Source organism: Actinomadura rugatobispora (genome assembly GCF_042656285.1).
GTDB lineage: Bacteria > Actinomycetota > Actinomycetes > Streptosporangiales > Streptosporangiaceae > Spirillospora > Spirillospora rugatobispora.
The window spans coordinates 112,028-156,031 of record NZ_JBHSON010000013.1 but is presented as its reverse complement, the minus strand read 5'-3'; the positions used below and the strand labels follow the sequence as shown (position 1 = coordinate 156,031).

The window sequence follows — 44,004 nt, the reverse complement described above, 5'->3', positions numbered from 1 at the left end:
AACCTCGGACTCACCCGGACCAACAGCACCTGGCATCTGTCCTCGGCCAACGCATGACCACAGAGGGGCTGTCCGGCCCACGGCCGGACAGCCCCTCTAACAAGATCTTCAGCAGTCTTCTAGAGGTAGTCGGCGACGCGGGTGGCGAACTCCTCGGGGGTGGTGACCTCGATGCCGAGCTTGTCGGCCTTGGCCTTCTTGGAGCCGGCCTTCTCGCCCGCGACCAGCAGGCTCGTGCGGGCCGAGACCGAGGAGGAGGCGCGGCCGCCGGCGCGTTCGATCAGCTCGTTCACCTCGTTGCGGGACAGGTCGGCCAGCGGGCCGCTCATCGAGCCGGTGACCACGATCGACAGCCCGGCCAGCGGGCCCTCGTCGGCGGCCTCCCCGGACTCGCCCGCGTCGCCGTCCTCGCCCTGCCCGTCCTGGGAGCGGGGGGCGGGGGGCGTGGCGCCGGGCTCGGTCATGGTGACGCCGGCGGCGACCAGCTTGTCGATGAGGGGGGCCAGCTCGGCGATCTCCTCGACCAGGACGGGCGCCTTCTCCGGGCCGATGCCGTCGACCTCCTGGAAGGCCTCGGCGTCGGCGGCGCGGATGTTGTCCATGGTGGCGAAGTGGCGGGCGATGCGGCGGGACATGGACCGTCCGGTGCCGCGCACCCCGAGGGCGCAGAAGACCTTGTTGAGCGGCTTGGCCTTGGCGGCCTCGATGGCGGCCAGCAGGTTGTCGGTGCTGGTCTCGCCCATCCGCTCCAGCTCCAGCAGCGGCTCGCGCTGCAGCGTGAACAGGTCGGCGAAGTCGGTGATCAGGCCCGCGGCCACCATCTGGTCGATGCGGTTCTCGCCCAGGCCCTCGATGTCGAGCTGGTCGCGGCCCACGGCGTAGCGGACCGAGGCGATCGCGTGGCAGGCCCGGCCGCGCACGCAGCGCCAGCGCTTCTGGGAGTCGTCGATGGCGTCGCCGCAGCGCGGGCAGGTCTCGGGGATCGGGATCGGCGTCTCCTCGCCGGTGCGCAGGTGCGCGACCGGCGCCTCCACCCGCGGGATCACGTCGCCGGCCTTGTAGACGGTGACATGGTCGCCGATCTTCAGATCGCGGCGGGCGATGTCGCCCGCGTTGTGCAGGGTGGCGTAGGTGATCACCGAGCCGTCGACCTCGACCGGCTCCAGCACCGCGCGCGGCGCGATGATGCCGGTGCGGCCGACGTTCCACTCCACCCCGACCAGCCTGGTGATCTTCTCGGTGGCCGGGAGCTTGTAGGCGATCGCCCACCGCGGCGCGCGCGAGGAGTTGCCGGCCTCGCGCTGGTCGGCGGCCAGATCGGCCTTGATCACGATCCCGTCGATGCCGAACTCCAGCTCGGCCCGCAGCCCCGCGATCTGCTCCACCCGCTGCTGGATCTCGGCGACCTCGGTGCGGGTGACGCCGGCGACCGGGGTGGAGGCGGTGGTCAGCGCGCCCCACCCGGCGATCTGCGTCATGATCTCGCTGTGCGGCAGCTCGCCCAGCCGCCCGGCCAGCTCGGGGGCGGTGCCCTCGAGCGGGAGCGCGCCGTAGGCGAAGAAGGTCATCTCCACCTGGTATTCGCGGTCGCGGGCGCGCAGCGAGCCCGCCGCGGCGCTGCGCGGGTTGGCGAAGGCCGGGTGCCCCGCGCCGGTGCGGGCGGCGTTGGCGTCCTCGAACTGGGCGTGGGTCATCAGCACCTCGCCGCGCAGCTCCACCGTGACCGGCTCGGCCAGCCGCGCGGGCAGCCCCGCGACCATGCCGATGCCGTGCGAGACGTCCTCGCCGGCGGCGCCGTCGCCGCGGGTCACCAGCTGGACCAGGCGCCCGTCGCGGTAGCGGGCGGAGATCGCCAGGCCGTCCAGCTTGGGCTCCACGCTCCAGACCGCGACGGGGCGGTCGAGCCGGCGCTCCAGACCGGCGACCCAGCCCTCCAGGCCCTCGGCGGAGAAGACGTTGTCGAGGCTCAGCATCGGCACGGTGTGCGGCACGTCGCCGACCACCGCTCCCCCGGCGACCTTGCCGGTCGGCGAGTCCGGCAGGACGTGCTCGGGATGCTCGGCCTCGTAGGCGGCGATGCCCCGCACCAGGCGGTCGTAGGCGTCGTCGTCGAGCGCGGAGTCACCCTCGCCGTAGTAGGCGGCGGCGGAGACGACGGCGGTCTCCACGGCGTCGGCGTAGGCCGCCTGGTCGACGATCTCGGTACGGGCTGGGGTCTCGGTCATGGGCTCATCATCTCGCGTGCCTCTGACAGAACGCGCACGTCAGCCTCGGTCCCGGCGGGCCGGCGCCCGGATTGTCCCACGGATCGAAGTCGCGTCGTCCCGCCTGTATGAGAATGACAATAACGGGAGAAAACGGGCTGGTCCGCCCCCGCCGGCCCGGGCACGGTTCCCGGCCGTTCCGCTTGACCGGCGCCATGGATAACGGTTAGCTATGGCCCTGTCGTCAGGGAGGTGGGCGCCGTGCAGGACGTGGTGCTCGCGCTGCTGGCCAAGGAGCCCTCGCACGGGTACGGGTTGCGCGCCCGGCTGCGGGAGGCCCTCGGCCCGCTGGGCGAGGAGCTCAACGCCGGCCAGGTGTACGTGACGCTGCGGCGCCTGGAGAAGGCGGGTCTGGTGGAGTCGCGGCCGGCGGTGCAGGCCGACCGGCCCGACCGCAAGGTCTACGAGCTGACCGCGGCGGGCCGGGACCGGGTGGCGGGCTGGCTGGCCGATGTGAGCTGGAGCCGTCCCGCGCCCGCGGAGTTCCACCTGAAGCTGGTGGCCGCGGCGGTGTCGAGGCTGGCCGATCCGGTGGCGCTGGCCGACGCGCAGCGCCGCGAGCTGCTGCGGCGGCTGGCCGAGGCGCAGCGGGCCGCGCTGGAGCAGCCCGCGGGCTCGGACGCGGCGCTGCTGCTGGAGGGGGCCGTGCTGCGGCTGCGCGCCGACCTGACCTGGCTGGAGTCGTGCGCCGCGCACTGGTCGGCGAGAGGGGATTGAGGACGTGGAGTACACCCTGTGGGCGCGTGGCCTGCGCAGGCACTACGGGAGCGGGCCGTCCCTGGTGCGCGCGGTCGACGATGTCGACCTGGCGGTCGCGCCGGGCGAGACGGTGGGCATCGTCGGCGCGAGCGGCAGCGGCAAGTCCACCCTGCTGCACCTGCTCGGCGGGCTCGACCGTCCCGACGGCGGCGAGGTGTGGCTGGCCGGCCGGCGGCTGGACGGGCTGTCGGAGACGGCGGCGGCGCGGGTCCGGCGGCGCGGGATCGGGTTCGTGTTCCAGGCCTTCCATCTGGTCGACGAGCTGACCGCGCGGGAGAACGTGGAGCTGCCCGCGCTGCTGGCCGGGACGTCCCGGCGGGCGGCGCGGCGGCGGGCCGAGGACCTGCTGGAGCGGGTGGGCCTGGCCGACCGCGTCGGGCAGCTCCCGGGGCGGCTGTCGGGCGGGCAGCGGCAGCGGGTCGCGGTGGCGCGGGCGCTGGTGAACGACCCCGGCCTGCTGCTGGCCGACGAGCCGACCGGCAACCTCGACAGCGCCGCCGCGACCGACGTGCTGCGGCTGTTCGGCGCGCTGCGCGCCGAGGGCCGCACCGTGGTCATCGTCACCCATGACTCGCGGGTCGCCGGGACCGCCGACCGGTTGATCACGATGCGGGACGGCGCGTTCACCGACGAGACCGTCCTCGGCCGTCCCGCCGCCGGATCCGCCGCGCTCGCCGGGCTGGACCTCTGATGGCCCGAGGGGAGCGCGGCGCCCCGGCGATCGGCACGGTGCTGCGGCTGACGCTGCGCGACCTGCGCAGGCGGCCGGCGCAGGCGGCGCTGCTGCTGGTGGCGATCGCCGCGACGACCACGACGCTGACGCTGGGCCTGCTGGTGGGAAACGTGGCCGGCGAGCCGTGGGACCGCACCCGGGCCGCCACCGCCGGACCGGACGCGGTGGCGATCGGCGACGCCCGGACGCTGGCCGCGCTGGCGAGGGAGCCGGGCGTGGCCGCCGCCGGGCGCCCTTATCCGACGGTGAGCGGCGCCCTGCGGGTGCGGGACGTCACGGTCAACGCGGTCGTGCACGGCCGCGACACGGCGCCCGCCTCGCTCGACCGCCCGCTGGTCACCGACGGCCGCTGGCTGCGTCCCGGTACGGCGGTGGTCGAGCGCGCGTTCGCGGAGGCGCTGGAGGTGCGGCCAGGCGATCGGGTGACGATCGCGGGGCGCGGTTTCACCGTCGCGGGGATCGCGATCGGCACCGGGCGGGTGCCGTACCCGTCGTCCACCCCCGGGCTGGTGTGGGTGACCCGCGGCGACGCGGCGCGGCTGCCGTCCGCCGCGCCCGGCCCGCGGCGGTACACGATGCCGCTGCGGCTGGACGATCCCGCCTCGGCGCCCGCCTTCGCCGCCCGCCACCAGGGCGTGCGGTCCTGGCAGGACATGGGCGCGTACGCGACCGCGGAGCTGCGGCGGGCCAACGGCGCGCTGCTGATCGGCGCCTGGGCGCTGGCGCTGCTGGCGGCGATGAGCGTCGCGCTGCTGGTCGGCGGGCGGCTGGCCGAGCAGGGCCGGCGGGTGGGCCTGCTGAAGGTCGCGGGCGCCACGCCCGCGCTGGTCGCGGCCGTGCTGCTGGCCGAGCATCTGGCGGTGGCGGTCGCGGCCACCGCGGTCGGTGTCCTGGGCGGCTGGGCCGCGGCCCCGCTGCTGACCGGGCCGATCACCGGCCTGCTGGACGCCGGCACGCCCGCGCCCACCCCCGGGACCGCGCTGGCGGTCCTGGCCGTGGCGGTGGGGGTCACCGCGGCGGCGACGGCGGTACCGGCGCTGCGCGGCGCCCGGATCAGCACGGTGCGGGCGCTGGCCGATCCGGTGCGCGGCCCGGGCCGGCGCTCCCGGCTGGCCGCCGCGGCCTCCGGGCTGCCCGTGCCGCTGCTGATCGGCACGCGGATCGCCGCGCGTCGGCCGCGCCGCACGGTGCTGGCCGGGCTGAGCATGGCGGTCACCGTCGCGATGGTCGTGGCCGCCCTGGTCATGAGCCGCGACGTGGCGCGCAGGAACACCGTGCTCCTCGGCCCCGACTTCGTGCCGGGCGCGGGCAACCCGGTGACCGAGCGGGTGAGCCAGATCGTGCTGGTGCTGTCGCTGGCCATGGTCGCGCTCGCGGCCGTCAACGCGGTGCTCACCGCCTGGACGACCTCGCTGGACAACCTGCGCGCCGCGGCGCTCACCCGGGCACTGGGGGCGACGCCGCGGCAGGTCACCGCCGGGCTGGCCGCCGCCCAGCTGGTCCCCGCGGCGGTCGCGGCGGTGGGCGGGGTCCCGCTGGGCCTGCTGGTGTACGCCGCCGCCCGGATCGCCGCCGGTTCCACGAGCCGGACCGAGGTCCCGGTGCTCGCGCTGGCGGCCACGGTGCCGGTGACGCTCGCGGCCGTCGCGCTCCTCACCGCCGTGCCCGTGCGGTACGGGGCCACCCGCCCGGTCGCCGGGCTCCTCGAAGCCCGCTGACGCCGGGTCAGGAGGAGGAGCCGCCGCTCGCCTCGGCGGCCTCGGACACCTTCGCGTCCGGGTCGCCGTGGCCGGCCCGCCCGTCGAGCTCGGCCTGGGCGCGCTCGGCCCGGCCGAGGTCGCGGTGGCCGGTGGCCAGGATGGCGACGCCGGCCAGGATCGCGGCGGCCCCGACGGCGAACGGCACGTGCACGTTGAAGTGCTCGGCCAGCCGCCCGGCGGCGTAGGGCGCCAGCCCGCCGCCGATGAAGCGGACGAACCCGTAGGCGGCCGAGGCGACCGGGCGCTCGACCGGCGCCACCATCATCACCGCCTGCGTGGTCACCGTGTTGTTCACGCCGATGAACGCCCCGGCCACGATCACGGCCGTGATCAGCACCGGCCTGGAGTCCACGAACAGCGCGATGACCAGGACGTCCACGGCGAACAGCGCCAGGGTGCCGTACAGGGTGCGGGCGAGGCCGAACCTGCGTTGCAGCCACGGCGCGCCGAACACCGAGAACACCGCGACGAGCAGCCCCCAGCCGGTGAAGACCAGGCCGAGCCGGAGGGCGTCCAGTTCCATCGGGAACGGGGCGTAGCCGAGCACGGTGAAGAAGCCCCAGTTGTAGCAGAGCGCGGTCAGGCTCATGATCAGCAGGCCGCGGTGGCGCAGCGCCCTGAGCGGGTCGGCCAGCGAGGTCCGGCGCGCGGGCGCGGGCTGCGGCCGGACCAGCGTGATCGTGGCGGCGAGCGCCAGGGCCATCAGGACGGCGACGCCGAAGAACGGGCCGCGCCAGCTGATGTCGCCCAGCACGCCGCCCAGCAGCGGGCCCACCGCGATGCCGAGGCCCAGCGCCGCCTCGTACAGGATGATGGCGCCGCCGAACCCGCCGCTGGCGGAGGCGACGATGACGGCGAGCGAGGTGGCGACGAACAGGGCGTTGCCCAGGCCCCAGCCCGCGCGGAAGCCGATGATGCCCTCGACGCTGCCGGAGGTCCCGGCCAGCGCGCTGAACACCACGATCAGCACCAGCCCGGCGATCAGCGTGCGCTTGGCCCCGATCCGGCTGGACACCCAGCCGGTGACCAGCATCGCCACCGCCATCACCACCAGGTAGCTGGTGAACAGCAGGGTCACCTGGCTCGGCGAGGCGTGCAGGTCATCGGAGATCGCGGGCAGGATCGGGTCCACCAGGCCGATGCCCATGAACGAGATCACGCAGGCGAACGCGACCGCCCAGACCGCCTTGGGCTGGCGGAAGGGGTTCTGGCTCGGCGCCGCGGCGGGCGGCGCCGCCGCGGTCCCGGTTCCGGTTCCGGTCGGGTCGCCCGCTCGGCGGCCGGTTCGGGAGTTGGTCATCCATCGCTCCGGTGGGTCGGGGCGTCGTCGTCCGGCCTCGCGGCCTCCAGGCCGCGGCCGGTGAGCCGGTTGAGGGCCGGCAGCGCGGCCGCGATGGCGGCGCGGTCGGCGGCGGGCAGCTCGGCCAGCAGCTCGGCCAGGCGCTTGGCCTGGACCTGGCGGCGGCGGGCCAGCTCGGCCCGTCCGGCGCCGGTGACGCGCACCACCACGGCCCGGCGGTCGCCGGGCTCGCTGTGCCGCTCGGCCAGGCCGAGCCGTTCCAGCCGGGAGACCAGCTGGGTCATGGCCGGCTGGGTGACGCCCTCGTCACCGGCCAGCTCGGTGATCCGGCGAGGGCCGAACCGCTCCACGTTGGCCAGCACCGAGAGCGTGGTCATCGACAGGTCGCGGGGCAGGGCCAGCGCCCTCATCAGTGAGGAGACCCGGCCCAGCGCTGCCGCGAGCTCCAGCTCGTCGAACGACGGCGACTGTTCCATAAGACTCTTATATCAGTAACTCATATAAGTAGCCTATGCAAATCGGGATGAACCGCCCTTCCGGCGGGCGACGTGTAACCTAACGCTTGCTTGAGAAGCCTGGAGGTGGCCGATGCCCGACCGGGAACCGCTCCATCGCGCCGAGATCGGTGAGCTGCTGGTCCGGTACGCGCGCGCCGTCGACGACGGCGACTGGGACCTGCTGGACACCGTCTTCACGGAAGGCGCCGAGCTCGACCTCTCCGCCCCCGGCGGCCCCAGGGGCGCCCGGGAGGAGGTGAAGGCCTGGCTCGCCGAGACGCTGCCCGCCTGGCCGGGCCGCCAGCACCTGCTCGGCGTCCCCTCGATCGCCTTCGGCCCGGACGAGGACGACGGCCTCACGGCCACGGCCCGGGCGCCGTTCTCCGACACCCTCTCCCCCTCGCGGGACCTGGTCAGAGCGGACGCCCCAGGGCTCATCCGGGGCGGCGGCCTCTACCACCACCGCCTGCTCCTGACCCCGGACGGCTGGCGCAGCCGCGCGATGGCCATCGAACAGCAATGGCGGACCATCGGCTGACCCCCTGCCCTCCCCTCCTCTCTGGCATGATCTTCCGCAGTCGATGAAGGGACGGGCGGATGATCCCACCGCAGCCCGGGCGCCGGCTGAGTTCGCGGGCGGTCCAGGTCGGCATGGTGAGCGTGCTCTCGCTGGTCGTGGCGGGCTGCTCCTCGGACACCACGCCGTCCGCCTCCGGCCTGGCGACGCCGTCCAGCCCGGCGACGCCGACCACACCGGAGCCGACCGCGTCCCCCTCGGACGACGACGATGACGATGACGACGAGGTGACCGCCTACTGCGTGCGGAGTCCCAAGGGCGGGGTCCCGGACGAGGAGCCCGACCAGGGCTACCGGGTCGTGGACGACGACCTGTGCGACGACGACGATCTCGGCTCCGACTCCACGCCTCCCTCCGCCGGTTCGCCCGGTGCGTCGAGCTCGCGGTACAGCTACTTCTGGTACTACGGCGGCCGCCACCGCTCCGGCTACGTCTCCGGCGGAGAGCTCACCGCGCCCGCGAGCGGCACGATCACCACACGCTCCGGGACCACGGCCCGGGCGGGCTTCGGCAGCGGTTCGCGCAGCGGCGGCTGACGGACGCCCGCCGCCATGACCTCGCCCGACGACCTCCCGCGGCTCGCCGAACGGCTCGATGCCGCCGGCGCGGACGGCGAGGACGCCGCCGCGCACGCCCGGACGCTCCCCCGCTCGCTGCCCGCGGACGCGCCGCCCGAGGCCGCCCTCGCGCTGGCGCGCCTCCACCTCCTGCTGCGGCGCCACCTCCGGGACCGGCCGTGGCCCCGGTGGCGGGAGACCGATCTGCCCGTGCCGGTACGGATCGCCTGGCTGCGCGCCGAGATCGCCGCACGGCCCGCGAACGTCGCGGGCGAACCCGCGGGCGAACCGCTCTACCAGGCCGTTCACGGGTTGCGGGCGACGGACGTGGACGAGCCGGAGCAACTGGTCCGCGTGCTGCTGGAGCGTCGCGACGCGGCGCTGCGCGCGGAGGCCCTGCGGATCACGCGCGAGGCCGTCCGGGCGGCCCTGCTCGCCCCCTCAAAGACGAGGGCGTTCCTGCTGGAGATCGCCGCGCACGGCGGTTCCGGCCCGGCGGCGGAGGGCGCGCTGCGGGAGCTGGCCGAGCCCTGGGCGGCCCTGGACCCGATCCCCCACGGCCCGCTCCGGCGCCTCCTCGACTCGTCCTCCTTCGCATCGGACGCGGCGGCATCCGGCGCGGCGGTCGAGGCGGCGGCCCGCCACGGGCACCTGGACCTGCTCCTGGACGTGGCCGCCGACGCGGACCGTCCGCCGGTCCTGCGCCGCCGGGCGCTCGAACTGGCGGGCGGACCGGCCCGGCGCGAAGACGTCGCCGCGCTGGCGGGCATCGCCGCCGCCGACCCGCTGCTGCTCGCCGGGGCCGGGATCGCCTGCCTGCTGGGCCTGCACCGGCGCGGCCACTTTCCGTCCGGCGAGCACGTGCCCGCGATCCTGGGCCTGGCGCTGGCCGACCACTCGGTACCCGCGGACGAGGTGGCGACGCTCCTCTTCACCTGCCGCGCGGAGACGCTGCGGGAGCTCACCCGCACGGCGCCGGACGGTTCGGAGCCGGGGCCGGACGACTGGCCGCGGCGCCTGGAGCTGCTGGTGGCGCTGGCCGCCCAGGGCACCGGCAACCTGCCGATCGGCGAGACGATCTCCCGGCTGCTGCCCGCGGCGGCCGACCCGGTGCCGTTCCTGCGGGCGATCCGGGCGCTGCGCCACGTCCCGGCCGAGCGGGCCGTCCTGGCGCTGCTGCCCCGCTTCCCCGCCGCCGCGCTGGACGCTCTCGAAGCCGTCGGCGCGGAGGCGGCGGCCGCGGCGCTCCGGGAGGGCCTGGGTCTGGAACCGGACGGCACGGGCATCGCCCCGCACCTGCGGGCCGTCCGCCACCGGGCCCTTGAGCTGCTGTGGCATCTCACCGCCGACGCCGGGGAGCGGCACGCGCTGCTGGCACGGCTTGACCCGCGCGACCTTCCCCGGCGGATCCTGTCCGACCTCGGTGGTCCCGACCCGCGCGAGCTGGAGCTGCTGCGCGCCGGGCTGGACCCGGACGAACCGGCCGCGGCGCTGTGCGTGCTGGCCCGCAACGGCGACGCGGGCACGGTCCCGGCCGTCGCGGACCTGCTGCTGCGGGTGGTGTCCGATCTCGCGGCGTCGCGGGCGCCGGACGCGGACGCGCCGGGGACGGTCGTGCCGCAGGTCCCGGACGAGGTCCTCGCCGCGATCCGCGACCTGGGCGGACGACTCCACGCACGGGGACGGATCCGGCCGCGCTGCCTGCTCGACGCGCCCGGCCCCCGGGAGGCGGGCGACGCACTCGCCGCGACCATGGCCCTCGACCTGCTCGACGACGGCGGGCTCGAACCCTCCGAGCGCGCGATCCTGCTGGAGATGCTGCGGCGCGTCCCGTCGTACGGCGGCGTCCGCGCCCGCGTGCACCCGCTGCTGCGCGACCGCGACCGGCACGTCCGCAAGCAGGCGATCGCCCTGCTCGCCCAGGACGCCGACGGGACGGACGCGCGGGCGCTGTCGGCCGGCCTGATCGCGCTGACATCCGCCGGGGACGCGCAGACCGTGCGGCAGGCGGTGCTCGCTCTCGGCCACGCCCGCGCCCGCGGGGCCGCGCCCGCACTCGCCGCGTGCCTGGACCACCCCGTCATGAACGTGAAGAAGGCCGCGGCCGAGGCGCTGGCCCGCGCGGGCGCGCCGGAGGCGGTGCCCGCCCTGCTGTCCTGGCTCGGCCGCCACGACAACCCCGGGCTGCGGGACGCGCTCGACCGCGCGCTGCGGGCCGTTCTCGGCGACGGATTCGCGGCCGCGCTCGTCGCGGCGGCCGACCGCGCCGGTGACGAGCGCACCCGCGAGCTGCTGCTGCGCCGCCTGGACCGGCGGCTCCCCGCCCGCGCGATCGCCGCGCTCGCCGCGCAGGGGTCCCCGTCCGGCCGGACGCTCCTGTCGCTCGTCGCGGACGGGCGGGTTGCCCTGGCCTCCGGCACGGTGGCGGACCTGGCGGAGCCGATGGCCGAGCACGGCCTCCGCCCACCGCGCCACGCCCCCTCGCCCGGCGCCGACGCGATCGCCGCCATCAAGGCCCTGGAAAGCCTCGGCTGGGACGCGAAGATGGCGCGCCTGCTCGTCCGGCACGACGGCCACGACGGGTTTCCGGTCTGGCAGTCGCTGAAAGGGCTGCGGCCGCTGCTCGACCGCTGGTTGGAGCTGGCCGGGGCCGACCGCGATCCGGGTCCGGTCCTGCGCTTCACGCTGCGGCTGTGCCCGCCGCCCTGGGACGATCGGGAGCTGGAGCTGTTCGCGCGTTCGGCGGCGGTCCTGACCTCCGGGCTGGCCCGGCTCGACGGCGCCGACCGCAAGGGCCTGGTCGCCGTGCTCGGGGAGGCGGTGCCACGGCTGGCAGCGGCCGAGGCTCTTGCGATCGCCGCCCGCCTCCGGGCGCTTCCACTGGAAGCCGTCGGCGGCCGGTCGCTGCTGAGCCTGCTGCGCGCCTGCGGTGCCGTTCTGACCCGCGCCGACCTGGGACACGCTCTGGACGCGGCAGGACGCGATCCCGATCCCGGGTCGGCCGAGGAAACGGTCCTGCGCGAGGCATTCATCCCCGGTCTCACCGAGGCATCGTCCGCGCCCGCCGAACGCGAATGGAGCAAGCGGCTGGAGGACGCGGCACGCACGCCCGAGGCGCTCCGGCGTTTCCGCGACGCGGCCCCTCTCCCGGAGCGTCCGGTCGGCTCGCGGCACCGGCTCGCGGCGCTGGCCGCCGTCTACGCGGACGCCGGCGCCGCCGTCCGCGACGCCCTCCTGAACTGGATGCTGGAGCTCCAGCCGCTCGGCGCGCCGGCCTGGACCCTCGCCGAAGAGGCCGGCCGCCCCGTCGCGGACGCCCGCGCGCCGCGTTCCTCCGATCTGGACCAGCCCCGCTCGGCCGCGCAGCGCGAGCGGCTGCTGGCGATGCTCGACGACCCCGCGCGGGAGCGGCGCGAGGCCGCCGCGCGCACGCTCGTGGGCTGGCCGGAGCCCGGCGTACGCCGCACCGTCCTGCGCGCGTTCCTGGACGGCCGGATCGACCCGGCGAACACCGCCGCCCTCGCGCCCGCTCTGCCCTCCGTACTGAGCGGGACCGGGCCGCAGGACCCCGTGGACGACACCGTCGCGGAACGGGCCGCCCGCGTCGCCGCCCACCTGGAGCCCGACACCCTGGCCCGGCTGGTCCCGCTGCTGCTGCGCTGGTGGGAGCACGGCGCCCCCGCCACCCGCACGCCGGCCGGGCAGGCGCTGCGCCGGGCCGACCCCGACCTGCTGGCCGAGGCCCTCGCCGGACGGCTCGACTCCGGCGCGTGGGGCGTGCTCGACCTCCTCGCAGGCCGTCCGCTCCTGCGCACCCCGGCCCTGGAGCGGGCTCGCGAACGGCTGCGCGCCGAGGGACGCGACGACCTGGCCGACCGGATCGACCTGGTCGACGGCCCGCTCCGCGACCCCGCCGCCGCACGCCGGGACGGCGAGACGCTGGCCGCGCTCCGCACCCGCACCCCGCCGCCCGCCGACGCGGACGGAGGCCGGGGCCCGTCCCGGGAGGCGCTGCTCGGCCTCGCCCGCACCGGCACCACCGAGCAGGCCCGCCGGGCGCTGACCGTCCTCGCCGAGCGGCACGACGAGCGGGGCGGCGGCCACCGCGATCCGGAGCTGGAGGAGCTGCTCGCCGAGGCGATCGGTCACCGGGAGGCGCGGATCCGGCTGCACGCCCACCGCATCTCCCGCCGCGTTTTGGACGCCCCGGCCTACCTGGAGCAGACGTGCCGGCTGCTGGACGATCCGCGGCCCGACATCGTCCGCTCGGCGATCAGGAGCGTGTCGTACGCGGCGTGGCTGCCGGCGATCCCGGCGCTGGTCGGGCTGCTCTCCCATCCCCGTCCCACCGTCCGCCGTGCCGCCGCCGACGGGCTGGTGCGGTACGGGACGCCCGCCGCCCGCGCGCTGCGGCACGCGGCCGGGCGCGCCCGTCCCGACCGCCGCGGCCTCTACACCGCCGTGCTCGACCGGATCGGCACCGGAGCGCTACCGGAGTAGGCCGCGCGAGCGTATTGTGCGGCGGGCACACGCCCTTCACCATGTGGCGCATGACGACGAGCCCGACAAGCCCGGCGGGTCCGGCGAGCCCGAGGACCGGCGGCGGTCCGGCGTTGCGGCTGCGGCCGCGGGGGCGCCACGTCCTGCTCGCCGTGCCGCCGGCGTTGGCCGGGCCCGCGCTGGTGTGCGCGGGCGCGTGGATGCCCTCCTCCACACTCCTGCTGGTCGGGCTGGGCCTGAGCGGGGCCCTGCTGCGCAGCGCGCTGATCCTGTGCGGCGGGCTCACCGAGGCGTGGCCGGACGGCCTGAGCAACCGGCTGGTCGGGCGCGCCGCCGAGACGCCGTGGGAACGGGTCGACGCCCTGGTCGTGACGCGAAGCCTCTTCGGGCGCTCCGTCCAGGTCGAGGAGCGCGACGGCGCCCGGATCAGCTTGGCCGCGCCGCGCAACGGGCTGCTGCTGCGCAGCCCGGGCTTCGACGCCGACCTCGAGCGGCTGCGGCGGATGCCGGGGGGCGGGCGCAGGCCCGTGCCGGTCCGCCTCGCCGCGTCGGCGCCCGCGATCGTCGTGCAGGGCGTGCTCATGGCGGGCTTCCTGGGCGCGATGCTGCTGGCCCTGGTGCGCTGAACCGGGCGGGCGGGCCGCTCAGCCGGTGGCGATGAGGCCGGTGAGCACCCGCCGGACGAGGCGTTCGAACAGGGCCGCCGGCTCCTCGAGCCCGCCCGGCGCCTGGTTCGCGAGATGCCCGGCCAGCAGCGGGTGGCGTCCCTCGGCGATGACGTGCGCGAAATGGGCGGCGAAGGCGGCCTGCCGCTCGGTGGGCGAGCGCCGCTCCTGGATCTCGGTGCGGGCGAACAGCGACACCATCCCGCTCATCAGTGCGATGGTCTCCAGCTTGGCCTGGCCGTTCATCGACTCCGCGGGCTCCAGGGCGCGCAGCCCGTACTCGAGGTAGTCGATGGCCCGCGGGCCGAGGCGTTCGGGTTCCGGGGGCAGGTCGAGCATCCACGGGTGCCGCAGGTTCACCCGCCTGATCTGCAGGGCGAGGGCGACCAGGTCCTCGACGGGGTCGCCGGTCAGCGGGGCGGTCACGTCGATCTCTCCGGCGGCGGCGTCGATCATCAGGTCGACGAGGTCGTCGCGCCCGCGCACGTACCGGTACAGGGTCGCCGGGCCGGTGCCCATCTCCCCGGCGACCCTGCGCATCGACACCGCGGCGAGGCCCTCGGCGTCGGCCAGCGCGACGGCCACCGCGGTGAGCTGGGCGCGGCTGCGCTCGGGGGCGGGGCCGCGCGAGCCCCGTTCGGGACGGTCCCAGACCGTTCCTCTGTCGACGGTCCCCGGTTCGTCGGGCACGGGCCACCTGTCCTTCCTCATGACGGATCCCCTATCCTAGAAACTGCGAACGACGATCGCAGTATTGGAGGCCGGCCGTGACCGCACCGCCGAAGGTCTGGAGCCCCGTCCGCTGGGCCGACAACAAAGGCGTCCGGATCGCCTACGACCGGCTGCTGGACAGCCCCCGGGACGGGGAGCCACTGCTCCTGCTCATGGGGCTGGGGGCGTCCCGCAGGTGGTGGCCGGACGGCTTCTGCGCCGCGCTGGCCGCGCACGGCTTCGCGGTGGCGCGCTTCGACCAGCGCGACGCGGGCGAGTCCACCCACCTGCCGGACACCGCGTCCCGCGGCCCGATCGACGCGCTCCTCCACGGGCGCGGCGAGGCCTACACCGCCGAGGACATGGCCGACGACGCGATCGCCGTCATGGACGCGCTCGGCTGGGAGTCGGCGCACCTGCTCGGGGCCTCGCTGGGCGGCGCCGCCGCGCAGCGCCTGGCGCTCCGCCATCCCGGCCGGGTCCGCACCCTCACCTCGTCCTCCGCGGTGCCCGGCGACCTGGCGGGGCTGAGGACGCTGCGCCACATCCGCCTCGGCACGCTGGCCAAGCTGGCCCGCCTGAAGTTCCCCGACACCCCGGAAGGGGACGTCGAGGCCGGCGTCGCCGTCGCCCGCATCCTCGCCTCCCCGGCCCGCCCCTTCGACGAGGAGGCCGCGCGGGCGGGCATCGAGCGCTCCGCCGATCCCGGCATCCGCGACCAGCGCGCGCAGAGCCGCCAGATCGGCGCCCGGTGGCACGGCCCGCCCATCTCCGCGCTGCGCACCCCGACGCTGGTACTGCACGGCGAGGACGACCCGCTCATCCGCCCTTCCGCCGCACGCCGCATCGCCGCCGCCGTCCCCGGCTCCCGCCTGGTCGTCCTGCCCGGGGTCGGCCACGACCTGCCCGAGCACGCCTGGGCGACCGTCGCCGCCGAGGTCCGCGGCCACGCCCGGCTCGGCTCGCCGCGAAGCCGGGCCTGACCTGCGCTTTCTTCGACGGGAGCGATCTTAACGAAGTCTTAGCACACTGGTCCCGCCGCCCCGGTTGCCGCCCGCGCCCAGGTGGGTATACAACTGTATTGGAAACTGAACGCTTGTATTGGAGAGCGCGGGGCGGGCCGGTCGCGAACGGCCGCGCACCGGTCCGCGCGAAGCGAGGAGCGGCACCATGGCGGGGGGCGAAGAGCCCGGCACGACCGGCCCGGCCACACCCGACGAGGCGGCGCGCGACCAGGACCTGACGGCCCGGGCAAGGATCCGGGACGCCGCGCTCGACCAGTTCGCGACGCACGGGGTGCGCGGCACCACGATCCGCGGTGTCGCCGCCGCGGCGGGCGTGTCCCCCGGTCTCGTCCAGCACCACTTCGGGTCCAAGGAGAAGCTGCGCGAGGCGTGCGACGAGTACGCCATGGAAGCCCTCCGCACCACCAAGCAGGAGTCGCTCAAGGGAGGAATGGGCGATCCAGGGTTCATCGCGTTGGCGATGCAGACCGGCCTGCCCATCCAGCGCTACCTCGCCCGCGCCCTGGTCGACGGCTCCCCCGGCGCGGCGCAGCTGTTCGACGAGGCGGTGGCCGTCACCAAGGCGATGTTCGAGGACCCGGGTCTGGGGCTGAGCAAGCCCCGGACCTCCGACCTGCACGCCTACTCCGCGGCCATGGTCGCGATGACCTTCGGCTCGATCGTGCTGCACGAGCACCTGTCCCGGGCCCTGGGCGCCAACACCCTCACCATGGAGGGCTACCCCCGCCTGGGCATGGCCATGATGGACGTCTACACCGACAACGTGGTGGACGACGACCTCGTCCAGAAGGGCAAGGCCGCACTCGCCGAGATGCGCGACCGCCACTCCACCGGGAACGGCGCGTCCGGAGACGGCGATGCCTAGCTCGCGCACGCGCTGCGCACGCGCGTCCGGTGCGCGGGCCCGCCACCCGGCGGCCGGGGCCCCGGAGGTCGTGGACGGCACGGTCTCGGGCCGCATCTCCACCACGGACGCGGCCGCGCGCAAGGCCGACTCCGATCCGCCCCGCGGGCACCGGCGGGCCTGACTCCGCCACACCTCCTGTCCCGGTGCGCGACCGCACCGCCCCAGCTCCCTCGAAACGCGAACGGGGCGGCGGTCGCGTGCCCGAAAACGAATCCACCCCCCAGACGAGGTGTTCGCCATGCCTTCCCTCACATCCAGTGACACACCCATAGCCGTCACCGGCCTGGTCAAGACCTTCGGCCGCACCCGCGCGCTGGACGGCCTCAACCTGACCGTCCGCGCCGGAGAGGTGCACGGCTTCCTCGGCCCGAACGGCGCGGGCAAGTCCACCACCATCCGCGTCCTGCTCGGCCTGCTGCGCCCCGACGCCGGCAGCGCCACCCTTTTGGGCGGCAACCCCTGGCGCGACGCCACCCGCCTCCACCGACGGCTGGCCTACGTCCCCGGCGACGTCACCCTGTGGCCCAACCTCTCCGGCGGCGAGGTCATCGACCTGCTCGGGCGCATGCGCGGCGGGCTCGACCCCCGCCGCCGCGCCGATCTGCTGGAACGTTTCGAGCTCGACCCCAAGAAGAAGGGCCGCACCTACTCCAAGGGCAACCGCCAGAAGGTCGGCCTCGTCGCCGCCCTGGCCTCCGACGCCGAACTCCTCATCCTGGACGAGCCCACCTCGGGCCTGGACCCCCTCATGGAGGAGGTCTTCCAGGAGTGCATCCGCGAGGAGAAGCAGAGCGGACGCACCGTCCTGCTCTCCAGCCACATCCTCAGCGAGGTCGAGGCCCTCTGCGACCGCGTCACCATCATCCGCAACGGCTTCTCGGTCGAGAGCGGGACGCTGGCCGAGCTGCGGCACCTGACCCGCACCTCCATCCAGGCCGAACTGGCCGCCCCGCCCAACGGGATCACCGACCTGCCCGGCGTGCACGACCTGGTCGTCGAGGGCAACCGGGTGCGCTGCGAGGTCGACACCGCCCGCCTGGACGCGGTGCTGCGGCAGCTCACCGACACCGGCGTCCGCAGCCTGGTCAGCCAGCCGCCGACGCTGGAGGAGCTGTTCCTGCGCCACTACAAGGACGAGGTGCCGGAAGGGGCCGTGAAATGACCGCGCTCGTCGGAACCGGCGGCATGGTCCGGCTGATCCTGCGCCGCGACCGCTTCCTGCTGCCGATCTGGATCCTGTTCCTGGCCGTCATGCCGCTCAACTTCGTGGTCGCGTCCAAGGAGCTCTACCCCACCGCCGCCGAACAGCTCAGCTACGCCCGCACCACCGGGAACAACCCCACGTTCCTGGCGCTGTACGGACCGCTGCACGACACCGGCATCGGCGGGATCGTCGGCCAGCGGTCCGGGTTCATCCCGGTGATGATCGCGCTGATCTGCGCGCTGACCGTCATCCGGCACACCCGCACCGAGGAGGAGGCGGGACGGCGCGAGCTGCTCGGCGCCACCGTCCTCGGCCGCGGCGCCGCGCTGGCCGCCGCCCTGCTGGTCACCTTCGTCGCGAGCGCGCTGATCGGGGTGATCCTCACCCTCGGCATGACCGGGCAGGACCTGGGCTTCGGCGGCGCGCTCGCCCTCGGCCTGCAGTTCGCGCTGGCGGGCTGGGTGTTCGCGGGCGTCGCCGGAGTGGCCGCGCAGATCTCCGAGGGCGCCGGGGCCGCGCGCGGCATCGCCGTCACCGTTCTGGGCGCGTCGTTCGTGGTCCGGCTGGCCGCCGACGTCGGCGGCGCCGGCAACGGCCTGTCGTGGCTGTCCTGGCTGTCCCCGCTCGGCTGGGGCACCAGGCTGGGCGCCTTCGGCGACGAGCGGTGGTGGGTGGCGGCGCTCCCCCTGGCGCTGACGCTCGTCCTGGTGGTGGCGGCCGGGATGCTGTCGGCACGCCGCGACGTCGGCGCCGGGCTCGTGCCGCCCAAGCCGGGCCCGGCGGCCGCGTCGCCCGGACTGCGCGGCCCGTTCTCCCTCGCCTGGCGGCTGCACAGCCGGCCGCTGCTCGCCTGGCTCGCCGGATTCGCCGCCCTCGGCATGGTGTTCGGCGGCGTCGCGGGCGGCGTGGAGCAGATGCTGGAGGAGAACCCCGACCTCAAGGAGATCTTCGACCTGATCGGCGGGTCGGGCGGCATCGTCGACATATATTTCTCCTCGATCATGGGCATGACCGGGCTCCTCGCGGCGGGGTACGCGGTGTCGGCGACGCTGCGGCTGCGCACGGAGGAGACCGCGCTGCGCGCCGAACCGCTCCTGGCCACGCCCCTGGGCCGGATCCGGTGGGCGGCCTCCCACCTGGCCTTCGCGCTGCTCGGATCCGCCGCGGCACTGCTGGTCGGCGGCCTCGCGACGGGCCTGACCCACGGCATCGACGAGGGCGACGTGGGCGGCCAGGTGCCCAAGCTCGTCGGCGCGGCCCTGGCACAGCTCCCGGCCGTGTGGCTGATCGCGGCGGTGACGGTCGCGTTCTTCGGGCTGCTGCCCCGCTTCTCCTCGGCCGGCTGGGGTGCGCTCGCCGTCGCCGCCGTGCTGATGCTGTTCGGCGGCGCCCTCCAGGCCGACCAGTGGCTCATGGACATCTCGCCGTTCACCCACATCCCCAAGCTGCCCGGAGCGGACGTGACCGCGACGCCCCTGCTGTGGCTGACGGCGGCCGTCCTGGCACTCGGCGCCGCCGGACTGACCGGCTTCCGCCGCCGGGACCTGACCACGGGCTGAAGCGGGTCAGGTGAGGTCGCCGGAGAGGGCCGGGCCCGGGGCCCGGCCCTCTCCCGCCGGGAGGAACATGACCTGGGGTTCCAGGTACTCGGCCAGTGCCTCCGGGCCGCCCTCGCGGCCGATCCCGGATTCCTTGAAGCCGCCGAAGGGCGCGTCGGCGTCCAGGCGCAGCGTTCCGTTGACGAAGATCGATCCGGCTCGGATCCGGGTGCCGACGGCGGCGGCGCGCTCGGGGTCGGCGGCCCAGACCGAGCCGGACAGCCCGTACTCGGTGTCGTTGGCGATGGCGACCGCCTCCTCCTCGCCGTCGTAGGGGATGACCGTGAGCACCGGGCCGAAGATCTCCTCGCGGGCGATCCGCATGCCGTTGTGGACGCCCGTGAACACGGTCGGCTCGACGTACCAGCCGCGGTCGAACCCGGCGGGGACGCGCCCGCCGTGCACCAGCTCGGCGCCCTCGGCGATCCCGGAGGCGACGTAGCCGAGGACCCGATCGCGGTGCGTCCTCGTGATCATCGGGCCGAGCAGAGTGCGCGGGTCGGCGGGGTCGCCCACCGGGATGGCGCCGGCGGCGGCCGCGATCGCGCCGGCCAGCTCCTTCTCGCGGGCCCGCGGCACCAGGATCCGGCCCTGCACGATGCACGCCTCGCCGTTGTTGTTGATCAGCCCCATCGCGACCGCCCCGGCCGCGACGCGCTCGGCCGGGGCGTCGTCCAGCACGATCGTGGCGGCGTTGCCGCCCAGTTCGAGCGAGTAGCGCTTCATCCGCTCCGCGCAGACGGCGGCGATCCGCTTGCCGACGGCGGTGCTGCCGGTGAAGGTGACCTTGTCGACGCCGGGGTGGGCGACCAGCGCGGCGCCCGCCTCCCGCCCGCCGGGGACGAGGTTCAGCACGCCGGGCGGCAGCCGCGCCTCGTGCGCGGCCTCCGCGAGCAGGAAGGCGCTCAGCGGGGTCTCGGGAGACGGTTTGAGCACGACGGCGCAGCCGGCGGCCAGCGCCGGGCCGATCTTGGCGCAGGCGCCCAGCACCGGGATGTTCCACGGCACGATCGCGGCGACCACGCCGGACGGGAGCCGGCGCAGCCGGAACGGCGAGCGCGCGCCGGGACGATCCTCCTCGAAGGCGGTGGTCCTGACCAGCCGCGCGTAGTGGCGCAGGGCGGCGATCGCGGGGCGGGCGTGCGCGAGCTCGACGATGGTGATCGGCAGGCCGGTCTCCATCGTGATCGTTACGGCCAGTTCGCCGGCGCGGGCGGTGAGCGCGTCCGCCATGTCCTCCAGCGCGGCGGCGCGATCGTCCGGGGTCATGCGCGGCCAGGGGCCGGTGTCGAACGCGTCGCGGGCGGCGTCCACGGCCCGCTCCATGTCGGCGGGCGTGCCGTCGGGAACCCGCCCGACGGTGCGCTCGGTGGCGGGGTTCTCGACCTCGATGCGGCCGGGGCCGGTCGAGGGGACCCAGGTACCGCCGATGTACAGCTCGTCCCACGCGTGCACGGCGCTCTCCCTGAAGGGCGATGGGAGACCGAAGATACAAGCTGGACGGCCAACTAGTAAATATGCGGTCAGGCGTACACGTTCACACCCGCGTCGGCGCCGAACCGCTCCGGCTCCGCGCGCCCGGTCGCGACCAGCACGAACGTCACCGGGTCGCCGCGCAGCTCCGGCCCGCCCTCCCCGACGGGGTGGGTCCCCAGACCGTCCAGGACCAGCGTGACCGGACCCCAACCCTTGCGTTCGAGGGCCAGCCGCAGCCAGCGCACGGTGGCCTCCAGCCCCGGCCCGCGGTCCGGCGGCAGGCCGAGCGCGGCGCGGACGTCGTCGGCGTGCACGAACGTGTCCTGCCACAGGCTCAGCACGGCCTCGCCGACGCTGCGGTCGGCCAGCGGGCCCGGCAGCGACCAGACCTTGTCGTCGAGCCGCTCCAGCGCCTGCCGGACGCGCCCGGACGCCTCACGAAGGTCGCGCGCCGTCTCCGCCGGGCTTCCGCCGCCGTGTGCACGGGCCTGCTCGTCGGCGGTTCTGGTGCCGACGGCGCCCGCGAGGATGTCGGCCGCGCCGCCGAGGACGTGCCCGGCGACGTCGCGGACCCGCCAGCCGGTGCAGCGCGTGGCGGTCTCCCACTGGGCGGGGGTCAGCCCGTCCAGCAGGGCGGCGAGCGCGTCGTACTCGGCGATCGCCCCCTTGACGGTGGCCTCTCGGGGCGGGTTCTGCGTCGTGGTCATCCGCTCGCTCCGTTCATCAGCGCCGCCGGTCGGCGACGGCTCCAGTTGGCCGGACAGGTCGGGCCCCCCTCTGCGCATCGCCCCGCCCTTTCGTACCCGGAGTACGTCCCGGAACTTACATACATACAGAATGTATGTCAATGGGTGTGCGGAACCGCGGAACCACCTGGACAGAGAAAGAAGCAGGTCAGCCGGTGTGGGCGCAGCCGGAGACCCGGCCGGCGACGCCCGCGAGCATGGCCTCCAGCTGGGCGAGCGTGTCGCGCAGGACGGCGGGCGGGTCGTCCGCGCGCGCGATGTCCAGCGCGCTCTCGCACAGCCCCCCATAGAGCAGCGAGGTCAGCGGGGCCAGCGGGCGGTCGGGGATGCAGCCGGCCTCGATCGCGATGGCCAGCCCGGCGCGCAACTGCTCCTTGCAGCTCGCCTGGAGGTCGCGCAGGACGGTCCAGTCGAGCGCGACGGGCGCCTCGATGAGGGTGATCCGGCGCACCGCCGGATCGAGGGAGCTCTCCAGCATGGCCCGGGCCCCGGCCAGCAGCCCGTCCCACGGGTCCGGCTCGGCCAGGAACGCGCGCCGGACGATCGCGGCCAGCTCCTCCTGCTCGGCCGCGAACACCTCGCGGAAGATCTGCTCCTTGTTGTCGAAGTGGTGGTAGAACGCGCCCCGCGTCACGCCCGCGCGGTCGCAGATGGCGCCCAGCGAGGTGCCCGAGAACCCGCTCTCGACGAACAACTCCCGCGCCGCCGCGACCAGGGCCGCCGTGGTCGCCCTGGTGCGCTCCTGCTGGCTGCGCCGCGCCGCCGCCTTGGTGACCACCCGTTCATCCCCTCCCGGCCTGCCTGCACCGAGATTAAGCGACATCGCGCCCTGGCCGAAGCGGTGGACTCGCGCCCGTTGGGGACGCAGTGCGCGCGCTCTCCGTCCGTCATCCCGTGTACACGCGAACGTCGGCGGACGATCACCGGCGGTGCCCTAGGCTTTGCGTTCACCGGACCCTGGAGGATCCATGCTCACCAGGACATTGCACGCTCTTGCCAAGGGCCTGCTGGCGATCGTGGCGGCGCTGACGCCCGCGTCCGTGCCCGCCGTCGTCACCGTGGCGGCCGTCGGCTCGGCGGTCGTCCTCTCCGCGGCGGGCTGCGCCGTCGACGACGGCGACGATGACGGCGACGACGGGGACGACGGGGACGACGGGGACGACGACGACGGCGGGGACGACGACTGACACCCCCGCGTCAGCAGTAGAACCGCAGGTAGGCCTGGAGGTCGACCAGGGCCCGGGCGGAGCGTTCCCCGTCGCTCCGGTAGAGCACGACCTTGCCCTCCTTCCGCTCCACCCGTCACGCGCCCACGCTACCTTCGCCGCACCGCGCCGGCGGGTCCGGGACGGCGCGGCGGGCAGCGCCCCCCGGGCCGATGGCGACCACCGCTCCGGACATCCGGAACGCCCCCGAACGCGTGCCTGAAGTGCGTTTTTGACCGCGGAAGTGACACTATGCTGCGGGAAGAACGGGGAATTCATGGCGGGCGGGAGCAGGGGTGGCAGCGACGTCGCGGGGGCGTGGCAGACCGTTCCTGAGCCTGCTCCCGTTCCTGGTCATGGCCGTCGTCGCCGTCCTGGAGCTGCTCGAGGGCACCGGGACGGGCTACCTGCCGCTGCTGTCCCTGGGCCCGGCGTTCGCCAGCCTCAGCGGAGGGGTGCGGCGCGCGGCGGCGGTCGGCGCGCTGGCCCTGCTGCTGTGCGTCGGCCTGGCGGCGCACAACGACATCTTCGGCACCCGGCCGAACACCCTCACGTTCATCTCGATCACCGGGGTCACCGCCGCGGGCATGCTGGCCAGCGCGATCAGGGTGCGCAACGAGCGGGAGCTGGCCGACATCCGCACCGTCGCCGAGGCCGCCCAGCGGGTGCTGCTGCGTCCCGTGCCGCGCCGGGTGGGGCCGATCCACGCGGCCGTCCGCTACATCTCCGCCGCCGCCCGCGCCCGCATCGGCGGCGACCTGTACGAGGTCGTCACCACGCCCAAGGGCGTGCGGGTGATCGTCGGCGACGTCCAGGGCAAGGGGCTGGGGGCCGTCGAGACCGCCGCGGTCGTGCTGGGCGCGTTCCGGGAGGCCGCCTACGACGAGGAGGACCTGCACGGCGTCGCGGCCCGGCTGGAGAAGGCGCTCACCCGCCATCTCACCAGCGAGCAGTTCGTGACGGCGGTGCTGGCCGAGCTCGGCTCCGCCGACCGGATCCTGCTGATGAACTTCGGCCATCCGCCGCCGCTGCTCCTGCACGCCGACGGCCGCATCGAGGCCGCCGAGCCGCCCGACGTCGCCCCGCCGCTGGGCATGGCGTCGCTGGCCGGGCAGTGCCCCCCGGTGTACGAGGTGCCGTTCGCGCCCCGCGACCAGCTGCTCTTCTACACCGACGGGGTGATCGAGGCGCGCGACGGCAGGGGCGAGTTCTACCCGCTGGCCGAGCGGCTGGAGGTGCTGCGGGCCGCCGACCCCGAGAAGGCGCTGGACGACCTGCAGGCCGACCTGCTCCGCCACGTCGGCGCGCCGATCACCGACGACGCGGCGATGCTGCTGCTCCGCCGCCGCCACCACTGACCGCGGCCCGCCCGGACGGGCTCACGCGCGGTCGGCGAACCGCTCCACCTTCGCGATCGGACCGGCCACGATGATGACGTCCCCGTACTCCAGGATCGTGTCCGCCGAGGCGTAGGTGAAGTCCTCGCCGGGGCTCTTGACGCACACCACCGTCACCCCGTGCCGGCCGCGCAGCCGGGTGTCGCCCAGCGGGACGCCGACGATCTCCTTGGGCGGGCGGGTCTTGACCAGCGCGAAGTTGTCGTCCACCTCGACGTAGTCGAGCATCCGCCCGCTGACCAGGTGCGCGACCCGCTCCCCCATGTCGTGCTCGGGCAGCACGATGTGGTGGGCGCCGATTCGCTCCAGGATCCGGGCGTGCTGGTGGCTGATCGCCTTGGCCCAGATGTCGTCGATGCCCAGCTCGACCAGCAGCGACGTGCACAGGATGCTGGCCTCCAGGTCGCCGCCGATCGCCACGACCGCCCGGTAGAACTCGGCCACGCCCAGTTCCCGCAGCGTGTCGATGTCGGTGGCGTCGGCGGTGACGATGTGCGTCAGCCGCCCCGCCAGGCTCTGCACGATCTTGGGCCGTTCGTCGATGGCCAGCACCTCGGTGCCGCGCTGGACCAGTTCCAGCGCCAGCGAGGTGCCGAACCTGCCGAGCCCGACCACCACCACGGGGTCGTTCTGGATGTCAGCCAACGATGGGTCGCTCCTCCGGCAACTCGTGGCGGCGGGTCCGGTCCCGCAGCGCCAGCGCGGTCCCCAGGGTCAGGGGGCCGATCCTTCCGACGAACATCAGCGCCACCAGCAGCCCGTGGGCGGCGGGCGGCAGGTCGGCGGTGATGCCGGTCGACAGGCCCACGGTCGCGAACGCCGAGATCACCTCGAACAGCACCCGGTCCAGGGCGTGCCCGGTGAGGGCCATCATCGCGAAGGTGGCCGACACCACCAGCCCGACCGCCATCAGCGCGATCGCGACCGCCTGCCGCTGCGTCCCCTCGGGGACCCGGCGGCGTCCCACGTTCACCCGGGCCTCGCCGCGCAGCTCCGCCCAGACCACGTAGGCCAGCAGCCCGAAGGTGGTCACCTTGATCCCGCCCGCGGTCGCCGCGCTGCCGCCGCCGATGAACATCAGCACGTCGATGACCAGCCAGCTCTCCGGCCGCATCTGACCGATGTCGATGCTGTTGAATCCGCCGCTGCGCGGCATCACCGCGGCGAAGAACCCCGCCTGCAGCCGGGCCCCGCCCGACAGCGCGCCGAGCGTGCGGGGGTTGTTCCATTCGGTGAGGGTCAGCACGAGCGTCCCGGCGACCAGCAGGACCGCCGTCACACCCACCGTGATCCGGGTCAGCACCGTCCACTCCGCGGGCCTGCGCCACGACCTGGCCAGCTCGAACACCACCGGGAACCCCAGCCCGCCCACGATGACCGCCAGCGCGACCGGCAGGCAGATCCACGGGTCGGCGGCGAAGCGCACCAGGCTGTCGGGCCACACCGCGAACCCGGCGTTGTTGAACGCCGACACCGAGTGGAAGACGCCCCAGAACGCCGCGCGCCCGGGGGGCTGCCCGTAGGCGGTCGCGAACCGCACCGCCAGCACCACCGCCGCGACCGCCTCGCACACCAGGCTGAAGAGCACCACGTTGCGGACCAGCCGCCGCACGTCCGCCATCCGCAGCGTCTTGGTCTCGGCCTGCACCGCCAGCCGGGCGCGCAGCCCGAGCCGTCCCGACACCACCACGGCCAGCAGCGTGGCCAGCGTCATGATGCCCAGCCCGCCGATCTGGAACAGGCAGGCGATGATCACCAGGCCGAGGGTGGACCAGTGCGTGCCGGTGTCGACGGCCGCCAGCCCGGTGACGCACACGGCCGAGGTCGCGGTGAACAGCGCGTCCAGGAACCGCGCGGGCTCGCCCGACGCGGTCGCGGCCGGCAGCGACAGCAGCCCCGTCCCGATCAGGATCGCCGAGCAGAACCCGCTGACGACGACCTGCGCCGGATGGTGGAAGCGGCCGAGCGGGGAGAACGTCGTCCGGGCGCGCGGCCTCTTCGCCGCGCGCCGATGCATCACCACGTGACCGCGGCACCCCCTGGAACGCACGCCCGGCTATCCGGCCGGCCCGACCTCCCGCCCCACGGCAGAAAACCGTACAACAAGCGCGCTCATGCCAGTGCCCAACACACTGCACAACACCCTCAGAAACCCCGACATGTCGCGGGCGGGACGGCCTCGTGGGGTTCTGGGACGACGGTCAGGCCCAGATCCGGCCCGCCCTCCCATTCGAGGCTCACGGACGCGCCGGCGGCGCGCTCGACCAGTTTCAGCCGGACGGCGTAGACGGACAGCAGGAGGGCCTGCAGGGAGTCGACCCCGAAGGCGGCCTGGACGGTCTCGTCGCCCAGGCCGACGATCTGGTGGGGGCAGCACCAGTCGTCGTGGGCCGACAGGGGGTCGGGGTGCGGCCTGCCGAACTTCAGGATCACCGGCGTGCGGCGGCCGTCCTCGGCGACGGCCTCCACCCGCCGCTCGGCCACGACCTCGCCGAGCTCGTGCGTCGTCGTCATGCGTTCCCCTCGTCGCGGCTCCGGTGTGAAACCGACACTTTAGGGGCCGATCGCCCTTCGCGGTCCGGACCGGCGGCGCGCTGAACCGCGGGGGGCGCGGCGCGCGTACAGCCGGTGTCGCCGATACGGGCGTCATCAGGCTTCGCACGGGAGGACCTTCGGATTGTCTTTCTTCAGGCGCTGCGGTCACCGGTCCCAGGGCGGACGGCCGTGAGGAAGGAACTGACGGCGGACAGCCCGCTGGACCACGTCCCGGACGAGAACGTCGACGGGCCCGTCCCTTCCCCCGGAGAGACGCCCGCGGATGACGCGGCGGCGGACGATGTGGTCCCGGGTCGTCGTCTCGCGGGCGCGCGCCGCGCCGCGGGGTGGGCGGCCACCGCCCTGGCGGGCCTGCTCGTGCTGGGCGCGCTGCTGTTCCCGCACAAGGTCGGGCGCCTGACGCCGGGGGCGTTCGCGCGGGTCCCGGTCGAGGGGGTGCTGCTCGTCGCCCTGGTCGTCATCGTCCCGGCGCGGGCGCGACGGACGGTGGCGGTGCTCGCCGGCGCGGCCATCGGCGTGATGACGATCGTGAAGGTCGTCGACATGGGCTTCTACCAGGTGCTCGCGCGGCCGTTCGATCCGGTGCTGGACTGGGTGCTGATCGGCTCCGGCGTGGAGTTCCTGGACTCCTCGTTCGGGCGGGCCGGGGCGATCGCCGCCGTCATCGGGATCGTGCTGCTGGCGGCCGCGCTGCTCGTGCTCATGGCGTTGTCGGTGCTGCGCCTGGCCCGCCTCGTGGTCCGGTACAACGCCACGGCGACCGCCACCGTGGGGGTCGCCGGGACGGTCTGGATCGTCTGCGCCGCGCTCGGCGCGCAGGTCGTCCCGGGCGTGCCGGTCGCCGCCAGGAACACCGCCGGGCTCACCCTCGCCCACACCCGGCAGGTGCACGCGAGCCTGCTGGACCGGCGGGCGTTCGCCGAGCAGGCCGCCGTCGACGCCTTCCGCGGCACCGCGGGGGCGGACCTCCTGCGGGGCCTGCGCGGCAAGGACGTCCTGCTGGCCTTCGTCGAGAGCTACGGGCGCGACGCGGTCGAGGACCCGCTCTTCGCGCGGCAGGTCGGCGCGGTGCTCGACGACGGGACCCGGCGGCTGCGCGCCGCCGGGGTCGGCGCCCGGAGCGGGTGGCTCACCTCGCCGACCGCGGGCGGGAGCAGCTGGCTGGCGCACTCCACCCTGCTCTCCGGCCTCTGGATCGACAACCAGCAGCGCTACCGCAGCCTGGTCTCCAGCGACCGCCTGACCCTCAACCAGGCGTTCCGGCGGGCGAGCTGGCGGAGCGTCGCGGTCGTGCCGGGCGTCACCCGAGCCTGGCCCGAGGGCGACTTCTTCGGCTACGACCGGGTCTACGACGCCAACAACCTCGGCTACCGCGGGCCGCGCTTCAGCTTCGCGACCATGCCCGACCAGTACACCCTCGCGGCCTTCGAACGCCTCGAGCGGGAGAAGCCGGACCACGCCCCCGTCCTGGCGGAGATCCCGCTCGTCTCCAGCCACGCGCCGTGGGCGCCCCTGCCCCGGCTCATCGACTGGAAGGACGTCGGGGACGGCTCGGTCTACCACCCCATCGCGGCCGCGGGCGAGCGAAGGGCCGCCGTGTGGCGCGACCCCGCACGGATCCGCACCGAGTACCGGCGTTCCATCGAGTACACCCTCGGCACCCTCGTCTCCTACGTGGAGACGCACGGCGACGACGACCTCGTGCTCGTCTTCGTCGGGGACCACCAGCCGCTCCCGGTCGTCACCGGCGAGGGGGCCGGCCGGGACGTGCCGATCACGATCGTCGCCCGTGACAAGGCCGTCCTGGACCGGATCTCCGGGTGGGGCTGGCAGGACGGCCTGAAGCCCGGCCCTAACGTGCCCGTCTGGCCCATGCACGCCTTCCGCGACCGCTTCCTGACCGCGTTCAGCCGCTGACCCCGCCCCGCCTCCGCGCCGCGGTTGCGGCAGGATGTCATGATCGGATGATCGGAAGGACGCCCATCCGCGAAGCGGGAGAACGGAGCGCACTGAGGCGATGAACGACGCGCTATGGGCCGGAACGGTCGCGATCGGCGGGCATGACGGCGCCGAGCTGGAGGCGTACCTGGCACGGCCGCTCAACGACGAGCCGCGCGGCGGCGTGGTGGTGATCCACCACATGCCCGGCTACGACCCGGCCACCAAGGAGGTCGTCCGCCGCTTCGCCGCCGAGGGGTACGCGGCGATCTGCCCCAACCTCTACTCGCGCGAGGGCGCCGGCGTCAGTCCCGACGACCAGGCCGCGGCGGCGCGGGCCAAGGGCGGCGTGCCCGACGAGCAGGTCGTCGGCGACATCGCCGGGGCCGCCGCGCACCTCAACGGACTCGACCACGCCAACGGCAGGATCGGCGTGATCGGCTACTGCTCGGGCGGACGGCAGAGCTTCCTGGTCGCCTGCTCGCTGGACGGCATCGACGCCGCCGTCGACTGCTACGGCGCGTTCGTCGTGAACGACCCGCCCGAGGGCTTCCCGCTCAAGGCGACCCCGCTGATCTCCAGGGCGCCCGACCTGGCCTGCCCGCTGCTGGGGCTGTTCGGCGACGAGGACCAGTACCCGACCCCCGACGAGGTCGCGGCGCTGTCGGCCGAGCTGACCCGGCTGGGCAAGGAGCACGAGTTCCACAGCTACCCCGGCGCCGGGCACGCCTTCTTCCTGACGGACCGGCCGTCCTACCAGGCCAAGGCCGCCGTGGACGGCTGGAAGAAGATCTTCGCCTTCTACGGCCGCCACCTCGCGGCCTGACCGTCCCGTTCCTTCGTCCTGTCCCCGTCCTGAGATCTGGAGGGAACCTCCCGTGTGCACATACCTCACCGAGAAGGTGGAGCTCGACGGCGCGGCCAAGGGGGCGTCCGGCTGGTTCACGCTCACCGACGGAGCGGTCTACGTCGACCACCCGTACCACGCCTGCCACGAGCACACGGTGAACATCGACTTCACCAACCCGGGCGAGGGGCCGTCGGCGCGGGTCGCGGTCGAGCTGACCGAGGAGGCGGCGCTGGGCCTGATCGAGGCCATCCAGAAGGCCCTGGCCGCCGCGCCGCCCGGGCTCGCCTCGGCCGGTGGTCCCGCCCCCTCCGCTTCCGCCTGAGCGATCAGCGCTTGCGCGTGGCCTCGTCGAGGAGGAGGCCGAGCGCGATGCCGAGCATCCAGGCGTCCTTGGACATCGGGATGCCCTCCTGGGTGGGGCCGAGGCTGCCCGGCCGGCGCATCCCGGGCGTGCGCAGGTAGATGCCCAGCAGCCCGGAGGAGAACGCGGCCAGTCCGGCCGCGGCCAGCGCCGTCGGCACGGCGGGCAGCAGCAGCGCGGTGCCGAGGGCGATCTCCCCGCTGGACAGCATCCGGCCGAAGGTCCTGGGCTCGAGCTTCTTGAGGAACGGATAGGTGCCGGCGGCGATCTCCCGCAGGTGCGCCGCGGCCGCCTCGTCCAGGTCGCGTTTGGAGAGACCGGAGTCCAGGATGACCGCTCCGGCCGCCAGCCGCAGCGGCGCGTGCCGCAGTTTCATCGGAAAGCGCATGAGTACCTCGCGCGGTCGTGTGCGGTCTGCGTGACGACGCGGCCGCGGGCCGGGGATGGGCGAGCCCGCCACCGGAGGGTCCTCCGGTGCACGGCTCGCCCTTCTCCCCCCGGCCGCGGCCCGTACCGGCGCCGCGGCGCCGTGCTCAGGCGCCGCGGGCGCCCGCGGGCGGCGCGGTGAGCGCGTAGATGAGCAGGACGCACAGCGCGATGGTGAGCACCGACCACCACGGGAACGCCTGCAGGAAGGCCAGGTGCCCGATCGCGGACAGGGCGGCGAGCACCACCCCGGCGACGCGGGCCCACATCTGCCCGGCCATGATGCCCCCGCCCACCGCGATCTGGATGATGCCGACCACGAGCCAGATCCAGCCCCACGCGGTGTAGTTGAACACCATGATCTTGTCGTCGCCGACCAGGTAGTAGCTGCGGTTGAACAGGGCCACCAGGCCGTCGATGAAGTTGAAGGCGCCGACCACCAGGGCCACCGTGCCGGCGAACGCCAGCCACCCCGACGTCATGCGGCGCCCTTCCTCCCTCGCGGGAGCCGGGCCGTGAGCCGTACTGCCAGTCGTCATGGAACCTCCCCCATCGGCGATCCACGGTCGGACCACCGCGGATCCAACGTGCAGAAAGTCCCCATTCGAGGCCTAGCGCCAACCGCACCCGAAAACCATTTGGCGATGGCTTGATCCAAATCTAGGGAGGCGTTGGCCGGCGTCGGCGTGGCTTGCGGCGATGCGGGCGCCGACCGTGCCACGGCCGAATCCGGTGCGCCGATTCCGGCCGGAGTGCACAATTCGCTGCAGCACGGCGGCCAACGGAGCAAGGAGACGGCATGACCGACGAACTCGTCCGCGCGTCCAACGCCCTGACCGCGAAGTGGGCGCGGAGGGAGTCCTGGGGCGGGGCGGGCGGCGCGCTGTCGGGGGCCGGTGCGTGGCCGCTGCTGGCGCTGCTGGCCGCCGCCGCCCGCGAGCCGGGACGCGGCGAACTCCAGGAGGCCGTCGGGGTCGACGCCGCGGACGCGGACCGGCACGCCCGCGCACTGCTGGAGATCCTCGCCCGCAGCACCGCGGTCGAGGGCGCCCTGGGCGTGTGGGCGCGCGCCGGGCTCCCCCTGGAGCCGTGGTGGCTCGACGCCGTGCCCGGCGGCGCCCGCGGTGAGCTGAGCGGTGACCCGGCCGCCGATCAGGCGCGGCTGGACGCGTGGGTCGCCCGGAACACCGGCGGCCGGCTGACGCGGATGCCGGTGAGCGTGCCGCCGGACACGCAACTGGTGCTGGCCACCGCGCTGACCATCGAGACGCGCTGGCTGGAGCCGTTCAGCGACATCCCGTTCCGCCCGCAGCGGGGCCCCTGGTCGGGGCGGGACCGGGAGGCGGCCGGGCTGGCGCGCCAGACCGAGGACCTCGACCAGCTCGTCCTGGCGCGGACCCCGGCGGGACCGGTGACCCTGCTGACCGTGCAGGGCGGGAACGACGTCGACGTGCACCTGTGCCTGGGCGAGGCAGCGCGCCCGGCCGGCGAGGTGCTCGCCGCCGCGGTGGAGGCGGTCGGCGGCCTGCACCCGGTCCTGCGCGGCACGCTGCTGGCACGTCCGGACGCCGATCCGGCGCCCGGGGTGACGCTGCACAAGATCGCGGCCTTCGACGCGCAGCCCACGCTGAGCGTGACCACCGCGCGGTTCGACGTCACCGCCGAGCACGACCTGATGGCCCGCGCCGAGCTGTTCGGGCTGGCCACCGTCTCCACCCACGACCCGGCCGGCCACTTCCCCGGGATCAGCAGGGAACCGCTGGCGCTCGGCCAGGCCGCCCAGGACGTCACCGCCACCTTCAGCGCCGAGGGGTTCACCGCGGCGGCGGTCACCGCGATGACCGTGCTGGCCACGGGGGCGCCGCTGAACGAGGCGTACATGCTGCACGCGGCGTTCGACCGGCCCTTCGGCTTCCTCGCCCGCCACCGTCCCAGCGGCCTCGTGCTGCTGGCCGGGTGGGTCGCCGAGCCCCAGGACTGGCCCGAGGGAGTCCCCACGAGCCCCTGGTGACGCACCGTCCCGGTCACGCCGGGGCGGCTTCGAGCATGGCGGGCTCGCGCAGGGGCCGGACGAGCAGCCAGCCGAGGACGGGCAGTGCGATCAGCGGCGCGAGGGCGGTCTGCAGGGACGTGACGTCGGCGACGGCGCCGATGAACGGGCTGGCGATGCCGCCGATGCTGACCGTCAGGCCCAGCGTGACCCCGCCCGCGACGCCCACGCGCCGCGGCAGGTAGTCCTGGCCGAGGGTGACGTGGAGGGAGAACGGCACGTACAGGCCGGCCGACGTGAGGGCGACGAACGCGTACAGCGCGGGTCCCGGGACGAGCACCACGCCCGCCACGGCGAGGACGGTGAGGGCGTAGGACCACCGGACGACGGAAAGGCGGCCGTGACGGGTGGCGAGCGCGCCACCCGTCACGGTCCCCACCGCCCCGCCGAGGTAGAGCACGAACAGCGCGGCCGTGCCGGACGCCGCGCCGCCGCCGGTGCGCTCCCGGACGTACAGGGAGATGAACGCGCTGAGCCCGACGAAGACGATCGAACGGCAGACGATGGCGCCGGACAGCCTGGCGAACGACGGCCAGTCGTCCATGGCGCCCGCGCGGCTCACCCGGACCGCTCCCGGCTCCGCGGCGGCGGAGGCCGCGACGCCCCGCAGCGCGGCCGCGCACAGGACCGCGCCCGCCAGTGCCGGGACGATCAGCAGCGGGGAGGCGCGCAGGCCGCCCGTGGCGATGACGGCGGCGACCATCGGCGGCGCTGCGGCGAAGCCGAGGTTGCCGCCGAGGGAGAACCAGCCCATCGCGGTGTGGCTGCCGCGGCTGGCGTCGCGCGCCACGCGCGCGGCCTCCGGGTGGTACGCGGCGACGCCGATCCCGGAGATCGCGATGACCGCGAGGGTGAGGGCGTAGGAGCCGCTGACGCCGGCGAGCGCGACCCCCGCGCCGCCCGCGAGGGTGCTCACCGGCAGCAGCCACGGCATGGCCCACCTGTCGGTCAGGGCTCCGAACATCGGCTGCACCACCGACGACAGCAGGGACGCGGCCAGCACGACGCCGGAGGCGGCGGCGTAGGTGTAGGCGCGCTCGGTGACGAGGAACGGCACCAGGGCGGCCACCGCGCCCTGGTAGACGTCCACGCAGCCGTGTCCCAGGGACAGCAGCGTGATGGGGCCGGTGCGCGCGTCGCTGTTGGTTGCCACCCGCCCATCGTCGGTACGGAGCGGCCCGGCGCGCTTCCGATAAAATGCCAATGTATGCCGATTATTCGCCACACTCCCGAGGCGCCCACCCGCACCCGGACGCTGGCCCCCGGCGAGAGCATCGACGCGCACCGCCACGACGACCACCAGATCGTCTACGCGGGCTCGGGCGTCGTGGCGGTCACCACCGACGCCGGGACCTGGTTCGCCCCCGGCACCCGGGCCATCTGGGTCCCGGCCGGGTGCGTCCACGCGCATCGCGCCCACGGCCACCTCGCCCTGCACCTGCTCGGCCTGCCCGCCGGTACCAATCCCCTCGCCCTGGACGCGCCCGCCGTGCTGGCCGTGAGCCCGCTGCTGCGCGAGCTGATCCTCGCCTGCACCCGCGCTCCGTACGGCGACTCCCCCGAACGGCTGCGGCTGCGCGCGGTGCTCCTCGACCAGTTGCGGGCCTCGCCGCAGCAGCCCGTTCACCTGCCCGCGCCCTCCGACCCGCGCCTCGCGGCGGTCTGCGAACTCCTGCATCGCGACCCGGCCGATCCGCTTTCGCTGGCGGCCCTGGCGACGGCGACGGGCGCCAGTGAACGCACCCTCAGCCGCCTGTTCCGCCACGATCTGGGCATGACGTTCCCGCAGTGGCGCACCCAGCTGCGCCTGTACCACGCGCTGCGCATGCTGGCCGACGGCATGCCGGTGACCGCGGTCGCCCACCGGTGCGGCTGGTCCTCGGCGAGCGCGTTCATCGACGTGTTCCGCCGCGCGTTCGGCTACACCCCCGGCGCCCACAACCGCCGCCCCTGAGACCGGCGGTGCGGGCTATCAGTGGGGCACTTCCTCGCCGTCCCCGTCGGAGGCGGCGGCGGTCTCACCGGTCAGATGCCGCAGCGTGCCGGTCAGGTCCAGCAGCCGGTCCAGCCGGGCGCTGCGAGCGGTCAGCCGGAGGCGGACCGAGCGCGCGGACGCGCGGCGGTGCGCCATGAGCAGGGCCGCGAGCCCGGACGAGTCGCACAGGCCCAGCCCCGAGCAGTTCAGGTCCAGAGCGTCCAGCCCGGGGTGTTCGGCCAGGGCCTCGTCGACGGCGGCCACCAGGACGCCCGCGGTGGCGTAGTCCAGTTCGCCGTGGATCTCGACCCGCAGCGTGCGCCCGCCGGCCGTGCCGGTGACCAGGCGCAGCGGGATGTCGGGAACGGGGGCGGTCATGCGGTCCTTCCTTGCCTCAGGACGCCTCCAGCACGGCGGCGTGGCCGCGGGCGAGCAGGTCCCGTGCGCGGGGGTAGTCGGTGAGCCGCTCGGCGAGCAGGTCCAGGGCGGGCAGCAGGCTGCGCGCCGGGACGCCGCGGGCGTCGAGGATGGCGGCGGTCCAGGCCGCGAACCCGGTGAACAGGTCGGGATCGTCCACGTACAGGGCGGTGCCGAGGAAGTCGACGATGTGGGCGACGTCCTCCGCGGTGTGGCGCAGCTGCTGCTCGGTGTAGCCGGCCATCGCCGGGAAGCGGGACCGCAGCGCGTCCATCACGTGCCGGACCAGCTTCGGGGCCGTCCGGCTGATGTGCGTGAACTCCTGGTCGGCCAGGTGCGGCAGGTCGTCGATGGCCTGGTGCAGGGGCGGCGGCTTGGGCGGCGGCTCGTCCGCCAGCCGGTCGGCCGCGACGCGGGCGTCGGGCGCCCAGACGTCCGCGCCCAGCAGGGTGGCGTAGCGGCCGCCGGGGCCGAACGCGGCGCCGCCCACCAGGACGGGCGTGCCGGTCGCCTGGCAGGCCGTGATGGCGGCGTGCGCCGCGGGCAGCCGCGGCGCCAGCGACGACGACAGCGCCACCACCGCCGGGCCGGAGCGGTGCAGGTGGGCGATGAGGTGCGGGGTCGGCACCTGGGCGCCGAGGAAGTCCACCTGCCAGCCGCGCAGCCGCAGCACCTCGGCCACGAGCCGGGCGGGCAGGGCGTGCCACTCGCCGTCGATGCACGCCACCGCGATCCGGCCGGGACGCTCCCCGGCCCGCTCGTCCAGGCGTTCCCGCACGGCCGGGTGATGCGCCAGGGCGCCGATCACGCGTTCGCTGACGGCGGTGGCGGTGTGCTCCTGCGCCACGGTGAACCGGTTGGCCGCCCACTCCCGGCCCACGCGGGCCTGCAGCGGCGCGATGACGTCGAGCAGCAGGTCCTCGACGTCCAGGCCGGCGTCCAGCGCCGCGGTCGCGGTGTCGGCGGCGGCGTACTCGTCGCCGCCGGTGACGGCCGCCCAGAGCCGCTCCGACCAGGCGTCCGGCCCGGCCGGCCGATCCGTTCGCTCGGTCACCCGCGTCATGCGGTGAACCTTCCGGGTCCCTGCCCCCCGACGGCGCTCAGGTGGACGCGCCGGGGAGCGGTCAGCGCGACCATCGCCATGTCGTCGTGCCCGCCGGACCGCACCCACTCGGCGGCGAGCATGTGCACCCGCTCCACCAGCGCCTCGGGGGGCATCCCGCCGCACTGGACCAGTTCGGCGTGCAGCCGCTCGTCCCCGAACATCTCGTCGCCGAGCGGCCCGCCGACGGCCTCGGTGATGCCGTCGGTGTAGAGCAGGCAGGTGTCGCCGGGCCGCAGCGAGACGGTCGCCGTGGTGGAGGTGATCTCCTCCAGCACGCCGATCAGCGAGCCCCCGGTCGGCGCCTTCTCGACGGCGCCCCCGGCCCGGACGATCAGCGGGGCGCTGTGGCCCGCGCTGGTGAGCCGCATCCGGACCTCCGCGCCCCGCCGCCGGACCGAGGCCAGCACCAGCGTCACGAACCGGGTGGTGTCGCTGTTCAGCAGCGTTCCGTTCAGCAGTTCGAGCACGCGCTGGTGGTCGCCGGCCATCGGCAGCAGGGCGTGCAGCGTGTTGCGGATCTTGCCGGTCAGCACCGCGGCCTCCAGGCCCTTGCCGCACACGTCGCCCAGGACCACCAGCGACTCGGCGCCGGGGTCCTGCGGGTCGGCGGGGTACAGGTCGTAGAAGTCGCCTCCGACGCGTTCGCCGTCGCCGGACGGCCGGTAGCGCGCCGCCAGCTCCACGCCGCCCAGTTCCCGCGCCCGCGGCGGCAGCAGCTCGCGCATCAGCGTCTCGGTGATGGAGGCCTGCTCGGCGTACAGCCGGGCCGCCGACATCGCCGCGCCCGCCCGCGCCGCGAAGAGCCGGGCGAACACCTCCTCGCCGTCGGAGAAGGCCTCCTGGCCGTGCCGGCGCAGCAGCACCAGCGCCCCCGCCGGGACGCCGTGGCCGGGCAGCGCCGTCACCACCATCGCGCCGGGCTCGCCCACGCCCTGGCGCGCGATCCAGTCCGGGGCGGCGGACGGGTCGATCCAGCGCGACGGCACCGGGGGGAAGCCCTTCATCGCCTCGTCCAGGCCGGGCACCTCCGCGGGGTCGACGACCAGCTCCCGGTGGTCGAACCGGTCGCCGGGGCCGCAGTAGGAGATGGGATGGGCGCGCCCGGACGCCGGTGCGATGACCAGGGCCGCGTCGGCCAGGTGCCGCGCGGCCAGCCGCACGGTCACCTCCATGCAACGTTCCAAATTGAGCGACGCCAGCAACCGGCTGGACGCCTCGGCCAGGAACGCCGTCCGCCGCCGCTCGGTCGCGAGCTCGTCGGCCAGCCGGCGCCGCTCGGTGACGTCGATCAGCCACCACGTGGTGGACGCCGCGCCGCCCGGCACGCCGAGCGCCGGCATCGGGTGGGCCTCGTACACCGCCTCGCCGATCGGCCCCCGCGCGACGGACCCGGTCCCGGACGCCTCCGCCCCTCCGGCCTCCGCCCCTCCGGACTCCGCCCGGCCGGACGCGCCGCGGCGACCGCCGAGCGACCGGTGGGCCTCGGCGAGCCAGCGGGGTACGGCGTCGGCCAGCAGGACGCCGGGCGACGCCCCGAGCAGCAGGCGCGCCGCGTCGTTGAGCTGCGCGACGGATCCGGCCGCGTCCACGACCACCGCCGCGTACGCCGCTCGCCGCGGCACCGGTTCGAGGACATCATGAGGACCGTTCGTGCCCTGAGTGGGTTCCATGCGCGTGAGCCTGCGGTGGGACTCTCCTTCCCTGAAGCCGACCGCTCGTATGTGGATCTACCGGACCACCCTAACCACATGACACAAGTTGTCGGAAGACAAGCATCTCGGTTCACACAGTGTGAACGTCCTGCTGCCGGGGCCGGGCGGGGATCCGGCCGAAGGCGGCGAGCACGGCGTCGACGACGGGTTCGATGCTCGCCGGGTCGATCTCGTCCCGGCTGACGACCCGCCGGTAGACGAACGGGGACACCACGAGCTCGGTGAACAGCAGGACGTCCACGCCGGCGGGCAGTTCGCCGCGTTCGACGCCCCTGCGGAGGACCCGTTCGTAGATGGCCCGGGTCCTCCGCTCGGCCTGCTCGCTCATCGCCGCCAGCTCCGGGTCGCGTGCCGCGGCCTCCATCAGGGACGGGAACACGCGGACCCGGTTGAGGTAGGCGACCAGTTGCCGCAGCAGCGCGAGGAGGTCGCCGCGCACCGATCCGGTGTCCATCTCGACCAGCGACCGCAGCATCCGCGCGTAGGCCGCGCGGATGAGGCTGTCGCGCGAGCCCCACCGACGGTAGATCGTCGGCCGGCTGACGCCCGAGCGGTCGGCCACCGCGTCCACCGTGACCGCGGTGACGCCGTGCTCGGCGATGAGGTCGAGGGTGGCGCGGATGACGGCGCTCTCTGAGCTACGCGGACGCGGTGACATCGCGCATCATCCTAGGCACCGGGCGTCGTGCGGAGCCGCGGCGGGCCGGTCAGAAGACGCCGACGCCGGCGGCCTCGTTGCGCTGCTTCCACTCCTCGCGGGACATGCGGGTGGTGTCGACGTCCTCGGCCAGGCCGCGCAGGGCGCCGACGGTCGCCTCCTCCTTGGGGGTGTGCTTGAACGGGTCCCAGTCGAAGAACCTGGTCGAGTTCTCCCAGGTGATCTTGTGGATCTCGGCGGGAGAGCAGCGGGCGTCCTGGAACTCCTTCCAGGAGAACTCCGGCGACTCCGGCCAGGTCGTGTCGGTGTGCGGGTAGTCGCACTCCCAGGCGATGTTGTCGATGCCGATCCGGTCGCGCAGCAGCAGGCCCGAGGGGTCGGTGATGTAGCAGGCGAGGATGTGGTCGCGGAAGACCTCGGAGGGGAGCTTGCCGCCGAAGTCGTTGCCGAGCCACGCCTGGTTCTGGAAGTGCCGGTCGACCCGGTCGAAGTAGAAGGGGATCCAGCCGATCCCGCCCTCGGAGAGGGCGACCTTGAGGTCGGGGAACTTGCGCAGCGTCGGCCCGAACAGCAGGTCCTGGGCGGTGATGGCGCTGATCTGGCAGGCGAGCACCATCAGGTGGTCGACCGGCGCCTCGGGCGCCCGCTTGATGACGTCGAAGCCCGCGCCGATGTGCAGCGACAGGACCATGTTCTCGTCGACCAGCGCCTTGATCATCGGGTCCCAGTGGCCGGACAGGAAGCTCGGGAAGCCCTGGACGTGCGGCGTCTCGAGGAAGCTGATGGACCGGCAGCCCTTCTTGCCGAGGCGGTGGATCTCCTGCACCGCGAGGTCGACGTCCCACATGGGGACGATGCCCAGCGGGATGAAGCGGCCCGGGTAGGTGCCGCACCACTCGTCGATCGCCCAGTCGTTGTACGCCTGGAGCATGACGAGCGCGATCTCCTTGTCGCGGGACTCGTGGAAGGTGCGGGCGTTGAAGCCGGCCATGGTCGGGAAGCACATCGAGGCCAGCACGCCGTTGACGTTCATGTCGCGCACGCGCTCGTGGACGTCGAAGCAGCCGGGGCGGAGCTCGGAGTAGGCGCCGGGGTTGAACCCCCACTGCTCGCGCGGCCAGCCGACGGTCGCCGCCATGCCGAAGGGCGTGGAGGTCTTCTGCCCCTGGAACTCCCACTCGTCGACGCCCTGCTCGTTCCGGACGACCTTGGGGACGGCGTCGGCCCACTTGGCCGGGACGTGGTTCTTGTACATGTCCGGCGGCTCGATCATGTGGTCGTCGATGCTGACCAGGATCATGTCCTCGAGCTTCATGGATGCTCCCTTCGAGGCGGCGGGCCGCCGGGGACGGCCGTTCGCCGGGGCGGGCGGAGTTTTGATACTTGACTGTCTCGTTTAATTTCGGGTCCGGCGGGCCCAGAAGTCAAGACCCGCCGGGCACGTCCGGAACGGGCCCTTCGCGGCGGCGCGAGGCCGCCGCCCCGGTGTCCAGTCGGACACCAGTTCGCGAACTTCTGGACAACTCGCGGAGGGTATGCCGATACCGGCGGAATGATGAGTGATCGGGTTGAGTGATCGCCCCTGGACGGGCGCCTGTGCGGAGTTGCGGGAGACGGACGGAGCGGGCGTTGACCTCCTATCTCGACCGGAAGGCGGATTTCACCCGCGACCTGCGGCACCGCCTGGACGGTGACGAGCCCGCCGCGCTGGCGCGGCGCACGGGCCTGCGGGAGAAGACGGTCCGGACGCTGCTGGCCGGGGACGGCGAACTGATGTCCTGGGAGGTCGTCAGCGCCTGCCTCGCGGCCGCGGGAGTCGACGGCGGCGGGGCGGCGGCGGTGCGCGACCGGTGGTCGGCGGCCGAGCAGGCCCAGTGGGACGAGCGGGGCGACGACCTGCGCGCGGCGTTCGAGCGGAACAGGAACGGCAAGCCCGCCGCGGTGGTCGGGGCGCACCGGGAGAAGGCGCCGTGGCGGCGGCTGGCCTCCCGGCATCCGGTGACCTTCGAGCCCTGGACGGTTCCGGCGTTCGGCACCGGGCGCAGGCTGCCCGACCCGGCGGAGGCCGGTGACATCCGGGACTTCTACCGGCTGCTGGCCGGGCTGCGCGGGTGGGCGGGGTCGCCCAGGCAGTCGGAGATCGAGCGGCGCTCGTGGGGCACGCTGCCCGACGCCACGATCAGCGCGATGCTCCAGAAGGACCGGTGGCGCACGACCAACGACCGCGAGCGGGTCAGGGTCGGGTACTTCGCGGCGGCCTGCGGGCTGCCCGAGGCGGAGGTCGCGCGCTGGGTCGAGGCGTACGAGCGGCTCCGGCACATCGCCCCGCCCGACGACCTGGCCCAGGCCCGCGCCGAGGCGGCCGAGCTGCGGCGGCGGCTGTCCGGCGCCGAGGCGGAAGCCGAAGACCTGCGCGCGCGGCTGGCGGCCGCCGAGGCCATCACACCCGCCGAGCCCGGCGAGCCCGCCGAGCCGGTCGAGGCCGTCCCGGTCGCGCGAGAGCCCCGCGGGCGTGCGCGGTGGGTCACCCGCGGGCGGCGGCCGCTGGCGGTGGGACTGGCCGCGCTGGTGTTCGCCGGCGGCGTCGGGGTGGGCCGGGTGGCCGGCGGGGAGGGCTCCCCACGGGAACGTTCCGTGTGCTTCAGCGGCACGCTCCGCCTCGTCGGCTCCACCGCCTTCGAGCGGACGGCCCACGCCATCCGGCGAGGCTATGAGGCCCAGTGCGAGGACGCGCGGATCGAGGTGCGCTCCATCGGCTCGAACGAGGGCGTGCGCACCCTCACCGCGGCCAACGCCGCGACGACGATCGCGATGCACGACGGGCATCTCAAACGCGACTCCGAGGAGATCAGGCTGCGGGGTTTCCGCGGCCTGCCCGTCGCGCTGACCGCCTTCGCCGTCGTCGTCCACAAGGACACCGGCCTCACCGGCCTGTCGGTGCGGGACCTGCGCTCCATCTACGCGCGGGACGGCGCGCCCACCGAATGGAAGCGGTTCAGGGGCGGAGCCGGCCTTCCGATCCGGATGGTCAGCAGGACCGAGGGCTCCGGCACCCGTACGATCTTCGAGGAGCAGGTGCTCAACGAGCCCGAACCGGAGCTGTCGTCCCGGGACTGCCGGCGCAAGGACGAGATCCGCGCCGCCGCCCGCGTCATCCGCTGCGAGCGCAGCAGCCAGGCGCAGATCCTCGACACCGTCAACCGGCTCCCCGGCGCGATCGGCTACGCCGAGTTGCAGATCGCCACCGACACCCGCCGCTACCCCAACCTGCGCATCCTCACCCTCGACGGCAGGAGGGCGGACACCTCCCCGGCGGAGCACCGCTACCCGTTCGTCGCGCCCGAGGTCTTCTACACCTACGGGACGCCGCCGAACAACAGCCCCGCCGCGGCGTTCCTCACCTTCCTCGCCGGGGACTCCGCCAGGAGGCTCATCCAGCGGGCCGGGGCCCCTCCCTGCATCACCCCGGACTCGCTGATCTCCACGCCCTGCCAGTCGCCCTGAGCCGGCGGGCCGGCCTCCGGCGCTCACCGGCTCCGGGCCGCCTGCTCCCGCGCCTCGACGACCAGCGCCTGCGCCGACTGCCCGAGGCGTCCGGCCGAGTCGTAGAGGGTGGCCGCGCTGAAGCCGCAGCCCACGGGCTGGACGACGCCGGCGCAGACCAGGCCCACCCAGGGGCCGGTGGGCTCGCGGGAGACGTGCAGGCTCAGCTCGGCGTTCATGAAGCTCCACCGGTCGAAGGGCAGCCGCATGTGGGTGGCGGTGGAGGCGTAGTCCGCCGCCGCGGCGGCCCGCGCGATCGCGGGGGTCGGCTCGCCGGCGATGACCGGGACCAGCAGGTTGATCCACAGGCCGACCGAGTCCGGGCCGAGGTCGGGCGACCGCAGCGAGCGGACGCTGACCGCGGAGCTGTCGAAGCACTCCCAGCCGACGTACTCGCTGACCCCGGTCTTGGGGGTGGTCAGGTCGGGCACCGCCGCGCCCGCGAACGGATCCGGGTGGTCGGTCGCGCCCTCGGGCAGGTCGAGGTCGGCACGGCGCACCGCCAGGCACCGGGCGCGCGCCACCGGCTCGTCCCCCTCCAGCAGGGTGACGTCCTGGCGCACGACCCGGCGGCCGCCCTCGGGCGGGGTCACCGACAGCGTCATCGGGACGGCCCGGACCGGCCCGAGCAGGTCGAAGGTGATGCGTGCGGGCGTCCATCCCGGCACGTCGACGGCGGCGGCCAGCAGTGCCGCGACGGCGGCGCCGTGCAGCGCGTCCCGGCGCCACGGACCGCGGGCGCGGTCGGTGGGCACGACCAGGGCCCCGTCCCGTTCGTACAGGGCGGCGCCGCCGGGGACGGCCGGCTCGGTGACGGCCTCGGGGGCCGGGGCGGGCCCGCTTCCGACGGTCATGAGGCCACCCTCGGGTCGCCGGCCCCGGCGGTGAGGGCGGCGACGCCGGGGGCGAGCCAGCGCCGCAGGAACTCGCGGAGTTCGGAGCTGGTCCGCAGCGGGTCGCCGGGGTCCAGGAGGAAGGACTGCACGATTCTCAGCGTCCATTCGATCAGTTCGTTGCGCCGCTCGGGACCGAACCCTGAGGCGTCCCAGTCCACCGCGGTCTGGTCCAGCAGGGACCGGCCGATGGCGCGCGAGGTGTCGGAGGTGACGCTCCGCAGCAGGGATCGTCCGCTGCCGGAGTCCAGCAGGAGGCGCAGGTAGGGTTCGCCGGGGATCTGGTTGATCGTGTACGCCACGGCCTCGACCAGCGCCTCGTCGGGGGCGGTGATGGTGCGCAGCCGCCGCGCCAGGCGGGCCAGGAAGTCCTGCGTGCCGTCGAGGGCCGCCGCGATCAGCAGCGCGTCCGTGCTGGGGAAGTAGCGGTAGACGGTCTGGCGGCTGACCCCGAGGGCCGACGCCACGTGCGCGATGGTGGTGGCGCCGCCCAGCTCCTGGACGCAGCGGTGGGTGGCCTCCTTGATCCGGCCGACCGCTTCCTCGTCGCTGGCGGGGGGCGAGCCGCCCCATCCGTGAGTCCGCACGCGATCAACGTACCGTCCAGCTAGACAGGACACAAGTCTAAAGTTGTATGGTCTATCGCCTTTCGACATCGATGTCGACCGTCACCCCTGCCCGCGATGTCGCGCCGATATAGTCGAGGCGGCCCGCCCCGGCCGGCGCGGCCCAGAAAGGGAAGGGAGATCCGGTCCACGTGGCACGACCCGCATCCCCGTCCGGCGGCACCCGCAAGGGAGGCCGCGGCGCCCGTGCCACGGCGGAGGGCCCGCGCACCCGCGGCGGATGGACCCCGGCCGGGACCGCGGCGGAGCGGCGCGCCGTCCACGCCGAGCGCGGCACGGCCCGCGGCGAGCGCACCCGGCGGCGGATCATGGAGGCCGCGCGCCGGGTCTTCGAACGGGACGGCTACCTGGACGTCGGCGTCGCCGACATCGCCCGCGAGGCCGGCGTCGCCCACGGCAGCTTCTACACCTACTTCTCCTCCAAGCTCGAGGTGTTCAACGTCGTCTGCGCCGAGGTCTCCGAGGTCGTGGACCAGGCGGTGGGCCGGCGGGTGGACGGGGAGGACGGCCTCGATCCGGTCGACGCCCTGTGCCGGGCCAACCTGCGCTACTTCGACGTGTACCGCGAGAACGCCCGGATCTACGCCCTGCGGGAGCAGCTCGCCCACATCGGCGAGGACCTCCACGCCACCTCCGTCCGGCGCCGGAACCAGACCATCGACCGGGTCGGCCACCTGATCCGCCGCTGGCAGGACCGGGGCGTCGCCGATCCGCGGGTCGACCCGATCCCGACCGCGGCGGCGCTGATCTCGATGATCTCGAACGTCGCCTACTGGCTGTTCGTCGCCGGGGACGAGGAGGGCCGACTCGACATCGGCGGGGCCGCCGCCACGGTCAACGACATCTGGATCCGCGCCGTCGACCTGCGCCGAACCCCGAACCCGGAGTGGATGGAGGGCGCGGCCGGCGGCTGAGGGCCCGGTCGCCCGTGTCAGCCCAGCGCGCGCCACAGCGCGGTGGTCTGCGCGACCGTGCCGACGAGCGCGCCGTCCTCCGCCCACAGCCGCACGCGG

General features: G+C 74.6%; 42 protein-coding genes (1 of these 42 running past the window's edge). 21 read left to right on the top strand and 21 right to left on the bottom strand.

Annotated features, from left to right (window positions below; translation table 11 throughout):
- Positions 1-119: 119 nt before the first annotated feature.
- Positions 120-2,225, bottom strand: coding sequence for an NAD-dependent DNA ligase LigA (ligA, locus tag ACFPZN_RS12310; protein WP_378282017.1), 2,106 nt, complete (start codon positions 2,223-2,225; stop codon positions 120-122).
- A 231-nt stretch (positions 2,226-2,456) separates the two neighbouring features.
- On the opposite strand from ligA, the gene ACFPZN_RS12305 reads away from it, so the two are divergent.
- Genes ACFPZN_RS12305 through ACFPZN_RS12295 form a run of 3 tightly spaced genes read left to right on the top strand, consistent with a single transcriptional unit; the run spans position 2,457 to position 5,474 of the window.
- Complete coding sequence (locus ACFPZN_RS12305) at positions 2,457-2,981, top strand: PadR family transcriptional regulator (RefSeq protein WP_378282016.1); 525 nt, start codon at positions 2,457-2,459, stop codon at positions 2,979-2,981.
- A 4-nt stretch (positions 2,982-2,985) separates the two neighbouring features.
- Positions 2,986-3,714 carry an ABC transporter ATP-binding protein gene (locus tag ACFPZN_RS12300; RefSeq protein ID WP_378282015.1) on the top strand — a complete coding sequence of 243 codons (729 nt, stop codon included), beginning with the start codon at positions 2,986-2,988 and terminating at the stop codon, positions 3,712-3,714.
- Positions 3,714-5,474, top strand: coding sequence for an FtsX-like permease family protein (locus tag ACFPZN_RS12295; RefSeq protein ID WP_378282014.1), 1,761 nt, complete (start codon positions 3,714-3,716; stop codon positions 5,472-5,474). Before ACFPZN_RS12300 ends, ACFPZN_RS12295 begins: the two co-directional genes overlap by 1 nt.
- A 7-nt stretch (positions 5,475-5,481) precedes the next feature.
- On the opposite strand, the gene ACFPZN_RS12290 is transcribed toward ACFPZN_RS12295, so the two are convergent.
- Both ACFPZN_RS12290 and ACFPZN_RS12285 read right to left on the bottom strand, forming a co-directional pair.
- Positions 5,482-6,816, bottom strand: coding sequence for an MFS transporter (locus ACFPZN_RS12290; RefSeq protein WP_378282013.1), 1,335 nt, complete (start codon positions 6,814-6,816; stop codon positions 5,482-5,484).
- Entirely contained in the window at positions 6,813-7,292 is a 480-nt protein-coding gene (locus ACFPZN_RS12285) for a MarR family winged helix-turn-helix transcriptional regulator (protein ID WP_378282012.1), read from the bottom strand. The genes ACFPZN_RS12290 and ACFPZN_RS12285 overlap by 4 nt, the downstream gene beginning before the upstream one ends.
- 112 nt (positions 7,293-7,404) lie before the next feature.
- Here ACFPZN_RS12285 and ACFPZN_RS12280 point away from each other — a divergent pair, with 112 nt between their 5' ends.
- The 4 genes from ACFPZN_RS12280 to ACFPZN_RS12265 are packed head-to-tail and all read left to right on the top strand — an operon-like array spanning position 7,405 to position 13,573.
- On the top strand, positions 7,405-7,851 hold the full coding sequence (locus tag ACFPZN_RS12280; protein WP_378282011.1) for a nuclear transport factor 2 family protein: 447 nt from the start codon (positions 7,405-7,407) through the stop codon (positions 7,849-7,851).
- A gap of 59 nt (positions 7,852-7,910) precedes the next feature.
- Complete coding sequence (locus ACFPZN_RS12275) at positions 7,911-8,426, top strand: hypothetical protein (protein ID WP_378282010.1); 516 nt, start codon at positions 7,911-7,913, stop codon at positions 8,424-8,426.
- Between the two features lie 15 nt (positions 8,427-8,441).
- Positions 8,442-12,947, top strand: a complete 4,506-nt coding sequence (locus ACFPZN_RS12270; RefSeq protein WP_378282009.1) for a HEAT repeat domain-containing protein — start codon at positions 8,442-8,444, stop codon at positions 12,945-12,947.
- A 50-nt stretch (positions 12,948-12,997) separates the two neighbouring features.
- Complete coding sequence (locus ACFPZN_RS12265) at positions 12,998-13,573, top strand: hypothetical protein (RefSeq protein ID WP_378282008.1); 576 nt, start codon at positions 12,998-13,000, stop codon at positions 13,571-13,573.
- An 18-nt stretch (positions 13,574-13,591) separates the two neighbouring features.
- On the opposite strand, the gene ACFPZN_RS12260 is transcribed toward ACFPZN_RS12265, so the two are convergent.
- Entirely contained in the window at positions 13,592-14,323 is a 732-nt protein-coding gene (locus tag ACFPZN_RS12260; protein ID WP_378282007.1) for a TetR/AcrR family transcriptional regulator, read from the bottom strand.
- A 56-nt stretch (positions 14,324-14,379) separates the two neighbouring features.
- Between ACFPZN_RS12260 and ACFPZN_RS12255 the strand changes: the two genes are divergently transcribed.
- The 5 genes from ACFPZN_RS12255 to ACFPZN_RS12235 all read left to right on the top strand — a co-directional run bounded on the left by ACFPZN_RS12255 (position 14,380) and on the right by ACFPZN_RS12235 (position 19,018).
- Positions 14,380-15,306 carry an alpha/beta fold hydrolase gene (locus ACFPZN_RS12255; protein ID WP_378282006.1) on the top strand — a complete coding sequence of 309 codons (927 nt, stop codon included), beginning with the start codon at positions 14,380-14,382 and terminating at the stop codon, positions 15,304-15,306.
- A gap of 187 nt (positions 15,307-15,493) precedes the next feature.
- The gene (locus ACFPZN_RS12250) at positions 15,494-16,213 is read left to right on the top strand and encodes a TetR/AcrR family transcriptional regulator (RefSeq protein ID WP_378282005.1); all 720 of its coding nucleotides are present in this window, start codon (positions 15,494-15,496) and stop codon (positions 16,211-16,213) included.
- A complete protein-coding gene (locus ACFPZN_RS12245; protein WP_378282004.1) occupies positions 16,206-16,376 on the top strand; it encodes a hypothetical protein in 171 nt (56 codons plus the stop codon). Before ACFPZN_RS12250 ends, ACFPZN_RS12245 begins: the two co-directional genes overlap by 8 nt.
- A 117-nt stretch (positions 16,377-16,493) precedes the next feature.
- On the top strand, positions 16,494-17,417 hold the full coding sequence (locus ACFPZN_RS12240) for an ABC transporter ATP-binding protein (RefSeq protein WP_378282003.1): 924 nt from the start codon (positions 16,494-16,496) through the stop codon (positions 17,415-17,417).
- Entirely contained in the window at positions 17,414-19,018 is a 1,605-nt protein-coding gene (locus ACFPZN_RS12235; protein ID WP_378282002.1) for an ABC transporter permease, read from the top strand. Before ACFPZN_RS12240 ends, ACFPZN_RS12235 begins: the two co-directional genes overlap by 4 nt.
- A gap of 6 nt (positions 19,019-19,024) precedes the next feature.
- Here the strand turns inward: ACFPZN_RS12235 and ACFPZN_RS12230 are convergent, their stop codons facing one another.
- From ACFPZN_RS12230 to ACFPZN_RS12220, 3 genes are all read right to left on the bottom strand, one after another.
- Complete coding sequence (locus ACFPZN_RS12230) at positions 19,025-20,512, bottom strand: aldehyde dehydrogenase (RefSeq protein ID WP_378282001.1); 1,488 nt, start codon at positions 20,510-20,512, stop codon at positions 19,025-19,027.
- A 68-nt stretch (positions 20,513-20,580) separates the two neighbouring features.
- Positions 20,581-21,240 (bottom strand): maleylpyruvate isomerase family mycothiol-dependent enzyme, encoded by a 660-nt coding sequence (locus ACFPZN_RS12225; protein ID WP_378282000.1) that lies wholly within the window; start codon positions 21,238-21,240, stop codon positions 20,581-20,583.
- Between the two features lie 187 nt (positions 21,241-21,427).
- Positions 21,428-22,057 carry a TetR/AcrR family transcriptional regulator gene (locus tag ACFPZN_RS12220; protein ID WP_378281999.1) on the bottom strand — a complete coding sequence of 210 codons (630 nt, stop codon included), beginning with the start codon at positions 22,055-22,057 and terminating at the stop codon, positions 21,428-21,430.
- A 190-nt stretch (positions 22,058-22,247) separates the two neighbouring features.
- On the opposite strand from ACFPZN_RS12220, the gene ACFPZN_RS12215 reads away from it, so the two are divergent.
- A complete protein-coding gene (locus ACFPZN_RS12215; protein ID WP_378281998.1) occupies positions 22,248-22,466 on the top strand; it encodes a hypothetical protein in 219 nt (72 codons plus the stop codon).
- 314 nt (positions 22,467-22,780) lie between these two features.
- Positions 22,781-23,842, top strand: a complete 1,062-nt coding sequence (locus tag ACFPZN_RS12210; RefSeq protein ID WP_378281997.1) for a PP2C family protein-serine/threonine phosphatase — start codon at positions 22,781-22,783, stop codon at positions 23,840-23,842.
- A gap of 21 nt (positions 23,843-23,863) precedes the next feature.
- Here the strand turns inward: ACFPZN_RS12210 and ACFPZN_RS12205 are convergent, their stop codons facing one another.
- The 3 genes from ACFPZN_RS12205 to ACFPZN_RS12195 all read right to left on the bottom strand — a co-directional run bounded on the left by ACFPZN_RS12205 (position 23,864) and on the right by ACFPZN_RS12195 (position 26,395).
- Positions 23,864-24,526, bottom strand: coding sequence for a potassium channel family protein (locus ACFPZN_RS12205; RefSeq protein WP_378281996.1), 663 nt, complete (start codon positions 24,524-24,526; stop codon positions 23,864-23,866).
- Positions 24,519-25,898, bottom strand: a complete 1,380-nt coding sequence (locus ACFPZN_RS12200; RefSeq protein ID WP_378282019.1) for a TrkH family potassium uptake protein — start codon at positions 25,896-25,898, stop codon at positions 24,519-24,521. Before ACFPZN_RS12200 ends, ACFPZN_RS12205 begins: the two co-directional genes overlap by 8 nt.
- A gap of 128 nt (positions 25,899-26,026) precedes the next feature.
- Positions 26,027-26,395, bottom strand: coding sequence for a DUF6968 family protein (locus ACFPZN_RS12195; RefSeq protein ID WP_378281995.1), 369 nt, complete (start codon positions 26,393-26,395; stop codon positions 26,027-26,029).
- Positions 26,396-26,605: 210 nt separating this feature from the next.
- On the opposite strand from ACFPZN_RS12195, the gene ACFPZN_RS12190 reads away from it, so the two are divergent.
- From ACFPZN_RS12190 to ACFPZN_RS12180, 3 genes are all read left to right on the top strand, one after another.
- A complete protein-coding gene (locus ACFPZN_RS12190; RefSeq protein ID WP_378281994.1) occupies positions 26,606-28,354 on the top strand; it encodes an alkaline phosphatase family protein in 1,749 nt (582 codons plus the stop codon).
- Between the two features lie 100 nt (positions 28,355-28,454).
- A complete protein-coding gene (locus tag ACFPZN_RS12185) occupies positions 28,455-29,201 on the top strand; it encodes a dienelactone hydrolase family protein (RefSeq protein ID WP_378281993.1) in 747 nt (248 codons plus the stop codon).
- Between the two features lie 52 nt (positions 29,202-29,253).
- The gene (locus ACFPZN_RS12180) at positions 29,254-29,547 is read left to right on the top strand and encodes a DUF6295 family protein (RefSeq protein WP_378281992.1); all 294 of its coding nucleotides are present in this window, start codon (positions 29,254-29,256) and stop codon (positions 29,545-29,547) included.
- A 4-nt stretch (positions 29,548-29,551) separates the two neighbouring features.
- On the opposite strand, the gene ACFPZN_RS12175 is transcribed toward ACFPZN_RS12180, so the two are convergent.
- Together ACFPZN_RS12175 and ACFPZN_RS12170 are read right to left on the bottom strand one after the other, a co-directional pair.
- The gene (locus ACFPZN_RS12175; RefSeq protein WP_378281991.1) at positions 29,552-29,962 is read right to left on the bottom strand and encodes a hypothetical protein; all 411 of its coding nucleotides are present in this window, start codon (positions 29,960-29,962) and stop codon (positions 29,552-29,554) included.
- 157 nt (positions 29,963-30,119) lie between these two features.
- The gene (locus ACFPZN_RS12170) at positions 30,120-30,494 is read right to left on the bottom strand and encodes a DUF7144 family membrane protein (RefSeq protein WP_378281990.1); all 375 of its coding nucleotides are present in this window, start codon (positions 30,492-30,494) and stop codon (positions 30,120-30,122) included.
- 317 nt (positions 30,495-30,811) lie between these two features.
- On the opposite strand from ACFPZN_RS12170, the gene ACFPZN_RS12165 reads away from it, so the two are divergent.
- Positions 30,812-32,023: a serpin family protein gene (locus ACFPZN_RS12165; protein ID WP_378281989.1), complete on the top strand. Its 1,212-nt coding sequence runs from the start codon at positions 30,812-30,814 to the stop codon at positions 32,021-32,023.
- 13 nt (positions 32,024-32,036) lie between these two features.
- On the opposite strand, the gene ACFPZN_RS12160 is transcribed toward ACFPZN_RS12165, so the two are convergent.
- The gene (locus ACFPZN_RS12160) at positions 32,037-33,215 is read right to left on the bottom strand and encodes an MFS transporter (protein ID WP_378281988.1); all 1,179 of its coding nucleotides are present in this window, start codon (positions 33,213-33,215) and stop codon (positions 32,037-32,039) included.
- Positions 33,216-33,269: 54 nt separating this feature from the next.
- Between ACFPZN_RS12160 and ACFPZN_RS12155 the strand changes: the two genes are divergently transcribed.
- Entirely contained in the window at positions 33,270-34,016 is a 747-nt protein-coding gene (locus ACFPZN_RS12155; RefSeq protein WP_378281987.1) for an AraC family transcriptional regulator, read from the top strand.
- Positions 34,017-34,034: 18 nt separating this feature from the next.
- Here the strand turns inward: ACFPZN_RS12155 and ACFPZN_RS12150 are convergent, their stop codons facing one another.
- The 5 genes from ACFPZN_RS12150 to ACFPZN_RS12130 form a co-directional block, all read right to left on the bottom strand.
- Positions 34,035-34,415, bottom strand: a complete 381-nt coding sequence (locus tag ACFPZN_RS12150) for an STAS domain-containing protein (RefSeq protein ID WP_378281986.1) — start codon at positions 34,413-34,415, stop codon at positions 34,035-34,037.
- 16 nt (positions 34,416-34,431) lie between these two features.
- On the bottom strand, positions 34,432-35,517 hold the full coding sequence (locus ACFPZN_RS12145; protein ID WP_378281985.1) for a cobalamin B12-binding domain-containing protein: 1,086 nt from the start codon (positions 35,515-35,517) through the stop codon (positions 34,432-34,434).
- Complete coding sequence (locus ACFPZN_RS12140; protein WP_378281984.1) at positions 35,514-37,229, bottom strand: PP2C family protein-serine/threonine phosphatase; 1,716 nt, start codon at positions 37,227-37,229, stop codon at positions 35,514-35,516. Before ACFPZN_RS12140 ends, ACFPZN_RS12145 begins: the two co-directional genes overlap by 4 nt.
- Before the next feature lie 112 nt (positions 37,230-37,341).
- Positions 37,342-37,929 carry a TetR/AcrR family transcriptional regulator gene (locus ACFPZN_RS12135; protein ID WP_378281983.1) on the bottom strand — a complete coding sequence of 196 codons (588 nt, stop codon included), beginning with the start codon at positions 37,927-37,929 and terminating at the stop codon, positions 37,342-37,344.
- 49 nt (positions 37,930-37,978) lie between these two features.
- The gene (locus tag ACFPZN_RS12130) at positions 37,979-39,244 is read right to left on the bottom strand and encodes an amidohydrolase family protein (RefSeq protein ID WP_378281982.1); all 1,266 of its coding nucleotides are present in this window, start codon (positions 39,242-39,244) and stop codon (positions 37,979-37,981) included.
- A 314-nt stretch (positions 39,245-39,558) separates the two neighbouring features.
- On the opposite strand from ACFPZN_RS12130, the gene ACFPZN_RS12125 reads away from it, so the two are divergent.
- On the top strand, positions 39,559-41,433 hold the full coding sequence (locus ACFPZN_RS12125; RefSeq protein ID WP_378281981.1) for a substrate-binding domain-containing protein: 1,875 nt from the start codon (positions 39,559-39,561) through the stop codon (positions 41,431-41,433).
- A gap of 23 nt (positions 41,434-41,456) precedes the next feature.
- Here the strand turns inward: ACFPZN_RS12125 and ACFPZN_RS12120 are convergent, their stop codons facing one another.
- Both ACFPZN_RS12120 and ACFPZN_RS12115 read right to left on the bottom strand, forming a co-directional pair.
- Positions 41,457-42,326, bottom strand: coding sequence for an acyl-CoA thioesterase domain-containing protein (locus ACFPZN_RS12120; RefSeq protein WP_378281980.1), 870 nt, complete (start codon positions 42,324-42,326; stop codon positions 41,457-41,459).
- A complete protein-coding gene (locus ACFPZN_RS12115; RefSeq protein WP_378281979.1) occupies positions 42,323-42,952 on the bottom strand; it encodes a TetR/AcrR family transcriptional regulator in 630 nt (209 codons plus the stop codon). The genes ACFPZN_RS12120 and ACFPZN_RS12115 overlap by 4 nt, the downstream gene beginning before the upstream one ends.
- Before the next feature lie 170 nt (positions 42,953-43,122).
- Here ACFPZN_RS12115 and ACFPZN_RS12110 point away from each other — a divergent pair, with 170 nt between their 5' ends.
- The gene (locus ACFPZN_RS12110; RefSeq protein ID WP_378281978.1) at positions 43,123-43,905 is read left to right on the top strand and encodes a TetR/AcrR family transcriptional regulator; all 783 of its coding nucleotides are present in this window, start codon (positions 43,123-43,125) and stop codon (positions 43,903-43,905) included.
- Positions 43,906-43,922: 17 nt separating this feature from the next.
- Here ACFPZN_RS12110 and ACFPZN_RS12105 read toward each other — a convergent pair whose 3' ends face one another.
- Positions 43,923-44,004 carry the 3' portion of an acyl-CoA thioesterase gene (locus ACFPZN_RS12105; protein ID WP_378281977.1) on the bottom strand. Its footprint extends 716 nt past the window's final position, so the window shows 82 of its 798 coding nt (coding positions 717-798); the start codon falls outside the window, past its right edge — the gene reads right to left on this strand; the stop codon is at positions 43,923-43,925.

Bases quoted from the DNA above. Each gene is read 5' to 3' on its own strand.
- ligA (WP_378282017.1), bottom strand. From the start codon at position 2,225: ATGACCGAGACCCCAGCCCGTACCGAGATCGTCGACCAGGCGGCCTAC.
- ACFPZN_RS12295 (WP_378282014.1), top strand. From the start codon at position 3,714: ATGGCCCGAGGGGAGCGCGGCGCCCCGGCGATCGGCACGGTGCTGCGG.
- ACFPZN_RS12290 (WP_378282013.1), bottom strand. From the start codon at position 6,816: ATGACCAACTCCCGAACCGGCCGCCGAGCGGGCGACCCGACCGGAACC.
- ACFPZN_RS12285 (WP_378282012.1), bottom strand. From the start codon at position 7,292: ATGGAACAGTCGCCGTCGTTCGACGAGCTGGAGCTCGCGGCAGCGCTG.
- ACFPZN_RS12280 (WP_378282011.1), top strand. From the start codon at position 7,405: ATGCCCGACCGGGAACCGCTCCATCGCGCCGAGATCGGTGAGCTGCTG.
- ACFPZN_RS12275 (WP_378282010.1), top strand. From the start codon at position 7,911: ATGATCCCACCGCAGCCCGGGCGCCGGCTGAGTTCGCGGGCGGTCCAG.
- ACFPZN_RS12270 (WP_378282009.1), top strand. From the start codon at position 8,442: ATGACCTCGCCCGACGACCTCCCGCGGCTCGCCGAACGGCTCGATGCC.
- ACFPZN_RS12265 (WP_378282008.1), top strand. From the start codon at position 12,998: ATGACGACGAGCCCGACAAGCCCGGCGGGTCCGGCGAGCCCGAGGACC.
- ACFPZN_RS12260 (WP_378282007.1), bottom strand. From the start codon at position 14,323: ATGAGGAAGGACAGGTGGCCCGTGCCCGACGAACCGGGGACCGTCGAC.
- ACFPZN_RS12250 (WP_378282005.1), top strand. From the start codon at position 15,494: ATGGCGGGGGGCGAAGAGCCCGGCACGACCGGCCCGGCCACACCCGAC.
- ACFPZN_RS12245 (WP_378282004.1), top strand. From the start codon at position 16,206: ATGCCTAGCTCGCGCACGCGCTGCGCACGCGCGTCCGGTGCGCGGGCC.
- ACFPZN_RS12240 (WP_378282003.1), top strand. From the start codon at position 16,494: ATGCCTTCCCTCACATCCAGTGACACACCCATAGCCGTCACCGGCCTG.
- ACFPZN_RS12235 (WP_378282002.1), top strand. From the start codon at position 17,414: ATGACCGCGCTCGTCGGAACCGGCGGCATGGTCCGGCTGATCCTGCGC.
- ACFPZN_RS12225 (WP_378282000.1), bottom strand. From the start codon at position 21,240: ATGACCACGACGCAGAACCCGCCCCGAGAGGCCACCGTCAAGGGGGCG.
- ACFPZN_RS12215 (WP_378281998.1), top strand. From the start codon at position 22,248: ATGCTCACCAGGACATTGCACGCTCTTGCCAAGGGCCTGCTGGCGATC.
- ACFPZN_RS12200 (WP_378282019.1), bottom strand. From the start codon at position 25,898: ATGCATCGGCGCGCGGCGAAGAGGCCGCGCGCCCGGACGACGTTCTCC.
- ACFPZN_RS12195 (WP_378281995.1), bottom strand. From the start codon at position 26,395: ATGACGACGACGCACGAGCTCGGCGAGGTCGTGGCCGAGCGGCGGGTG.
- ACFPZN_RS12185 (WP_378281993.1), top strand. From the start codon at position 28,455: ATGAACGACGCGCTATGGGCCGGAACGGTCGCGATCGGCGGGCATGAC.
- ACFPZN_RS12175 (WP_378281991.1), bottom strand. From the start codon at position 29,962: ATGAAACTGCGGCACGCGCCGCTGCGGCTGGCGGCCGGAGCGGTCATC.
- ACFPZN_RS12170 (WP_378281990.1), bottom strand. From the start codon at position 30,494: ATGACGTCGGGGTGGCTGGCGTTCGCCGGCACGGTGGCCCTGGTGGTC.
- ACFPZN_RS12165 (WP_378281989.1), top strand. From the start codon at position 30,812: ATGACCGACGAACTCGTCCGCGCGTCCAACGCCCTGACCGCGAAGTGG.
- ACFPZN_RS12155 (WP_378281987.1), top strand. From the start codon at position 33,270: ATGCCGATTATTCGCCACACTCCCGAGGCGCCCACCCGCACCCGGACG.
- ACFPZN_RS12150 (WP_378281986.1), bottom strand. From the start codon at position 34,415: ATGACCGCCCCCGTTCCCGACATCCCGCTGCGCCTGGTCACCGGCACG.
- ACFPZN_RS12145 (WP_378281985.1), bottom strand. From the start codon at position 35,517: ATGACGCGGGTGACCGAGCGAACGGATCGGCCGGCCGGGCCGGACGCC.
- ACFPZN_RS12140 (WP_378281984.1), bottom strand. From the start codon at position 37,229: ATGGAACCCACTCAGGGCACGAACGGTCCTCATGATGTCCTCGAACCG.
- ACFPZN_RS12135 (WP_378281983.1), bottom strand. From the start codon at position 37,929: ATGTCACCGCGTCCGCGTAGCTCAGAGAGCGCCGTCATCCGCGCCACC.
- ACFPZN_RS12130 (WP_378281982.1), bottom strand. From the start codon at position 39,244: ATGAAGCTCGAGGACATGATCCTGGTCAGCATCGACGACCACATGATC.
- ACFPZN_RS12120 (WP_378281980.1), bottom strand. From the start codon at position 42,326: ATGACCGTCGGAAGCGGGCCCGCCCCGGCCCCCGAGGCCGTCACCGAG.